Here is a 57,671-nt window from a genome sequence, read left to right as displayed (position 1 = left end):
GTTGCCGGCCCTTTTCCGCGAACAGCGGCCAGTTCGACGCTGGATCGACCACGACGGCTTCGAGTTGCTTGCCATTGACGCCGCCCTTGGCATTGATCTCGTCGATGGTCATCAGCGCCATGTCCTTGAGCGATGTTTCGGAGATCGCCATGGTCCCGGACAACGAATGCAGAATTCCCACCTTGATGGTTTCGGCCGCCTGAACAGTCCAGGTCATGCCCATCGCGGCAATGCTTGCCGAGAGTGTGAAAGCCTTGATCAAACTGCGACGCTTCATTGTGCGATCTCCGTGAACATTTAATTTTTCTGGTTGGCAGAGGCGGACGACTGAAGGGCTGTTTTGCAAGGGCTGTGCCCGGTCGGGTCCAGGCAGCAAAATGTCGTTTTAGAGCGGTTGCGCGCAGAGGGTGCGCACCAGCAACGAACATTGCGGGCGCGCTGGTGCAGTAGGGTGCGCCAGATTGGGGCGCCGGTCGCAGGCGCGCAAATCGATACAGAAACGATAAACATGTACCGCAGGCTGCGCGCGGGACGGGCAGACACTCATTCGATGTTTATGCCGATCTCTTTTGCGCAGGATGTCTTATGAATGATGTGTCGGGCCGGTCTGGCCGTGCGGCGGGTTCCGCGACAAAAAAACTCCCACCTTTAAGTCCAGCGTTCCTTACGCAAGAGGATGCTGCTTATTGGGTTCATTTGCGTGTTCCGCTCCAGGCGGACAGAGAATATGGAAGTGTGATTCTGCAGCGTCCGGACGGTAAGTTCGTTGCCACTTCACCCATTGCTGGCGATGTCAGCAGCTTCGACCTGACCACGATTATCGAACTCGATGCGTCGAGCTTGCTGGTGCCACCCAAGGGCTACAGCTTCGCAGCCAACATTCACAGCCATCCGCCTCGCCATGGAGTCTTTCGCAAGCTTTATCCGGATCTGGATGAAATGAACCTGCGGCTGTTCATCAACTTCTTCTCCAGTGAGGATTTCATTGGCGATGTGGCTAATCAGGAGGTCTTCCCCAGCGTTTATCTGTCTGGCCCCGATGGCACCTTGCTGAAGTATTCGCCCAGCGGTTCGGAGGAAGAATTCAACTATTACAGCTGGCACGACGCGGGTTCGCCCCCCGGCCATCCGCACGGGACCTATGACGTGCCAAGCATCATCAGAAAGTTTGCCACTGTCGGTGAACTCAAGGTGGTCGTTTCCAATGCTGATTGGGGTAACTCCGTCGGCGTTGTGCCACGTAATTGGCAGCGGGGCAAAGCCTTTGCCCAAGGCGTGGTGCGCGAAATGCCATTGATGACCCGCGTCTGTTCCACTGCCGAACGCGCCGTGCTGGCTGCCTTGAAACTTAAAGGCGCGCAGACTTCAGGCCTGCTGCTGAGGGACCTTACAGGCAAGGCGTTCGTGGCGACGCTGGCGCGCCCGGCAGGACTGGCGGCGTGGGACCCTGCGCGGTTGTTTCCGCCCGGCGAGGGTGGTCAGCTGAAGCTTCCGGACGGTTACGCGCTGGAGGGTTTTTATGACGCATCCGGACCGCCCCGCGCGCAATTACCTGCCACCCAACCGTGGTTATACGAGAGTTTCTTCACGCCACAGGCAATCGCCTGGGCCGTCGCCTGCCATGGCAAAAGCCGGCAACTGTCTGCCCCCGGCGAACCGTTGTCGTTGTACTTGCAGACAAAGGACGCCGCGATGCTGAAATACACCTTCAGCGGCAGCCCGATCGAAGCGGCGCTGAGTGTTGCCCAGGCCGACGGAACGATTGGCGATGGCGGCGTGCAGGCGAAACTTGCGAGCGGCGCCCTGCGTCCGCGCGAATTTGTCGCGATGCTGGTCCTCGCAGGTACCGTTGAGGTGCTCCGGGGTAGCCCGCTGTGGGCGCGGCTCGGTCGGGTCGACCTCGACTGGACGCCATACGCGGACTTTCACTGGCCGGTGCTGAGTCGCTCATTTTTATCGGCGGACGATGCCGCGCGGTATGCCCACGAACAGATCGGCGAGCGCCGCGAGCGTCAGCGCGTCGGCTATGTCTTTCAGACTCCAGAAGGGTTTGTTGCGACCGAACCGCTGGCGGGAGACATCGCTTCGCTGAGGCTGGGCACGCTCTATCCCCTCGACAGCAACGGGAGGCCGATTTTCCCCGACGATTGCGTGCTGCATGCCCGGTATGTCGCCCACGAAGCCTTGTCGCGGCTCGACCCGTTGCACGTTCAAAGTTTGCACTGGAGTCGTCAGCAGGCTGCCTTGAGCCTGCAGATGCTCAGTGTCGAAGAGACCCGGCAGGTGTTGCTCGACAACATCGCGCTGTATGTTTCAGGCGCGCCAAACAGTCTGATCAGCTATCAACCGTCCGCAACAGCGTTGGCGCGCGATTTGTCTAGTCGTCTGGGCACGCCCGAACAGCCCGGTGCATTGGCGGCGGGATTGGACAATGGCACTGTCCTGCCTGAAGCGTTGATTCGCGAGCAGGCCGCGGCCGCTCGCATGACGACCCTGCTGGACAACACTCTGTGGGGCGGTCGTGGGCAAATAGCGGCGACGTGGTCTGCGCCGCTCCTGACTGCGGTTTCGACCCTGAGGCGCCCTGAACCGGTGTCCTTCGGCGCAATGTTCTCCAGTGCTGATGACGCGGCGCTGGACCGTTATGCGCACGACACACGGCTACAGGATCAGGCTCGTCCGTGGTTCGGCTTCATCCTCAAGCACGACAGTCGCGAAGCCTACATTGCCAGTGAACTGGTGCCCGTCAGCGACCAGCGCAACAACGTATTCCAGCTGCAAGCCGTGTTCGGTGTGCAGCGAACGCCACCCTGGTATCAATACCCGCAAGGCTTTCACCTGCACGCCTGCTTCTACTCGCGCCAACGGGTAAAGCTGCCGGCGAATGCTGCCGATGCCTGGCTGGCGCAGCACTTTATCGCGCCTGACGATCTGGCGATCTCGGTGTATTACGCGCGCCGTCGCTCGCTCGCGCCATTGGCAACGGCTGCGCTGTATATCTCCACCCACGATGGTGCGCTGCTCAAATATGTAAAACACTCGACCAGCACGCTGTTTGATGACGATTCACCCCTGCTGCGCCTGGACACGCTCAAGCGCAATCTTGTCCAGGGACTGATGCAGGCAGAGGACTTTGTCCGGGTCGTCGGCAGCAGCGGCGAACTGACGGTCATGCGCACGAGCCGGTGTTGGGACAGGGCAGGCCTTGTCACGACCGACTGGCAACCGAGTGCCTACCCGCAACGCCGGGAGCTGACGCCGGTGTTTCAAAGCGCCGATGACGCGGCGGTATATGCCAAAGGGCTTATACCCGGCATGACGCAAAGGCCTTATGGCGGCGTAATCCTGAAAAGGACCGACGGCTTGTATGTCGCGACCACGCCCATCGAAATATCCCGGGAGGATTTCGACATCGGCGAAATCTACCCGGAGGAGAATCCGGCACTCGGCTCGTTTCCGGCGGGCTGCCGGGTGATCGCACGTTATCGCTCAAGAGTCGCCAGAGAACTTTCAGTGCTGTTGTCGTCAGTGGAGAAGCAGATCTACGCCAACATGCTCTCGGTCCACACGCTGTATTCGGTATTTGTGCACCTGCGGGACAGGCACTTGAGTGAATACCTGTTCGCGCCGGACGGTGCCGTGATTCGTTATGAGCCTGGACTGTGGGATCAGTTGTTCATTGATTTTCTGTTTACCTTGGCCGAGTACCAGGCGGTGCCTGAGTCGTTCGATGCGAAAAAGATCAAACAATGCATTCACAGTGGCGAGTTGCTGCCCTCTGCGTGGGTCGACGCTCTGGCCAAGACCGGTCACCTGAACGTGGTGGTCGGCAGTTTGCTGTGGGGCCTGCCCGGTACGGTGAGCGAGTGGCCGACCTCTTCGATCAGCCTGCCGCCGCCGTCGGGTTACAGCAAAGCCACGAGCGCTCCGGCGTGCAGCCCGGCATTTGTTCAGGCCGATGCGGCTGCGCGGTATGTTCACGAGGCTTTGCTGAGTCGAGACACCCAAACCTTCGGTTTCATCTCTTGCTCGCCGCAGGGTTTGTACATCGCCAGCCTGCCAGTCGAAGTGCAAAAGTCGGCGCTGGCACTTGATCGGGTATTCGAGCAAGGCAAGCTCACTGAAGGGTTTGCCCTGTACGGGATTTATCTGCGCTCGGCACTGCCGGCTCTTGGCGCGCCGAACGATGATTTGCAGTATTTCTGTTTCCCCCTGAGCGACGTGCAGCGGGCGTGTGCGCAGGCCAATACACCACAGGGATACAGGCCCATCTATTTCTCTTGCGCCGACGGCGCGCTCTTGCGCCTGCAACTCCATGCGTTCGAACCCGGTGAGTTCCACGACCGCTTCGGCCAGATCGAATTGCGCCCCAACGCCTTTGTATCGATGGAGCAGGCGGCAATCGATGAGCGCGACATTGCCGATGGCACCTTCAAGTTTGCCGACTATGTGCGCCGGATGGCCCACGCCGGCCAGCTCGATGTGATCGAGACCAGCGCATACTGGTCGCGTCATGGCCAAGTGGCGCAAGACTGGCAGCCGCGTCAGGTCGATGTCCGCGCCGAGCAGCGCTGGCGGGATCATCCGGTTCCGGCGCTGGGGCCGATATTCCATCATCCCGACGACGCGGCCCGCTATGCCCATCAGCGAACGGATGACGCCGTGGTCGACACCGGTTACGAGGGCGCGGTTCTGGCGCAGCAGTCCAGCAGCCGATTTGTGCCACTGGAGCCGATGGTTTATGTCGTCGGCGAAGAAAATCCGCTGGTGCGCATAGTCCGCACCGGGGCAGATTCTGCCGTCAGTTGGCGTAACCCGGCGCCGCGTTACCCTGCGGGATATGCGCTGATGGCCACCCATCAATTCCACGTCTCAGGCAACACCCTGCTGGTGCCGGATGCCGATCAGGTGTACGCGAATTTCGCCTCGCCTGCGCTGGTGCTTGCGCATACCCATGAACCTGTCGAGAAAGGCCTGGGTATCCGGGACTATTACTATTCGACACCGCATGGCGTGCTGCTCAAGTACACCCCTGTGTATTCGCAGGCGGAAAAAAATCTGTTGTCGACCCGGGCCGTCACGTTTGAGGGCGGACGCTGGGTAAGCCGGCTCAGTCCCGGGGAGTTTCTGGCACGGCTAATGGAACTGGGTGATTTCAGGGTGTTGGTGGCCGGCCATTACTGGCATCAGACCGGCCGCATGGGCAACACCTGGCGGACCCGACGTCAGCAGAGCCCGACTCCGGGGCCTGTCAGACTGCGCGACGAGTTGTAAGTCTGTATAAAAAAGCTGGAGCGGGCAGTAGAAACGGCCCGCTCCACTTATCTCAGCGTGGCATATCAGCCGTGCGCCGGGCGACTCGCGGCAGCACAAACCGATCGAGCAACCACACCACCACCAGCGAAGCCCCCACCAACGGAAACACCACCGCCAGTACCAGCATGATCGCCACGCCGGTTTTCCATGTCGGCAGATCATGGCGCAGCGGCGGTACACCGAATTTGCCTTCGGGGCGGCGCTTCCACCAGATCACCACACCGCTGACGGCGCTGAGCAGGATCATCAGGCAAATCAGCAGCACGACGATCTGGTTGAACGTGCCGAACATTTTGCCTTCGTGGAGCATCACGCCGATTTCGGTGGCTCGGGCGACCGTGCCGTAGTGCTCGAAACGCACATCGGCGAGGACCTTGCCGGTGTACTGATCGACATGCAGGGTCGCGTCGTTGCGTGGGTCGTCGGCGAATACGGCGATGGTGAACACACCGGTGGCGGTGGTCGGCAGGGTGATGCTGTAGCCGGGTTCGACCTTGCGTTCGCTGGCGATGTCCTGCACCGCTTGCAGGCTGACGGCGGGGGCGGCGGGACCGGCGTGGGCGTTGCCATGAGCCATGTGTTCGGCGTGGTCGCCGGACATCGGCATCGGTGTGTTTTCCATCGCCCAGGGCACGGTCTGGCGAGTAGCGCTGTTGAGGCTGCGGGCTTCGATGTCCGAGGTCGGCACGTTCTCCCACATCGCCGCCGGGAACACGTTCCATACCTGCGCGTATTGCTTGCCCCAGAAGCCGGTCCAGGTCATGCCGCTGAGCAGCATCAGCAGCAACAAGGTCGCGCCCCAGAAGCCGGTGACCGCGTGCAGATCACGCCATAACACACGGCCGCGGCTGTTCAGCCGTGGCCACAGAATGCCGGCGGCCTGACCGCGCGGCCACCACAAAAACAGACCGGATACCACCAGCACCACGCCCCAGCCGGCGGCCATTTCGATCAGGCGATCACCGACGGTACCGATCATCAATTCACCGTGAATCGCGCGGGCGATGGCTTGGAGATTCTGCTTGGCGTCCTGCTCGCCGAGGATGTCGCCGTGGTAGGGATCAACGAACACGTTGAGTTCGTGCCCGGCATTCTTCACCACGAACTGCGCGCTGCGCTCGGCGTTCGGCGGGGGCAGGTATTGCGTTACCTGGCCTTGTGGATAAGCGCTTTTGACCCGCTGCAGCAAATCATCGGCCGGCACGGTGTGGTGCCCGCTCGGCACTTCAAGCAGGCTGCTGTACATCAATGAATCGAGCTGCGGCTTGAACAGGTAAATGATCCCGGTCAGCGCCAGCATGACCATGAATGGCGCGACGAACAGACCGGCATAAAAATGCCAACGCCAGGCCAGGTTGTAGAAATTCGGTTGGGGCTTTTGCATCACGTGTGCTCCGCTAGGCTTGGTTCTTTTCGTTGTTCGTTCAGGTTGCAACATCGCATTCCCTGTGGGAGCGGGCTTGCTCGCGAAAGCGGCGGCACATTCAACATTGATGTCGCCTGACACTCCGCCTTCGCGAGCAAGCCCGCTCCCACATGGGGTGGGGTTGACTATCAGAAGCTCATATCCACTTTGGTCCAGAGCGTGCGCCCCGGTTCATTAATCGCTTGCGGGTCATTGGCCGGGTAGCCGAATCCGGCGTTGCCCGCCAGGTTCAGGTGTTCGGCGTAAGCCTTGCCGAACAGGTTGTCGACGCCGCTGCTGACCTTCCAGTGCCGGTTGATCCGGTAGGCAGCGTTGAGCGAAAACACGCCGAAACCCGAGCTCTGGGCGTAATCCTTGCCGACCACGTTGCCCTTGTTCTGATCGATGCGGTGTTGCGCGGCCACCACGCGCCACAGTGCCCCGGCGCTCCAGTTTTCTTCGCTGTAAGTCAGGCCGAAACGTGCGTCCAGTGGCGGCATTTGCGGCAGGGCCGTGCCGTCGCTGCTGTTCTTGCCCCAGGCGTAGGCCAGGGTCGCATCGGCCTTCCAGCGTTCGCTGAGCTTGTAAGCGGCACCGAGTTCACCACCCATGATCCGCGCGTCGATGTTCTCGGCGCGGGATGTGCTCATGCCCATCATTCCCGGGGTGTAATCGAACAGGATGTAATCGCGCACCACGCCTAGATAGCCCGAGGCCCAGGCCTCGAGTCCGGCGCTTTTGTAGTTCACGCCGAAATCGAGCTGTGTGGTCTTTTCCGGTTTGATCGAATCGAACGCGTTGAGCGATCTGGCCGGGCCGGACTTGGGCGAAAACAGCTCCCAGTAATCCGGGAAGCGTTGCGCGTGGCCCAGACCCGCATAAAGCGTGGCCGGGCTGTCGGCCAGGTCATGCTCGTAGCGCAAGAAGCCGCTTGGCAGGGTATCGGCGCGGGTATCGTCGGCGGTCGGGTTGGCGCGGGTCATCATTCCCGAACCGATGCTCTGCCGATAATCCCTGGCCGAGGCTCGGTCAAGCCGCGCGCCGCTGACCAGGCGATCACGCTCGGCGGCGTACCAGGTCATTTCGCTGAACACGCCATAGTTGTGGAAATCGGCGTCCTTGCTGTAGGGCAGATGCTTGTAGGTATCGATGCCCATGGCACTGCGTTGGCGATGCTCGTTGGTCTGCGCATCGAGACCGGTGATCAGCTCAATGTCTGCCCATCGCCAAGTCGCCTTGATGCGTGCACCGAGGGTGCGGCGGTCGACGTTGGACGCCATGGGCCCCGCCATCATGCCGGTGCCGGACGGCGTGCGCAGGGTGTAGTTGTCCATCACGTGGTCGGCGTAGTTGTAATAGACCTGCGCTTCGAGCTTCTCCAGCACGTCAGTGATGTTGGACTTTTCGAAGCGCAGGCCGAGGCTCTCGCGCAGAAACTGCGAACCGTCCATGCCACGCCCGGCGTAGCGCGCCTCGCCGTCACCCTTGCCGGCAGTGAGTTCGATCAGCGTGTCGGCATCCGGCGTCCAGCCGAGGGCGATGTCACCGTTCCACTTGTCGTAGCGCGAGGCGACGATGTCGTTGTTGCCGTCGCGGTAATCGTCGGAATGCGCGGTGTTGCCGATCACCCGCACGTAGCCCAGCGGCCCGCCGGCAGCAGCGTCCACAACTTTGTCGAAACGCCCATGGGAGCCGGCCAAAATGCTCGCGTTCACCCGGGTGCCGAGTTCGCCGAAGCTCTCCGGCTCCCGGTCGAACAGCACCGTGCCGGCCGATGCACCCGGTCCCCAAAGCACGGTTTGCGGGCCTTTGATCACGGTGAGCTGGTCGTAGGTTTCCGGGGAGATATAAGAAGTCGGCGCGTCCATCCGGCCCGGGCAGGCACCCAGCATCATGCTGCCGTTGGTGAGGATGTTCAGGCGCGAACCGAACATGCCGCGCAGCACCGGATCGCCATTGGTGCCGCCATTGCGCACCAGGGCGAAGCCGGGAATGGTTTTCAGATAGTCGCCACCGTCACTGGCCGGCACCGGTTGGCGCGGGTCCTTGGGGTTGCTGACGATGGTCAGCGGCGAACTCGGGGCGATCGCGGTGATCACCGTCGGGCTCAGCTCGTCGCGGTGCGCGGCGTGATCATCGGCCAATGCCAATGGCGCCAGCAGTACGCCGCAAAGAGCGGCAGTCGCGGGCCTGAAACGAATCGGCGATTCGCTCGCGGCAAAAGACGCGCGGGCAGAATCCACGCGTGATACAGCAGTAAACCTGGGCATGACAATTTCCATCGAACAGTCGTCAACAACACGGCCGGCAGCCTGGAGCTGTCTTCTCAACCGTGTGCAATCAAAGGTGCGGGTTTACGCGGCGATGGGCGGGGCGCGGGAGCGAGCGCCGGGGAAGAAGGGTTGGCGGGCATGGCCCAGACGCGGCGAGGGCGCGGTGAAGGTATTCAGCGGCGGGAGGTTGAAGGCGATGAAGTCGCCGCCGCCGGTCAGTGCCGGGCAATTGAACAGCAGGCTGCAATAGCCGCACTTTTCCCACAGTACATGGTGCGAGGATTGTGGCGGACAGTGTTCGGCTGCGGGCTTGGCGCCATGGTCGCTGTGGTCCATGCCCGGCATGTCCATCGACATGTCCAGGCTGGTTGGCATTGATGTCGAGGCGTGTTGATCCATCGGCATCGACTGGGAAATCAGTGGGCCGATGAAAATCATCAACATGGCGAACAGGGCGATCCAGCTGCCGCGGCTCAGGTGTCGAGCCTGACGGCGTTGCGTGGATGGCCTGATGCGCAGCGCACGCATGGGCGAAGTCAGCCGGTTCGGTTACTGAGCGTGCACGTGGGCCTGGGTGGCTTCTGGTGGCTTCTTCTGCACGGCGACCTCAACGGTAACGTCACCGGCCTTGTCGAAATGCAAGGTCATCGGGAAACGCTTGCCGTCGCTGAGCTGGCTGCGATCGGTCGGGTTGAGCAGCATGACGTGATAAGCCATCGGCGCAAACGTCACGGTGCCGCCCGGCGCGATGTCCACGCCCGGCACTTGCTGCATCTTCATCAGATCGCCCTGCATGACATGCTCGTGCAGTTGCGCTTCGGGGGCGATGGGCGAGTCGACGCCGAGCAGTCGGTCAGCGGTTTTTCCGGTGTTGTGAATGATGAAATAGGCGGCTACGGTCGGCGCATTCGGCGGCAGCTCTTGCGACCATGGATGGGCGATTTCCAGCGCACCGACTTTGTATTCGTGGGCGTGGGCGAAGCACGCCGGCAGCAACAGCGCAGCGAGGACGATGAGTTTCTTGAACATGGCAGTTCTCCAGAACGATTTGAAACGCGGGTGATTGCGCGAACAAATCAGACCAGAGGGGAAGCGCGGGGATTGAGGCTCGGCCATTGCTGGCGCGGTGTCGGGGCTTGCAGCGAGACGGGCGCGACGCTGCGATTGCTCTCGAATCGGGCGAAGTACAACTGCGGCGAATGCCCCGGCAGCGCAACCAGCGGCGCCGAGCCTGAGCAACACCAGCAATGCTGCATGTTCGAATGGCTGTCGTTTGCCGGGGCCTTTTGATCGGTGGCGCCGATGTCGATCGCCACCATCTTCATCCCGCTGCCGGTGCAGAAACTGCTCCAGAGTATTTGCCCGGCCGGGGTACTGGCCGTCTGCGCCATCGCCCCGCTCATCGGCATGGCGAGCATGTTGAACAGCACTGCAAAGCAGGCGATCCAGGCAAATGCTAACCGGCGTCGGTTCATGGGACAGGTCCGTTGGGTGGGCGATCAGGCGCGGCCCATTTAGCCTGATCAGCGCCGATAAGTAAAAAAGCGTCGTGCGGTTTGGTGTCGCAGTGCGCTACGGGTTGCTCAATTCACAGGGACAGCATGAACCTGCATATCTACACCAAGCGTAGTTCGGATTACCGAGAATATTTTGGCGAGATTATCCATGCTCGGATTGCCTTTCGCTGAGAGCATCCGATGCAAGCTTTTACTGGGTCGCTCGGTTTCCCTTGCGAGCTCTTCAAAACCTACGGTGGCGTTAATGAGGTCGCGCAGAATTATCCTGGCCATCTCTGGCTCGCCATTCAAAAATAAAGTCGCGGCTTCATCCAGCAATGCTTGAGCAAATTCAGGATCACGCTGGGCGCGCTCCGCTATTGAATGTTTGTAGCTTCGAGTGAGAACCATCAAATTACCTCCGGTTCTGTTCAGCTTTTTTTCGAGTACGGAATTCGGCTACCAATGCCTTGACCCGTTTGATGTCTTTCTTTTGAGTAGATTTGTCACCTCCGCCGAACAGAATAATCAGGCGTTTTCCTTCTTGTATCAGATAGATTCTGTACCCAGGTCCCCAATTTATTTTGTATTCACCCAGGCCATCAAACCATTTGATATTTGAAGTATTGCCCAATTCCAACCTGACCATCGCATGAGAGACCTTTGCGGCTGCCTGGACACTCAAAGTGGAAATCCACCGCCCAAACGGGCTTGATTCGTCTTCCTGTACATATTCTTCGAGTGTGATCACGGCTGGCCCTGAAGGTAACAAATAGGTTACTTGTCATGCAAGCTGCGGATCTTGCCTCATGAGAGGATCGCCGCCAACGCGGCAAGTGTTTCTTGAAGCGACAGAAATTCCCGATCAACCCGCGGCAACCCCGGCCGCTTCAACACCAGCACCGGCACCCCGCGCTCGCGTGCCACGTCCAGCTTCGGCTCGGTCGCGGTGCTGCCGCTGTTCTTGCTGATCAGCACATCGATCTGCCGGCGTTCAAACAGTGCTCGCTCGTCCTCCAGCAGAAACGGCCCGCGTGCGCCGATGACTTCGCAACGTGCGTTGCCCGGGTAGACGTCGAGGGCACGCAGGGTCCAGAACTGGTGGGCGGGGATTTGATCGAGGTGTTGCAGCGGTTCGCGGCCGAGGGTGAACAGCGGTCGCTGGAACGGTGCGAGGGCGGCGATCAGTTCGGCCCAGTCGGCCACCTCGCGCCAGTCATCGCCCGCTTGCGGTTGCCACGCCGGGCGGCGCAAGGCCCAGCAGGGGATACCGGTGAGTTGCGCCGCGCGGGCGGCGTTGGCGCTGATTTGTGCGGCGTAGGGATGGGTGGCGTCGAGCAGCAGGTTAATGCCCTCGTTGGCAATGAATTGCGCCTGGCCTTCGACGCCGCCATAGCCGCCGACCCGAACCTGACAGACCAGATCGGTTGGCACGCGGCCGATACCGGCGAGGCTGTAAATGTGCTCAGGGCCGAGTGTGCGAGCGATCGCCAGCGCTTCAGTGACACCGCCCAGCAGCAAAATGCGCTTCATGCAAAACCTCCGGCATGCCCGACAATCCCACCCTGGCGATCGATTGCAAACACCTCGACTTGCACCTGCGCCGGCACCACGCTGCGGGCGAAGTTCAAGGCATGGCGACACACCTCATCACCCAACGCGATTCCCGCCGCACTGGCCATGGCCAAGGCTTGCTGACTGGTATTGGCCTCACGAATGCTTTGTTGCAACGCTGCGTCCGCGCCAATCGCCGCCGCCCACTGCGCCAGTTGCGGCAAATCGATGCTCGAATGCCGCGAGTGCAGGTCCATATGCCCGGCCGCCAGTTTGCTGATTTTGCCGAAGCCGCCGCACAGGCTGAGTTTATCCACAGGCACCTTGCGCAAGTGCTTGAGCACCGCGCCGACGAAGTCGCCCATTTCGATCAAGGCGATTTCCGGCAGGTTGTAGACCCGGCGCATGGTGTCTTCGCTGGCGTTGCCGGTGCAGGCGGCGATGTGCAGGTAACCGTTGGTTTTCGCCACGTCGATGCCCTGATGGATCGAGGCGATGTAGGCCGCGCAGGAAAAAGGCCGGACGATGCCACTGGTGCCGAGGATCGATAAGCCGCCAAGAATGCCCAGGCGCGGATTCATGGTTTTCAGCGCCAGCTCTTCGCCGCCCTCGACGTTGACCGTGACATCGAAGCCGCCGCCGTAGCCGGTTTCAGCAGCCAGCAAGGCCAGATGGTCGCCGATCATTTTGCGCGGCACCGGGTTGATCGCCGGTTCGCCGACGCCCAGCACCAGACCCGGTCGGGTCACTGTGCCGACACCGACGCCCGCGTTGAAGCGAATCCCCGGCTCGGCGCTCAGCCGCACCTGCGAATAGAGCAGGGCGCCGTGGGTGACGTCGGGGTCATCGCCGGCATCCTTGATCGTGCCGGCCTCGGCGCCGTCCTCGCTCAGGCGACAAAACTCCAGGCGCATTTGCACCTGCTTGCCCTTGGGCAGAGTGATGTGCACTGCATCGGCGCCCACGCCGGTGAGCAGCAGGCGCGCGGCCGCGAGGCTGGTGGCCGTGGCGCAGCTGCCGGTGGTCAGGCCACTGCGCAGGGGCGCGGGTTGTTCGGCGGTTTCGTCACGCATCAAGGGGTTTGACCAGATCGAGCAGGGTGATCGGCAATGCCTGGCGCCAGGTGTCGAACTCGCCAAGCGGCTGCGCCTGGGCGACATGAACGCGCGTCAGTTCGCCGCCGTATTGCTCGCGCCAGCGCATCAAGGCCATTTCGCTTTGCAGGGTCACTGCGTTGGCGACCATGCGGCCGCCGGGCTTGAGTTGTTCCCAGCAAGTCTCGAACACGCCTTCACGGGTCACGCCACCGCCGATGAAAATGGCATCCGGGCGCTCCAGTCCGGCCAGCGCGTGCGGGGCTTTGCCGCGAACCAGTTGCAGGCCGGGCACGCCCAGCGCATCGCGGTTGTGTTCAATCAGTTGCTGGCGGCCTTCGTCGGCCTCGATAGCCAGTGCCCGGCAGGCAGGGTGGGCGCGCATCCATTCGATACCGATCGAGCCACAGCCGGCGCCGACGTCCCAGAGCAGTTCACTGGGAGTGGGCGCAAGACGGGCGAGGGTGATGGCGCGCACGTCACGCTTGGTCAATTGGCCGTCATGGTGGAAGGCCGAGTCGGGCAGGCCGGCGAGGCGCGACAATTGCGGGGCACAGGTGTCGGCCAGGCACTCGATCGCGACCACATTGAGGTCGGCAATCGGCATGTCCGTCCACTGGTTGGCTGTGGCATCGAAGCGTCGCTCGGCATCGCCGCCCAGATGCTCCAGAACGCTCATGCGACTGGCACCGAAGCCGCGGTCACGCAACAACTGCGCAACGGCCGCCGGGGTGCTGCCGTCATTGCTCAGCAGCAACAGACGCACGCCACTGAACAGTTGTGCATTGAGCGCCGCCAGCGGACGCGCCACCAGCGACACAATCGTCACCTCCTGCAACGGCCAGCCAAGCCGCGCCGCGGCCAGCGAGCAGGACGAGGGGGCCGGCAGAATCAGCATCTCATCGCTCGGCACCTGACGCGCCAGGCTGGCGCCGACGCCGTAGAACATCGGGTCCCCGCTGGCCAGCACGCAGACCGGCGCGCCGCGCGATTCCAGCAACGGCGCGAGGGAAAACGGGCTCGGCCACAACTGCCGTTCGCCACGGATGCACAGCGGCAGCAAATCCAGCTGGCGCTGGCCGCCGACGATCCGCGAGGCGCCCAGCAGGGCGCGCCGGGCGTTTTTGCCCAGGCCCTTGAAGCCGTCTTCACCGATTCCCACGATCGTCAGCCAGGGTGACATTTATATTCCTCTAAACATGCCGTTCCGACGGGCAGACTTTTCATGCCGCCGGACAAAGCAGGCATAATACCGCGCCTTCGTCCGCGAAGCGCCTTCGCCACACAACCGGTCAGCCCCTTGAACGAACGCCCGATGTCCACCACCTTACGCCCCTCGGCCTGCCCGGGGTTGCTGCGTATCGTCCAGGCACTGGACGGCGGCATCTGCCGGATCAAGCTCGATGGCGGTTCGATCAGCGCCGCTCAAGCCGAGGCCGTGGCTGCCGCCGCCGAGCAGTTTGCGGGCGGGGCGATCGAAGCGACCAATCGCGGCAATCTGCAGATTCGCGGGATCGGTGAGCAATCGGCAGCACTGATCGCCAGTTTGCTCGCCGCGGGCCTAGGGCCAAAGAACGCTGCCGGCGACGATGTGCGCAATCTGATGCTCAGCCCCACGGCCGGGGTCGATCGCCAGATGCGTATCGACACGCGCCCGCTCGCGGAGCAAATCCTCGACACCTTGCAAAGCCATCCGCGCTTCCATGAGCTGAGCGCCAAGTTCGCCGTGCAACTGGACGGCGGTGAAGCGCTGGCGATGCTCGAACATCCCCATGATCTGTGGCTGTCGGCGTTCGAGCGTGAGGGCGAAGTCCTGTGGGCGTTTGGTCTGGCCGGTTGCCCGACGGATCGCGCACTGGGCGCGGTGGCGCTGGATAACGGCCACGCGCTGGTGGTCGCCGTGCTCGAATTGTTCCTCGACATGGCCCGGCCAGAGCAGACGCGCCTGCGCCATCTGCTCGACGAATTACCCAGGCTCGCGTTCCTTGAACAGTTGCGCGAGCGGGTGCCAGTCAAAGCGCTCAGCAACTGGCAGCGCTCGACTTCGGCAGACGCGCTGCACATCGGCGCGCATCAGCAAAACGCGCAGGGTCGGTGCTACGTCGGCGCGGTGCCGCCACTGGGGCGACTCGATCCGGCGATGCTGCGCGGCGTGGCGCAACTGGCTCGTCAGTTCGGCGACGGCAGCCTGCGTTTCACACCGTGGCAAAGCCTGCTGGTGCCAAACGTGCAGGCGACCGATACCGCCAATGTGCTGGATCAATTGCAGGCGCTGGGTCTGTTGATCGATTCAGCCGAACCGCTGGCACGCGTGATTGCCTGCACCGGCGCCGATGGCTGCGGCAAAGGCCTGGCCAACACCAAACAGGATGCTCGCCAACTGGCGTCTCGGCTACCGGCGGGGCTCAGCGTGCACCTCTCGGGCTGCTCACGCTCCTGCGCCGCGGCGCACTGCGCGCCGGCGACGTTGCTGGCGGTGACCCCCGGTCATTACGACCTCTATTTTCGCAATGCAGACGCGCCCGGTTTCGGCGCGTTGCACGCACGCAATCTTACTATTGAAGCGGCCGCGGCTTTGCTCGACGCCCGCTCCCGGAGCCCCCTTGATGCTTGATTACATCCGCGACGGTCAGGAGATCTATCGCAACTCCTTCGCGATCATTCGCCGCGAGGCCAATCTGGCGCGCATCCCTGCCGATCTGGAAAAACTCGCGGTGCGAGTGATCCACGCCTGCGGCATGGTCGAGGCCGTCGACGGTCTGCAATTCTCCGAGGGCGCGGGCCAGGCCGGGCGCGCTGCGTTGGCCGCCGGTGCGCCGATTCTGTGTGATGCGCGGATGGTTTCCGAAGGCGTGACCCGTACGCGACTGCCGGCCAATAATCAGGTGATCTGCACGTTGCGCGATGACAGCGTGCCGGAACTGGCTCGCGAGCTGGGCAACACCCGCTCGGCAGCGGCGCTGGAGCTGTGGCGCCCGCACCTGGAGGGCAGCGTGGTGGTGATCGGCAATGCGCCGACCGCGCTGTTCTATTTGCTGGAAATGCTCGATGCCGGCGCACCGAAACCGGCGCTGATTCTCGGTTTTCCGGTGGGTTTTGTCGGTGCCGCCGAGTCGAAAGCGGCACTGGCTGCCGACAGCCGTGGCGTGCCGTTCGTGATCATGCAGGGGCGTCTGGGCGGTAGCGCCATGGCCGCCGCCGCCGTCAATGCCCTCGCCACGGAGATCGAATGATGCAGGCAAAAGGACGTTTGATTGGCCTGGGTGTCGGTCCCGGTGATCCGGAACTGATTACGGTCAAAGCCTTGCGCCTGCTGCGCGAATCGCCGGTGGTGGCGTACTTCGTTGCCAAGGGCAAAAAGGGCAACGCCTTCGGCATCATCGAAGCGCACCTGCAGGATGCGCAGAACCTGCTGCCGCTGGTGTACCCGGTGACCACCGAAGCGCTGCCGGCGCCGCTGTCTTACGAACAAGTGATCAGCGATTTCTACGACGAAGCGGCCGAGACCGTGGCTGCGCATCTGGACGCTGGCCGCGATGTGGCGGTGATTTGCGAAGGCGACCCGTTTTTCTACGGTTCCTATATGTATCTGCACGACCGCCTCGCCACACGTTACGAGGCGCAGGTGGTGCCCGGCGTATGCTCGATGCTCGGTGGTGCTTCGGTGCTCGGTGCGCCGCTGGTGTATCGCAATCAGAGCCTGTCGGTGCTGTCCGGCGTGCTGCCACACGAAGACCTGAAACGTCGTCTGGCCGGTGCCGATGCTGCCGTGATCATGAAGCTGGGGCGCAATTTCCCCAAAGTACGTCAGGTGCTTGAAGAACTGGGTCTGGCCGAACGTGCGTTGTACGTCGAGCGCGCGACCATGGCCAATCAGAAGATCGTGCCGCTGGACCAGGTCGAGCCGATGTCGTCGCCGTACTTCTCGCTGATCATTGTCCCGGGCGAACGGTGGCAAGGTTGATGAGCCAATCGACTCCCGCCATCGTCATTCTCGGCCAGGGCAGTCTCGCCACGGCGCGACGCATCCAGCAGGTCTATCCTGCGGCGCAGATCCACGGCCTCGCCGGGCGGGTCGACGGCGCCGATTGCTCGTATCAGGAATTCGGCGCGACCCTGCGCACGTTGTATCAGCAGGACACGCCGATCATTGCCCTGTGTGCGGCGGGCATCGTCATCCGCACGCTGGCGCCGCTGCTGCTGGAGAAGGGCGCCGAACCCGCAGTGCTGGCGGTAGCCGAAGACGGCAGCGCGGTGGTGCCGTTGCTCGGCGGACTGGGCGGGGTCAACGTCATGGCGCGTGATATCGCGGCCGCGCTGCAAGTCGCGCCGGCGATCACCACCAGCGGTGAGTTGCGCTTCGGCACCTGCCTGCTCAATCCGCCGAGCGGTTATGCGCTAGCGGATCTGGAGTCGGGCAAGCGCTTTGTCTCGGACCTGCTGGCCGGACACAGCGTGCGCATCGAGGGCGCGGCGCCGTGGCTGGATCAGGCGCAGTTGCCGCAGGATCCACAGGCGCAGCGCTCGATCCATGTCGGCAGCGCCGAACGTGAGGCGAGTGCCAACGAACTGCTGATCTACCCGCGCAGTGTCGCGGTGGCGGTGAGTGCTGAAGTGGCGAACCTGCCGAACGCTGTTCGCACTGCGTTGCAGCAGGCGAATGTCGCCGTGCCGGCACTGGCCTGCCTGGTGGCGGCCGATACCGACATGGCTTCGGCGAACGTGCACCAGGCTGCGCTTGAACTGGGCGTGCCGCTGCGCTTCGTCGCGGCGCAAAGCGATCTTCAGGCATTAGCGCGTGTCGCAGTGCCTGAAGCGAACGTGATTGGCATTGAAAATGTCGCGGTGGCGATTGCCGAGCAACCGCTGGACGTGTCGCGAATCGGCCGTCCACGCGGTCGTCTCGCGGTGATTGGCCTGGGCCCCGGTGCCGCCGAGCTGATGGTGCCGGCGGTGAAGGCCGAACTGGCCCGTGCCACCGACGTGCTCGGTTATGAAACCTACGTGCGCATGGCCGGCCCGTTCCGCGACGATCAGGTGCAGCACTGCACCGACAACCGCGAAGAAATGCAGCGCGCCCGCCACGCCTTCAGGCTGGCTGCCGAAGGGCGCTCGGTGATCGTGGTGTCGTCCGGTGACCCGGGCGTGTTCGCCATGGCCGCGGCGGTGCTCGAAGCGCTGCATGAATCGGACGACCCCGCCTGGCACCGTGTCGATCTGGAGATTCTGCCGGGTGTGTCCGCGTCGCTCGCGACCGCGGCACAGGCCGGCGCGCCACTGGGCCACGACTTCTGTGTGATGTCGCTGTCGGACAACCTCAAACCGTGGTCGATCATCGAGAAACGCCTGGACCTGGCCGCCGAGGCAGATTTGGCCCTGGCGTTCTACAACCCGATCTCCCGTGCCCGTCCGTGGCAATTGGGTCGGGCACTGGAGATCGTCGCGCAGCACCGCCGGCCGGAAACACCGGTGGTGTTGGGACGCGACATCGGTCGTCCGGGGCAGACCTTGCGCACCACCACGTTGGGCGCATTGACACCGGAACAGGTGGACATGCGCACCATGGTGCTGATTGGCTCGTCGACGACTTGCACGTTCGCTCGCGCCGGGGGCGGCGAATGGGTGTATACGCCGCGTTGGTACGGTGAGAAGCCGGTTTCCTGAACCGTGCGCCCAAGGCAATTTGTAAGCAAGTAACCGTGGCGTGACATCCAGTCGAATGTCCCGCTTGCGTGCCAGTCTTCAAATTGAAGCCGCGTTCCGCTCTTGAACGCGTTTTCTTTTGTTCTGGAAATAATCCGCAATGCACATAAGTTGCAAGATCGTTCGTTGAACTGGCGCAGTTGTTGTAACGTGTTTCTCACGTAATCAATTGAGTCGTTTGCTGTTTGAAATGTGGTTGATGGCGCAATAACTTGGTCCGGACTTTAATTCAGATCAAGGGCGAAGTTCATGGCGGTTAAAAGCACGGATGTGCAGCAGTTCAATACTTTTTCGATAGAGGATTACTCGGCGCTGAAAAAGGAATTCCAGGCGTTTGCTGACACTGTCGAGTACAGGTCGCTGACTGCGCTGTTTGAAAGTTTGTCTCAGCCAATAACCATGGCCGATAAACTTCGGGCGCTCAGCCTGTTTCGGGAGAGCCTCGAGTTATTGTTATCGCGCATGACATCGCCCGTGCCGCCGGCGGTCAATAAAGTGCGAAGCGAATTGCAGGACTCCATTGCTCGCCTGTCTGCAACGCTGGATATTCTCGCTGACGCCCCCCGGCCAGTGCCAAAAATCATGCATTTCGTCTGGGTTGGCGGCAGTCAAGTGGGCGCTATCCAGCGCGATTACATGAACATCTGGCGCCGGCTGCTGGAACCTCAGGGTTACCGGTTCAACCTCTGGTATGACAGCGATGCGTTGCTGGCTTTTGAAATGAATCGGGTGATTCATGATAGCGCGCGAGCCCATGCGATGGAGTCCGGAGGGGATAAGGTGAGCCGGGCAGATGTGCTGTCGCAAATGATCGAAGACCGCGCACGGGTATTGAAACAGCAGATGTTTGCCTACTTGCAGCACCCCCGCTGGCAAGGCAAGGCAGACCAGGCCCGGATTGATTTGATGGTGCGCGCTTACGGCAAAGACCGGGCAACCCTTGAAGCCTTCCGCCAGCAGTGTTTGCAGACTCATCAGGCGATGATCGGTAACGACTTGCTGCTACGCGATGTCCGTCACGAATTCCCCGGGCATTTTTTAGCCGATGTCTATCAACGCGAAGTGGCCATGCGCGGCAACTTTGCGGCGGCGAGCGATGTTGTGCGGTTGCAAGCCTTGTATCTGGAGGGCGGTCGTTACAGTGACATGGATTACTTGCCGCCGCTGGCTGAAAAACCTGGCGATGTTGATATCAGTGGGTATGACGAGAAACAGCGACTTGGTCTATTGCAGCTTTTACTTAACCACGATGAGACATTGATGCCGGGTCGTGATCGTCTGCGCTATGCCGATCGAACGGATACCTTGCCTAGCAGGGACAAAGATGCGCTTCTTGCTTTTGCCCGTGGTAAACCAGGCATCGAACAGATATTTGTCGCGCCGGTTGATGTGTTCAGTCCTGCCCATGGTTTGCGTATGGGTACTCAATTTGATAGAGAAATGAATGCTCATCTATTGGCGCAGCCGCAAAGCGGCATGACGCTCGCTGTGATGGAGTTGGTCCGGTTTAATTATGATTGCCTCGATGCTGTGCAACATTTGGCTACCGCGTCAGCGGTTGATTGGTCGCAGACCGATGGAATGCTCGACGTTATAGAAAAGGTGATGAGCGAGAAAATCGAGAAAGCGCAACTTACCTATACACGGCAGCAGTTTCTCGGCAAGTTGGGCGAGGCGATTATCGGTTACTACCGTGACGGCATTCGCATTGGCGCACGAGGCACTATCGCTCTTACGGGACCTGGTGCGGCGATTACTGGCGCAAAGAACTTTATAGAAACCCATCTTCTGCCGCGCGATGAAGTCTACATTCAAGAACACTTGAGGCTGGCTGATGGTTATAACGTTCAGACCGAAGAGGAGTTGATATCTGGCTGGACTGTCAATGCCGACGAAGATCAATGGCTGGTCAACGAGCAGGAAAAATGGCAAGCCGGCAAACTCAAGTCTCGCTATGCCGGTCAGTTGGCAGAGTTGTTGAAGCAGCAGACCCTCATCTTTAAACAAGGCTGGCCCGTCATCGAAGGCAAACCGGTGCTGCTGACAACGGTGCTGCAACAACTGACGGATCAGTTGGGTGAGCCTTTCATTCACGCCATGACCGAGAAGCTGAGTGGCGATATCCGCTTTGATAAAGCCATTTCCATCGGCTTCGATGTTCGTGAGCAGATCCTCGCGCAACCGCAAGGCGAGCTGCCGGTTTCTCATGGTGCCGAGACCGCGAGCAATGTCAACGAACTGCTCACCCAAATGGCGGGAGGCAAACTGACCGAGCAACACCTCAGCCCGCGGCAGCGTGTCATGCTCGGCGCAATATTCGCGGCCGACAGTCTGGATGCCGCAGGTTTTGCCGGCGTCTGGCAAGCGGCCGTGGACCTCGCCCGGCGCACCGAAACCGGCGGCTTGTTCGCCCGCTACAACGCCATCGAAAGCCTCCTCCGTCAGGGCAAATCACCGATGTTCGAGGCCGGGCTTGCCCGAGGTCTGGCGTCCGCTACGCAAACGGCACGAGAGCTGAAGGTGCGTGCCTTGAATGAACCGCTCACCGTGCAGCAGTGGGGGGAGCGCATCGGGCAGATCAACCGCACCGCGCAGCGCGAATACCACCGGCAAATTTTCAAGCGCGGCGGGCAGGTGCGTGAAGCCCTGTTCAAGGCCGGTGCCGTTTCCGCGCGGCAGGTGCCCCAGGACCTGTTGATGATGACCTCTGGAGATCCGGGCCGGCGTTGTTATCCGCTGGCCTTGCTGATGGCCGCGGCACTGACCGCCGGTGATTCCGCCGAACGCGCAGTGATCGGCCGGGTGGCGAATGCCAGCCTGATGCCGGACGACGCCGATGCGCGCGCGCTGCTGCTGGCGCTGGATGAGCTGCAGACCACCGCGTTCGATGACATCGGCCAACCCCGCGGCACCCAGGATTTGCACAGCGTCACGCAGACGCTGGAAGGTAAGGCGGCGCCGGCCGTTCTGCTGCTCGACACCGGCAATCACGCGCTGCTGGTGGCTAAAGTCATACTGGCAGACGCCACGGTTTATCGCGTGTACGACCCTAATTTTGCGCTCTATGGATTTACCTCGGTCGAGCAACTGCAACAAGGCATGCAGGCCAGCCTCGGCGCTAATCAGAATGAAATCGCCAGGCTTTATGGACTGGCCGATGCGAGCAATCCGTCATTCAATGTGATCGAGCTGAACACCACGGCGATTGCCGAAAAAGTCCTGTCGTCGAACCTGCGGGTTGACCGGTTCCTGCAGAGCACTCCCGCCACGGACCTGCAAACCACGACCGTGTGGGAGAAGCAGGCTGTCGCACGGACGCGCTCGCTTGACGGTAACTCGCGGATGGGCCAGAGCCTGGCGCAACTGGATGCGCGCTATTGGGCCGGCGAGTTTGATCAGGCCACCCGGCAATTGCGCAGCGAACACGCCGTCGGGCCGGAATATCTGCCTCTGCTTGAGACCGTCAAGGTTGCAGATGATGGCGGCTACAGCGTGACACTGGTCGACTCGCGCAACCCGCTCAATACCCTTGAGGTCGTGACCCGAGACGCGCGATTCAGCCGTTTAAAAAAACACCTCGGTCAACTGATCAACGCCGTGGCGGGTAAGCCAGGGGGCGCGGGGGAGGCCGACGGTGGCAGCCGCTTGAGTTTTGCCTTTGCGATCCAGGCGTTGATCACTGAAATGCGTCTTCGCGATTATCAGGGCAGTGACGGCCCGCCGGCCTTGGCGGTCGCCCTTCAGGTTCAGGTGTACGTCGGTTATGCGCAACTGGGGTTTGGCGTTGCCAGCGACGTGGTGCAGATCGGCCGGTTGGTGCGTCAGGTGGTGTCCGGGGAGCAAGCGTTGCGCCAGGCTTCTCTGGCCGGGCGGCTGGCGGCGCGTGCCGCTACGAGTATCGGCGTAGCCTTTTCCGTTGCCAATATCGGCTTCGATATCTACAACCTGGCGCTGGCCGAAAATCACGAGCAGCGTTCGCGGTTTTCCACGTCGCTGGCTTTCAACGTGGCCGCACTGGGCCTGGATGTGGCCGCACTGGCTGTGGGCGGAGCAGTGGGTGCGGTGGCGGCATCGTTGTCGATACCGCTGCTGGGTATCGGCATTGGTGCGACCGCCATCGCCAGCAATCTGGGGCAGATCATGGACAAGGCTGCGGGCATTGGCAGGCTGCTGTCCGAAATTTATTACGCTTACCAACTTTCCTACGAGTCCAGCGGATCAGTCCTGCAGTTTCCGCCTCAAGCGGTGATCACCGAGCTAAACCTGCTGAACAGAAGCGTCAAGTTCGATGGGCAGAAGTTTTATCCCTGGAAGGGCGGTCCACTGGAGTCACCGAAGTTCGACAGCGATCCGGCTAACCGACACAACTCGATCAATATCCCCCGTGCATTCCAGTGCCCCGCAGTCGGCAGCGTCTGGGGCGCTTTGCCCGAAGCTGTCGTGCTGCCATGTTCGCCAATTTGCTATTACGGCTATGAATATCAGCTGGGCAGCGCCGGGTACCCACCTCTTTCTGTCACCCGCTATCCGCAGTTGCACGACAGGCTGGCGCAACAACTGGAATACGACGCCCACGGCAACCGGGTGTTCTATCTGTTCAGCACGCCGAATCTCCCACAAATACTTTACAAACTGTTCCCGGGCTATATGCCCACGACCGTCAAGGTGCAATTGGCCGAGCCAGTACGCCAGTTGGTGGTTCCGGATTTGCCGCCGGAGTGGAAGGCAAAGATTTCTTACGAGGTGATCGCGCCGCAAGGGCAATACCATATCCGCCTCACGCCAGGCCTGGTGGCCGTGAACTTTGACCAGGCACACGGCTGGGAACAAGTCACCTGGACGGTGCAGGCGCTCTGGGTGCGGGTGGCGCAAATCCGTTTCGTTGAAAAGCCAGCGCAAAGCATCGATAGCGCGCCGGAACTTCGGGTTGATGGTATCGCGCTGAACAAATTCGATGGTTTTATCGAACTGACCGAAGGGCTGTTCCGGATCGACTGGCTGAGCCGCAGCCTGCACCTTGTCGCCATCACGCTCGACTATGCAAAAGACTCGGAAAAAGCGTCGGCTCAGGTCGGTTCTGCGGGCCAGACGCCCAGCGCAATCCCCTCATCCGTTCTGCTCTACCTGCGCGACCAGGTGAAAAACAAGCGATCGATCCCGGCTTATGTGCCGTTGCTCAAATTCCGGGTGCCGTTCAATTCAGCGAGTCAGCCGGTCTTCACCACGGCTTATTACGACACGGCAAGGGATCGGTTGCTGTATGCGCGCAATCTGCCCAAGGACATCAATGAGGGCTTGATGTTGGGAGGCGTGAGCCCACGCCATGCATGGTTCTATCATCCGGACCGTGCAACCGTCTGGCGGGTCGACGTGCTCACCGGAACTGTCGTGCAGCGCTACCGTTTGAAGAATCCGCGGGAAGGATCAACCATTGTCGAATGCCGGCAGTCTGCCGATGGCACGTTGCATGTCTCGCAAAAGCTTGCAGGGAGCGATCTCTATGGCGTGACCACCGTTGAATACCGGATAACCGAGCAGGCTGTTGAGCTGACCGGCTGCAAAGTCAGGTTCTCGTCAGAGAACTATAGTTTCCAGCCGCAAGCAGCACTTCGATACATTGATGTCCCCTTTGAGGATGCAACGGCGGGCAACACTGCGCAAGTCAGCGAATGGTCCTATGCGCCGTTCATAGTCGTCGAAGGCTATGCAGGATCGCGGTTGTGGGACCGGGCCTGGATCAACATAAGGACGGGCAAGCGTTGCCAGGCCGAGCATGACCTTGGCTGGCCCGAGGACATGCAGATCCTGACCCCGTCGGACCTGCAAAACACTGCGGTGCTCTTCTACAGCAAACAAGACCAGACCATCAGTCGCGGTATCGAACCCCGTGTCGGCTATTTCGAGAACGTGGTCATCGAACGCGATGTGGTCGAGATTACCCAGACCGACAAACACTACATCGCCACCAAGGCTGACGGTCGACTGTACGAGATCGACATTCTCGACGTGCCTCCTGCTGCCTCTATACCGGATGCGGTTGCACTTGAATACGGGATACCTCCTCTCACTATCAGGAGCGACGAACAATGGCGCGACCGCAAGGATAACCCCGGCATCCTCAGATTCGCGGGAGTGGGTCAGCATTGGCTTGGCCGCAATCCTGACTGGCTGAGTGCGCTACCTGCGCTGGCCAAAGAATACAAAGCGTCGCCATTCCCGATCATTGGCCTGAGCGGTGTCAGCGGTGATGTTTTCCTGGCCGCGTGGTGCATCGAGGAGAAAGTCGCGCTGGCCGATCTCGGTCACGCCAGGGAATTATCGCTACTCGGTCTGACGCCTGACAGAGACGCGGTCTGGTTGCTCGATGTGACAGCGGGGCAGCTTTATCGCCAGCCGCTGGTCAACATCGAAGCGCTGCGCGGGGCTTTCGCGTCGGGTCATCGACTGCTCGATTCCGGGCAATTGGTCAAGGCGCAGAAGGTCTGGCCGCAATGGGCTTTTACTCAAGTGCAACGACAGGGCGAAGCATTGATCGCGCAAACCCGCGACGGCGTGAACCTGCAGTTGCTGGATAACCAGCCTGCCAGGATCATCGGCGTGGAAAACCGTTGGTCGTCGATGCCTGAGCAGACTGAGGAGCAATTGCGCGCACGCTTGAGAACCCTGCTGAGCGGGCATGATCACGCGCCGGTCCTGCAAGTCGAGCGCTTTGCTGACCGCTACGCCTACTACGTTGCGGAGCTTGATCATCTGTTCGTTCTCTCGGGTCGCAGCGACGGGCAGTGGGCGGTTTTCCTCGGCACGCGCGGGGCTGAATCTCCGCTGCTGTTCGATCCGGCCGATCAATTGATTTTCAGCGCAGATCCGAAAGAACACGTCTGGCTGCCGGAAAGTTATACGCATCGCGACGAAGAGGTCATGGCACTAGAGGTGGGCGATGACCTCACAGAGGTCTCGACATTGCTGCCCGAAGGCATCGACACGCTGCTGCTGACCTACGGTGCGCAAACGGTCGGTTACCGGATTTCGCAAGAGGACTGGCAGCGTCTGGCGTGCATCGTGGTCGATGTGCGGCGTCCCGGCGCGGCGGCAACGACAGAACCCTGCCTGCTGGATCTGGGTTTGGAGGCGTGCGGGCACTGGCTGCTGTCGCGGGTCGAAGCCAATGTGGTTCTCACCGATCCGGACACCGGGCGCAGTCTGATCGTGCGCAACTTTACTGCGCAGGACTCACTGGAAATGGCCGTCGGCATCGCCGGTGAAAAATTCATCTTCGCACTGGCTGACGGGCTGAAGGCCTTTGCAACCGTGCGCGGCGATGAATCGATCGCCAGCCTGGCAGCGGTGGTGCAAGCGCTGCGCTGAGGTCTCGTGCACTGCTCGGCAAAACGCCGCGAACGTTTCCGTTTGCGGCGTTTGGTTTCGGCGTTGCGCTGTGCCAGCGCTCAGGGCACCAGATAGCCCTTCACACCGGTAAAGATGATCTGCGCCGCCAGCGCGCAGACAAACAACCCCATCAAACGGCTGACAATCTGCAAGCCCTGGTCACCGAGAATCCGTTCGATACGGTTCGACAAATACAGCACCACGCCCACCGTGAAACTTGCCAACGCAATACTCATGATCGCGGTGAGTTTATCGTCCCAGTGCGGCTGGCTGACGCCCATCACCAGCAGTGCGCCGATGGTGCCGGGGCCCACCGTCAACGGAATGGTCAGCGGCACAATGGTCACGTCCTGCTGCACATTGTCAGCCTGCACCGCCGGTTTGCCCTGGGCCATGCCCAGCGCCGAAATGAACAGCACGCTGCCGGCGCCGATGCGAAACGCATCCACGGTGATGCCGAACACATCGAAAATCACTCGCCCGAACAAATACAGCAAAACGCTTGAAACCAGGGTTGCCACCGCAACCTTCCAGGCCAGGCGCCGTTGCTCCTTGCGCGAATACCCACGGGTCAGGCTGATAAAACAGGACAGCACGAAGAACGGGCTATAGAGCACCAGCATCTTCAGGTAAACGCTGAACAGCACGTGAAGCATGATACGAGCTCACTGGCGAGGGACGTCGTGGGGAGTCTATCAGGCGCTACGGGGTCTGTCGGCTCAGGTCGGTTGCGTGGTAGTCCGATTCTGCTGATCGCGCTGCGCGACCCAGTGTTCGATCAGCTCGCGCAATTGCGACAGCTCTACCGGTTTGGACATGTGTCCGTCCATGCCCGCTTGACGCGCGCGTTCCTTGTGTTCGGCAAGGATGTGCGCCGTCAACGCGACGATCGGCGTGCGGATGCGCTGGTTGCTGACTTCCCAGGCCCGCAGCTGCTGGGTCGCGGAGAAACCATCGAGGATCGGCATCTCACAGTCCATCAGCACCAGATCGTAACGCTGGGCCTTCATCGCTTGCAGCGCCTCTTCACCGTTGCTGGCGGTATCAGGTTGCAAGTTGAGCTTGCCGAGCATGCCGCGAATCACTTTGGTCGAGATCGTGTTGTCTTCGGCGACGAGGATGCGGAAGTCGCTCGGCACCTTGGCGGCGGTGGCGGCCGTGACGACTTGCGGCTGGAACACCACCTGACCTTTGTTGCGCTGGTTGAGCTCATCGGCGAGGGTGGTCTTGAGGGTGTAGCCGGCCACCGGTTTGGCCAGAATGCGTTTGATCCCCGAATTGCGCGCGATGATCTTGCTCGGCGCATTGCTGATGCCGGTGAGCATGATCAGCAGAATGTCGTGGTTCAGGCTCGGGTCTTCCTTGATCTTGGCTGCGAGCTGCATGCCGGTCATGCCGGGCATGTTCTGGTCGAGCAGGACCACGTCGAAATAGTCGCGCAGGTGCGCTTTGGTGCGCAGCAGCGCCAGCGCTTCCTTGCCCGAAGGCACGGCGCTGACATTCAGGCCCCAGGCGCTGCATTGCTGCACCAGCACTTTACGGCAGGTGTCGTTGTCGTCGACCACCAGCACCCGTGCGCCTTGCAGCGGGCTGTCCAGATCCGAGGTCGGATGCTCCAGGCGGTCCGGGTCCAGCGGCAGGGTCAGCCACAAGGTGCTGCCCGCCGTGGCGCCGCTCTTGATGCCGAACTCGCCGTGCATCAGGCGAATCAGTTGCCGGGCAATCACCAGCCCGAGATTACCGCCCAGGCGATTGGCCGAAAGAAAGTGTTTGCTGTGCAACTCGGCGTGCATCAGCGCATCGCGTTCTTCCGCTTCCATCGGCACGCCGCTGTCCTGCACGGCGATGCGCAGACGCGGCTTGCTGCTGCGCTCATCGAGGGCGACGACGATCAGCACTTCGCCTTCGTCGGTTTTTTTCAGGGCGTTTTCCAGCAGACTCAGCAGGGTCTGGCGCAGGCGCGTCGGATCGCCGCTGATCACACGCGGCACTTGCGGCTGGATAAAACTGATCAGCTCGACATTCTGCTGCTCGGCCTTGGCCCGGTAGATGCTCAGGCAGTCGTCGATCAGGGCGTTGAGGTCAAACTGTACGTCGTCCAGTTCGATCTGCCCGGATTCGAGCTTGGAAATATCGAGGATCTCGTTGATCAGGGTCAGCAGTTCGTTGCCGGCGCTGTGGATGGTTTGTACGTAGTCGCGTTGCTTGACCGAGAGCGGCGTGCCGAGCAGCAACTCGGTCATGCCCAGTACGCCGTTCATCGGGGTGCGGATTTCGTGACTGATCTTGGCGAGGAATTCGGCTTTGGCGTTGATCTCTGCATTGCTCGCGGCGAGGTCGCGGCTGATGCTGAAGCGGCTTTCGGTGATGCTGCGCTGTCGCTCGCCGAGAGCGATGCTCATCAGCAGGCCGCTGATGCAGATGAACACCATCAACGTCATGATCAGGCCTTGCGGCGCGACCAGGGTCAATCCCAGCAACGCCGGAAGGATGATCAGCGTGCCGATGTTGAACACCACCATCGCCGCGACGAACAGACGCGCCGGCCGGTAGCCTTTCTGCCAGTGGTAGAACCCCACCAGCAACATGCTCAGGCCTGCCAGCGCCACCAGCGCATAGGTGATGATGTTCAGCGGCAGTGTGTTGACGAACAGCAACAGCAGGCTGCACGTCACGATCAGCACAATGTCTGTCAGCAACAGCTTGTTCAGCGGGTGCGGCCCGAGCGGGGAGAAGAAACGCAAGGCGAACATCAGCCCGGCCGGGGCGGTCAGCAGCAACGCCAGATAGGCGCCGGGTGTCTGCAAGGCATGCCAGTTCGGCAACCACGGCCCGGCCAGATTGAGCAACAGCAGCAGACTCAACCCGAGCAGACCTTCACAGACCGCCAGCCACAGGCTGCTGCGCGAGCGGGAATAGGCGTAGCGCACCAGATTGTGCAGCAACAGCATGCCCAGACAACCGAACAGCAGGCCGAAGATCAGCGTCTGGGTCTGATTGGCCGCGCTGATTACCGCAGACTGCAGGGTAATGTGCGGGCGCAACTGATGGTCGGAGACCATGCGCAGATAAACGTCGAGGGGTTTGTCGCTCAGCGGCAGCGGCAGCATGAAGTCGCTGCTCGGCAGAGGCCGCTCAGCCTGTGGCTGGTCGGTGCCGGTGTTGCGTTGCTCGATCAGTTTGTCGCCGTCGAGCACGTAGAGATTAAGTTGTGACAGGTCAGGGGCAAAGATGCGCAGCACCTGTTCGTGCTTGCCCGGTGCCAGCCTGAAACGCAGCCACAAGGCCCCCTCGGGTTCGGCCGCCGTGAGGCGCTCAAGATCGATGGGGCTGAATTGATTGGTGTAGCGAGGGGAGCGGATATCGCTCAGTTGCAGGCTGCCCTGATCGTCAAGCAATACCGACCAGCCACTGCCTTGGGCGGCCTGGGCCGGGAGCATGCAGAGCAGGGTCAGCAAAGTGACGGTGAAGCTTATGGCATTCCTGAGCCAGCGCACGGCGAGATCCCTTCGTAGGTTGAAGCCAGAATATAACGATGCGCGGCGGCGGAACAGCCCAGCGAGCAATGGCATTGCGCGCCGGGCGAGGTGGACAGCTTATTCCTGGATTTCGCCACGTTCACGGGCAATGGCGCGGTAGCCGATGTCCTTGCGGTAGAAACAGCCTTGCCAGTCGATGGCCGCCGCGAGCTTATAGGCTTGCTGCTGGGCTTCGCTGACGCTTGCGCCCATGGCGGTGGCGCAAAGTACGCGACCACCGGCGGTGACGACATTGTCGTCCTTCAATGCGGTACCGGCGTGGAAGACTTTACCTTCCAGATTCGCGGCAGCCTCCAGGCCGTTGATCGCTGCGCCCTTGGCGTAATCGCCCGGGTAGCCGCCAGCGGCCAGCACGATGCCGACACTCGGACGCGGATCCCACTGTGCTTCGACTTTGTCCAGCGCTTGTGCCAGCGCGGCTTCGACCAGCAAGACCAGGCTCGATTGCAGACGCAGCATCACCGGTTGGGTTTCCGGATCGCCGAAGCGGCAGTTGAATTCGATGACCTTCGGATTGCCCGCCTTGTCGATCATCAGACCGGCATAGAGGAAACCGGTGTAGACATTGCCTTCTTCTGCCATGCCACGCACGGTCGGCCAGATCACCAGGTCCATCACGCGCTGATGCACGTCGGCGGTGACCACCGGGGCAGGGGAGTAAGCGCCCATGCCGCCGGTGTTCGGGCCGCTGTCGCCGTCGCCGACGCGTTTGTGATCCTGGCTGGTGGCCATCGGCAGGACGTTCTTGCCGTCGACCATGACGATGAACGAAGCTTCTTCGCCGTCGAGGAATTCTTCGATGACCACGCGTGAACCGGCATCGCCGAACGCATTGCCGGCGAGCATGTCACGCACGGCGTCTTCGGCTTCGGCCAGGGTCATGGCAACGATCACGCCTTTGCCCGCAGCCAGACCGTCGGCCTTGATCACGATCGGCGCGCCTTTTTCACGCAGATAAGCCAGGGCCGGCTCGATCTCGGTGAAGTTCTGGTAATCAGCGGTCGGGATCTTGTGACGGGCGAGGAAATCCTTGGTGAAGGCTTTCGACCCTTCCAGTTGCGCAGCGCCGGCGGTCGGACCGAAGCAGTCCAGGCCACGGGAACGGAACAGATCGACCACGCCAGCGACCAGCGGCACTTCCGGGCCGACGATGGTCAGGGCGACGTTTTTCTCGGCGAAGTCGGCCAGTTGCTCAAGGGCGAGTACGTCGATGGCAACGTTTTCGCACTTGGCCTCAATCGCCGTACCGGCGTTGCCCGGCGCAACAAAGACTTTCTGCACGCGCGGATCCTGAGCCACTTTCCAGGCCAGGGCGTGCTCACGGCCACCGCTGCCAATGATCAAAACATTCATTTCAAAAACCTCGGATGACGCTAATTCTGTGGAGCACCGCAAGAGATGCTTTTTGTAGGAGTGAGCCTGCTCGCGATTGCGGTGTATCAGTCAATGTTGCTTTGACTGATCGGTTGCTATCGCGAGCAGGCTCACTCCTACAGGGGATCGTGTGCTTAGTGACGGAAGTGGCGCATGCCGGTGAACACCATGGCGATACCGGCTTCATCGGCAGCGGCAATCACTTCAGCGTCACGCATCGAGCCGCCCGGCTGGATCACCGCAGTGATACCGACCTTGGCCGCGTTGTCCAGGCCGTCGCGGAACGGGAAGAACGCATCGGAGGCCATCACCGATCCGGCAACCTGCAGACCGGCATGCTCAGCCTTGATTGCAGCGATGCGCGCCGAGTTGACGCGGCTCATCTGGCCGGCGCCGACACCGATGGTCTGGCGGTTCCTGGCGTAGACGATGGCGTTGGATTTAACGTATTTGGCAACTTTCCAGGCAAAGATCAGGTCGTGGATTTCCTGTTCGGTCGGAGCGCGTTTGGTCACGACTTTCAGGTCATCGGCGCTGATCATGCCGATATCGCGGCTCTGTACCAGCAGACCACCGTTGACGCGCTTGTAGTCCCAGGCAGCAGCGCGGTCAGCCGACCACTCGCCGCAGGCCAGCAGGCGCACGTTGGCTTTGGCCGCGACGATGGCGCGGGCTTCTTCACTGACCGATGGCGCGATGATCACTTCAACGAACTGACGCTCGACGATCGCCTTGGCGGTCTCGGCATCCAGTTCACGGTTGAAGGCGATGATGCCGCCAAAGGCCGACTCGGTGTCGGTGGCGTAGGCCAGTTCGTAGGCCTGACGGATACCGCCTTCGGCGTCCGGGCTGACAGCGACGCCGCACGGGTTGGCGTGCTTGACGATCACACAGGCTGGCTTGACGAAGCTCTTCACGCATTCCAGCGCAGCGTCGGTGTCGGCCACGTTGTTGTACGACAGCTCTTTGCCTTGCAGCTGGGTCGCGGTGGCGATGCCGACTTCGGCAGGTTTGGCTTCAACGTAGAACGCCGCGCTCTGGTGCGGGTTCTCGCCGTAGCGCATTTCCTGAGCCTTGATGAACTGGCTGTTGAAGGTGCGCGGGAATTCGCTGCGACCTTCGGTGGTCAGGGTTTCGGCCGCCTGATTCACGGTGCCCATGTAGTTGGCGATCATGCCGTCGTAGGCGGCAGTGTGTTCGAAGGCCTTGAGCATCAGGTCGAAACGCTGGGCGTAGGTCAGGCCACCGGCCTTGAGGTTTTGCAGGACATCGGCGTAATCGCTGGCATTCACCACGATCGCTACATCTTTATGGTTTTTTGCTGCGGAACGGACCATGGTCGGGCCGCCGATATCGATGTTCTCGATGGCGGTCGGCAGGTCGCAGCCTGGCTTGTTGATGGTGGCTTCGAACGGATAGAGGTTGACCGCCACCAGATCGATCGGCTTGATGCCGTGCTCGCTCATGATCGCGTCGTCGATACCGCGACGACCGAGGATGCCGCCGTGGATTTTCGGGTGCAGGGTTTTCACCCGACCGTCCATCATCTCGGCGAAACCGGTGTAATCCGCGACTTCCACTGCGGCAACGCCGTTGTCGCGCAGCAACTTGAACGTTCCGCCGGTGGAGAGGATCTCGACGCCCAGGGCTTCAAGCTCCCTGGCGAATTCGAGGATCCCGGTCTTGTCGGAAACGCTGATCAAGGCGCGGCGGATCGGCAGGCGGGTAGTCTGGTCGGTCATCTCAATTTCCATCAAAAGCAAAGGAAGTCAGCAAAAAAGGCGACCGTTTTTTACGCGGGCGCCTTTCTGGTTTGATTGAATGCTTACAGCAGATCGTACTGCTTGAGTTTCTTGCGCAGTGTGCCGCGGTTCAGTCCCAGCAGCTCACTGGCCTTGGTCTGATTGCCCTTGACGTAGTTCATCACGCTTTCGAGCAGGGGCGCCTCGACTTCGGAAAGCACCAGGTTGTACACGTCCGTGACGGACGCGCCCTCAAGGTGGGCGAAATAATTGTGCAGCGCCTTCTCGACACTCCCGCGAAGGGTCTGGCCTTCTTCGCTCGGCGTATTGAGGTGCTGTTTCAAATTCACGTTGTCGCTCACGGGTGCTGTTCCACTCACTAAAGTCTCGGTCATCATCGTCATGCGGCCACCCCTTCTTCGTCCCCTGTCAGGCTCTTGTAACGCTCGGCGAAGAACTCCCGAACGTTGGCGCATTGTGTTTCCGTACCATCCAAACGATTGAAACGGGCGCGAAACTCCCTGGCGCCCGGCAAGGTTGCGAGATACCAGCCCACATGCTTGCGGGCAATGCGCACGCCCATCACGTCCCCATAGAAGGCGTGAAGGGCGGCCAGATGCTCAAGCAGAATGTGTTCCACTTCGATCAGCTCCGGTGCCGGCAATTGCTCGCCGGTACGCAGGAAGTGCTCGATCTCGCGAAAAATCCATGGCCGCCCCTGGGCGGCACGGCCTATCAGCAGGCCATCGGCACCGGTCGCGTCGAGCACGTAACGGGCCTTTTGCGGCGAATCGATATCGCCATTGGCAAACACCGGAATCGACACCGCCTGCTTGATCGCGGCAATCGTGTCGTACTCCGCTTCCCCTGTGTACAGATCGGCGCGCGTGCGGCCATGCACGGCCAGCGCGGTGATCCCGGCCTGTTCGGCGATTTTCGCCACGGTCAGGCCGTTTCTGTTGTCGCGATCCCAGCCCGTGCGGATCTTCAGGGTGACCGGCACATCGACTGCCGCCACGACGGCCTGCAGGATCTCGGTCACCAGTGCTTCGTCTTTCAACAACGCGGAACCGGCGGCCTTGTTGCAGACCTTCTTTGCCGGGCAACCCATGTTGATATCAATAATCTGCGCGCCCAGCTCGACGTTCGCCCGGGCCGCATCCGCCAGCATCTGCGCATCGCCACCGGCAATCTGTACCGAGCGTGGCTCGGGATCGCCTTCGTGGATCATGCGCATGCGCGACTTGCGGGTGTTCCACAAGCTCATGTCGCTGGTGACCATTTCCGAGACGACAAGCCCTGCGCCCAGACGCTTGCACAGCTGACGAAAGGGCTGATCGGTGACGCCCGCCATCGGGGCGAGAATCAAGCCGTTCTGCAATGTGTATGGGCCGATGCGTACCGCCGACATAGGACTTCCCTGAAGTGGGGCCGGATCATGAGAGTTCGAAAAAGGGTTGGCATGATACCCGCTCTCGATGACTGGTTAAAGGCTCAATTGAACAAAATCTGAACAGTTATTCCGTTATCGCCAGCGGTTTGGTTGCATGGGGTGCAGTCAGAAAACCGCCGTCAATCCGGAGCCGGTCCAGCCGTTCACTCGGGCGAGTGGAAGCTCAGGCTGTAATTCACCGCTTTCGGGCCTGGATCGAGAATATCCAGCGCGATGTGGATCGGTGTTTGCGGCGGCATTTCCGCCAGGCCTTCCAGATCGCCGCTGAGGTATTCGCCGGGCTTGAAGCGGCGACTGGCGATCAGGTGACCGTTGAGATCGGCAAAGCGTAGCTCAAGCAATGGAAACGGTTGGGAGAATGTGGCGCGGTTGTAGATGATCGCGTCGACCACCAGCGCCCCGCTGAACTCGGGATGGCTGCGCACCACCAGGTTACTGCTTTTGATTTTGGCGATGTCGACCTTCGATGGCACGGTGCAGCCGATCTGCGGGCAGACCTGCTGGAACCACGGGCGGTATTGATCCTGGCGCGCCAGTTCGTCGAAGTGATAGGCGATGTACTGGCCGGCCAGCGCGCCGGCTGCCAGTACGACCAGCACCAGCCAGAGCAGGCGCCGACCCCACGGCGAACGGCGTTTCTGCCAGTCCAGTTGCAGCGGGTCGTCGGTCAGGTCTTGCAGCACTTCGGCGCGGACGCCGGGCTCGGCGCGACCGCGTTTCTTGCGCTGCGGTTCGATCGCGGGCAAGTCGTCGTCTTCGTCGGCTGACAGGCGCTCGCGACGGGCGTTCGGATCGATCGGATCGTGCAGGCGCAGTTGCGGGATCGCCGGCTCGTCATCCAGGTCCACCGGCTCCAGCGACAGCGAGGGTTCCGTGCGCGCGGATTTGACCGGCTCGATCTCGACCGCCGGCGGGGCGTTGTCGAGGTCTTGCGGACGTTCGTTGGCAGGTTCGCTGAACAGGCTGTCCGGCCAGACGGCTTCGTCCGGTTCCGGACTGTCGCGGCGGGCGCTCAAGGCGTCTTCGCGCGGGCGGCCGAATTCGCTGATCGGCTGGATCTCGCGTTGTTCGAGGCGGGCGAGTTCCTCGTCCAGATCTAGGCTGTCCAGGTCCAGCTCCGAGGCACTCCATTGCTTTTGGCTGATCGCCCGCGGTGCGGCTGTGTCGACGGCCGGCGATTGCGCTGCCGGAACGGGTTGGGCTACCGACGGTGCCACCGGATCCTTGCCGGCGTGTTGCTCGAGCAACTGCCTGGCAGCGTTGAACACTTGCAGGCAAGAGCCGCAGCGAACCACCCCGCGGGCCACGCTCAACTGAGCATGGTTGACGCGGAAGCTGGTCTGGCAATGCGGGCACTGGGTGACGAAACTGTCGGTCATGCGGCGATCCGGTTCAGGCAAGCGGTCATTTTAGCGCCGACGCCCGGTGATGCGCACCCAGCCATCGCGATTGGCAATCGGGTCGAGGTCGAAGTCCTGCGCATAAGCCGCCGCGACCTCTTCGCCCTGCTCGGCGAGGATGCCGGACAGTGCCAGGCGCCCGCCAGACTTGACCAGGCTGGACAGTTGCGGCGCCAGGGACACCAGCGGGCCGGCGAGAATATTGGCGACCAGCACGTCAGCCTGAACCTGCGGCAGATCCTCCGGCAGGTACAACGGGAACAACTCGTCGGCGATGTTGTTGCGCCCGGCGTTATCGCGCGAAGCTTCCAGCGCTTGTACGTCGATGTCGGTGCCAACGGCTTCTTTAGCGCCGAGCAGCAGCGCGGCAATCGCCAGAATCCCCGAGCCGCAGCCGAAATCCAGCACGTTGCAGCCTTTCAGGTCCTGACCGTCAAGCCATTCCAGGCACAGTGCCGTCGTCGGATGGGTGCCGGTGCCGAACGCCAGGCCCGGGTCCAGCAGCAGATTGACCGCGTCGGGTTCCGGCGCGGCGTGCCAGCTCGGCACGATCCACAGGCGCTGGCCGAAACGCATCGGCTCGAAGCCGTCCATCCAGCTGCGCTCCCAGTCCTGGTCTTCGATGACTTCGCTGTGGTGCTCGGGCAGCGGGCTGCCGGTCAGCAGTTCGAGGTGGGCCAGGACCGGCGCAGCTTCGGTGCCGCCCTCGAACAGGGCCAGCAGATGAGTGTGCGACCACAGCGGGGTGGTGTTGAGTTCCGGCTCGAAGATCGGCTGGTCTTCGGCGTCCATGAACGTCACCGAGACGGCGCCGACTTCAAGGAACGCGTCTTCGTAGGTTTCGGCTTGTTCCGGAGTGATGGCGAGACGGACTTGCAGCCAAGGCATGGCGGGCACCTTTGAAAAAACTGTGGGGCAGCCCGAAGCTGCAAAAGCGCGCAGTTTACGCCAGGTCGCCGGCAAAGTGGACACGGCCGTTTACTGTTACAGATTCCCTGGTTCGATATACATATGTATGGCCGCAGGCGGCTGGGCGGCCAATAGAGTGAGGGCTCACTTCAAGGCATAAAGGACTGGGCGATATGACGGATCAACAAGGGATTGCAGGCGACACGTTGCCGACAACGACTGAGCCGGCGGGGACAGCGCAGGAAGTGCTGCTGCGGGTGACACGCTGGCAGGTGATGACGGACAAGCGCCTCGGTAGCCAAATGACCTTGCTGGAAGCGATTGAACACTTCGCATTGATCGAATTGCGCATTCATTACCCTGATGGGGTTATCGATCCGGGTTTCGTCATTTCCCTTGTCGATGCCGTGCTGCAAAAGCTCATAGACGGCAAACCGCTGATCTTCGTCGCCGTCAGGGACGCACCTTATCGCTGGCCCGGAGGGGCGGACCCGGGGTTACCTGCCGATCGCCGAGAGACGGTCATCCGCACCGTTGATACGGTCGCTGCGTATTGTCTTGAGCAGTACAAGCAGTATCTCCATGATCACTGGCAGACCAAGGAGCTGGAGCCACGGTTCGACCGTATGATCGAGCGCAAGCTGCAGCGATATATCGATGACATCGAAAAACTCTTCCATCCCGAGCAGCTTGCCGGACTGACGGCAGCTCGACTGCGCGACAGAATTGAAAAAATCCAGGAGCGTGGCGCGCGCCGGTATCGATTGACCTCACTGGCATCGCCCCGGGAGCGCAAAATTATCGAGGCGCTGGCCTTCGAGCAATTGCCGCATTGGTTGCGAGTGTTGAAGGAACCCGATCGACGTTTGCTTCATGACCATCAGGAACAGACCATGCAAGCCCAGGCCGTGCTCGATAACCTGCTTGAGGGCTACGGTTCGTTGCAGGCCTACGCTCGGCAGCGAGCCATCGACTTCATCCAGTTGCAGTTGGACATGCAGGTCGAACCGGACACGACCCTGGTGCGGTTGGCGTGGCGTTCGGCGGTTGGTGAGCGGACGCAGAACCGAAGCCTGACCGAGCTGCTCGCCGGCGGGCCGATTGGTCGGGATTTTGCCTCGGTGGCGGGGTTGGCCAGTGACACGCCTCTGCGGAATCAGCCACTGGAATCGCCATTCATTGCCGACATGCTGGCGACGCAGGATCTTCCCACGGACTACCACCACGAGCTCGTTCGGCAATACGAGCGCGAAGACGTAAAAGAGGCATTGAGCGCCTGGTTTTCGCAGCGACTCAAGCAAAGTGCTTTTGTTGCCCGGTGTGCCGGGCATTTATCGGTCGCCGACCATGAGCGTCTCGAACAGGTATGGGATGGCGAGGCGTCGGTAACCCGTTTGCGCGTCTGCGGTTTGACGCTGCCCAACGGCATGAAGTGTGCCGATCTGCTGCTGTTCTATCGCGAAGAAGCTGCCGGCGGTGTTAACGATCTGCTGTTGTATGCGCCCAACAAGCCAGACGGCCAGGAGTGGGTCCGGCTGCCTTCACTTATGGAGTTGAGCGGTGAATTGTGGGGATGGACCCAGACCGAGTCCGGTCGTGAATATCTGTTGCGGCAGCTCTCGCCGGCAACCGGGGATAAAGCGCGGGCGTATCTGTTCAGTGTGTCGAACGATCCTCGCTTGTGGGGCATGAGCCGCGACATCAGGCGCGGCACAAAGACGTTCGTCGATTGCGCTGATGACGCCGCGCAAATGGGCCTTGCAAACAATCTCAAGCAGGTTGAGCAGGACCACTCGCCAGGCTGGTACGCGGCGCTTGGGCTTGAGGCACGACGACGCATCAGCAGCCTTAATCAGGAGTTAGAGGTTCATCAGCAGGTTCTCAGTGAGCTGCTGACCGGCTACGAGGTCTTTGTCGATTTTGCCAAACGCACCATCGCCGAAGCGATTACACCGTATCTGCGCAGCCGCAATGTGCTGGAGCCGGTTGATCCTGCCACGGTCCTGATTGATCACAGTGAGCCCGGCAATGATTACAAGTCGAAAGTCTCCAGTCTGCTCGATCTGGCCATTTACGGATACGATGAAAACAGGGGGATCAACCATCCGGATCGCGGCGTACGCTCGTCTGTCGGCCAGGACCTGAGTCAGCTGCGCAGTGCTGAGCTGGCGCTGTATCTGCGCAGGGCGTATCTGGGAGACGCCTACGCCAAGGAGATCCGCGGCAAATATCTCGAGTCGGGCGATCCGGCCTATGACAGTCGCCGATATGCCTATCGCAATGTGTTGCTGTCGAAAATGGACCGTGATCTGCGGGTCGCCAGAAGTAAAGATCAAATACTTGAGACGGCTTACATTGCGCTGGTCCGGCAAGTCTCCCGGTTGAGCAATGGGGAGTTGCCGAGCGGGCGGGGCTCGGGAGCCAGTATCGTGGCCCATGACGGCGTGTTCCGGTTCGCGATTCGTGGGCATATCGTGTTGGGGGTTTATGTTTTTGTCTGGTTTGACCCTGATGCGGCTAGCTGGCTTTACATGCCGGACGCTCCCGATGGCGTGACGTTTCGCCGATATGAAAGTTTCTGCGGGGAAACGACAGGCGCGCTGAATGACTACGTAATGTCGCGCGTGGCCACGGGCGCGCGGCAAGCCGTTTCGCGCTATTTGCGGGCACTGACGGCGAAGAACATGCACGTCGATACGCTATACGAGTGGCAGCGTGTGGGTGATTGCCGGGGAGAGTTCAATGCCTGCATTGAACGGGCGGTCACTGACGTAGCAGACATCACCACCAGTCGCGCCGAGGTGATCGAAAAGCAGGTAGTCAAGGGGTTGGTGTTCGCAGCAGCGCCTTTTTGCATCGTTTTCCCGCCCTTTGCTTTGCTGCTGGATGCCGCGTTTATTGCCGCCAGCGTCACTCAAGCCCTTGGCGCTCATCAGGAGGGCGATACAGACGCAGCACTGTTGCACTGGCTGGAAGCATCCTGGGGAGCTCTGTTCGCCATGGTCGGCGCGGGCAGTGCGATCAAACTCCTCGGGCAAGCACTCAGAAGCCTGAAGCAGACGGTAAGGCCCATATCATTACTGGCCGAGCGCCTGAAGAGCGGGGCACCGGCAAGAACGAAAGAAACCTTGCCGATGGTGCGAGAGGTGCGCTTCAAGCCTAAACAGGCGGTTGCGAAGGCTCCCGAACGGCTGCAGCGGGTGACCGACGATAGTGTCTTTTTTGGTACCTGGCGCAGTGCACCCAGCACGACGCAAGCTCAACCGGCGTACTACATTCGTCACAAGGGTAAATATTACCAGGTCAAGAAAAACCCTCATTTCGACGGTCTGAGTCTGATTGATGCCCAGCGCCCGAACGCCATTTACAATCGGCCCATACGCCTGACGCCGCGTGGCAAGTGGACACATGAGCGGGTTGGGCTCAGAGGCGGGAATGATACCGTTCGCAACCTGGGCAGCATCACGGATCTGCGCGAGGCTTTTCCCGGGCGTGTCAGTCCGGATCCGGTCAGGGGCGCGTTGCAGGGCGAAGCTGTGGTGGCGAAGCTGGTCGACGGAGCTGCGGACAATTATCTGTTTTCAGTCAATGCCCAGACGTGTGTGGTTGCATCGTTGTACAACCCGGCGACGAAGATCGGCGCGGTCATTCATATCGATCACAATATTCGTTCGTTGATCAAGGCACGGGTCGACGATGTGGTGAAGCGCATAGGCGGAGAAGCGAAGGATGTTCGTGCGACCCTCGTGGGCGGGGACTGGCTGTTCGGTGGTGATATCGGCGGGGTGATCAGAAGCGAATTGCGACGCAACGGCGTGCGGCCTACGTGGGATTACTGGTCGTATTCTCTCTGCGTGGGGAATACTTTCGGCGTGTCGCTGAATCTGCGCAATGGGGTCACAACAGTGTTCAAGCATTCCATGGATTCAGTTCGCGAGTTATACAATCCATTATCGAGGGCTGCCCACACGTTACCAGCGCACATGCCCGCGGACAACTTGTCACAGCGCGTATTGAGGGTTGAAGCGCGCGTTGCCAGCACGCCGCTGTATGAGAACCGTCCCGGCGTCGTGGTTGATAAGAATGGCAAGGCGGTAACCTCCGAAATGATTCACGACCAGGCTTTCGCGCTGGTACTGCTGTAGTAACGCGCTGTTTGCAGGCGGAGCTCCCATAAAAAAACCCGATCCAGCCGGATCGGGTTTTTTAGTTACTTCGCGTGCAGCCTTACGACTGTTTGGCCAGCTTGTGCTCGAGGTAGTGAATGTTCACGCCCCCTTTGCAGAAGCCTTCGTCGCGAACCAGATCGCGGTGCAGCGGGATGTTGGTCTTGATCCCGTCGACCACGATTTCGTCCAGGGCGTTGCGCATGCGGGCCAGGGCTTCGTCGCGGGTCGCGCCGTAAGTGATCAGCTTGCCGATCAGCGAGTCGTAGTTCGGGGGTACGGCATAACCGCTGTACAGGTGCGAATCGACGCGAACGCCGTTGCCGCCTGGAGCGTGGAAATGCTTGACCGTGCCCGGGCTCGGCATGAAGGTTTTCGGGTCTTCGGCGTTGATCCGGCACTCCAGCGAGTGACCGCGGATCACCACGTCATCCTGAGTGAACGACAGCTTGTTGCCAGCGGCGATGCTGAGCATCTCCTTGACGATGTCGATACCGGTGACCATCTCCGAAACCGGGTGCTCCACCTGAACACGGGTGTTCATCTCGATGAAGTAGAAACGACCGTTCTCGTAGAGGAACTCGAACGTACCGGCGCCGCGGTAGCCGATGTCGATGCACGCCTTGACGCAGCGAGCCAGGACTTCCTGGCGCGCCTTCTCGTCGATGCCCGGTGCCGGCGCTTCTTCGAGAACCTTCTGGTGGCGGCGCTGCAGCGAGCAGTCGCGGTCGCCCAGGTGGATGGCGTGGCCCTGGCCGTCGGACAGCACTTGCACTTCGACGTGGCGCGGGTTGGTGAGGAATTTTTCCAGATAGACCATCGGGTTGCCGAACGCCGCGCCTGCTTCGGAGCGGGTCAGTTTCGCCGAGGCGATCAGGTCTTCTTCCTTGTGCACCACACGCATGCCGCGACCACCGCCGCCGCCAGCGGCTTTGATGATCACCGGGTAACCGACTTCACGGCCGATGCGCAGCGCCGTTTCTTCGTCTTCCGGCAATGGGCCGTCGGAGCCTGGAACAGTCGGTACGCCCGCTTCGATCATCGCGTGCTTGGCCGAAACCTTGTCGCCCATCAGGCGAATGGTGTCGGCTTTCGGGCCGATGAAGGCGAAGCCGGAATTCTCGACCTGTTCGGCAAAATCGGCGTTTTCCGCGAGGAAACCGTAGCCTGGGTGAATGGCGGTGGCGCCGGTCACTTCAGCCGCAGCGATGATGGCCGGGATGTGCAGGTAGGACTGAGCGGCGGACGCCGGGCCGATGCAGACGGATTCGTCTGCCAGACCCAGGTGCATCAGCTCTTTGTCGGCCTTGGAGTAAACGGCGACGGTCTTGATGCCCATCTCTTTGCAGGCACGCAGAATCCGCAGGGCGATCTCACCGCGGTTCGCGATCAGAACTTTTTCCAACTTCGCAGTCATCAAAGGCTCTCCGCAGTTCAAACGATGGTGAACAGCGGTTGGTCGTACTCAACCGGCTGGCCGTCTTCGACGAGGATGGACTCGATCACTCCGCTGGTTTCAGCTTCGATGTGGTTCATCATCTTCATGGCTTCGACGATGCACAGGGTGTCGCCTTTCTTCACGGTCTGGCCGACTTCAACGAAGGACGGCGAGGTCGGCGAAGATTTGCGATAGAACGTACCGACCATCGGCGAACGGGCAACGGTGCCGTTCAACGCTGGGGCGGCAGCGGCAGCCGGGGCGGCGGCAGCGACTGGAGCGGCTGCAACCGGTGCAGCGGCCGGAGCCTGCATCGGTGCTGGCGCGTAGTACTGCTGAGCCGGGGTCTTGCTGTGACGGCTGATGCGTACGGACTCTTCGCCTTCCTTGATCTCGAGCTCGTCGATGCCGGACTCTTCCAGCAATTCGATCAGTTTCTTAACTTTACGGATATCCATGAATCATCAACTCCCAAGGGTCGGTCAGGGGCGTTTAACGCTTGTCGTTCAAGCTGTTGCCTGGTTTTCAAGCTGCTCTAGTGCGGCCTCCAGGGCCAGTCGGTAACCGCTGGCGCCAAGGCCGCAGATCACTCCTACCGCTACATCGGAGAAGTAGGAGTGATGGCGGAAAGGTTCGCGCTTGTGCACGTTGGACAAATGCACTTCGATGAATGGGATGCTCACTCCCAGCAGCGCGTCACGTAATGCGACACTTGTGTGCGTAAAAGCCGCCGGATTGATCAGAATGAAATCCACGCCTTCGCCGCGCGCGGCGTGGATGCGGTCGATCAATTCGTATTCGGCATTGCTTTGCAGATGCAGCAGATGGTGGCCGGCTTCGCGGGCGCGGCGTTCCAGATCCTGATTGATCTGCGCCAGGGTCGTCGACCCATAGGTGCCCGGTTCGCGGGTGCCGAGCAGGTTCAGGTTGGGGCCGTGCAGCACCAGTAGTGTTGCCATCTGCATTGTCCTTGTTATCAATGAGCAGTCGTCAGAACCCGGCGACTATGCCGCAAAGCCTTTATGACTGTCCAGTTCCATGCAAAAGGCCGCACGATGGGCGATGTTTGCGCGAGATATGTGACCGTGATTTCAGATCCGGTCATTTTGCGGGATCGGCGGTGTCTGGGTTGACGCCATCGCGAGCAGGCTCACTCCTACATTTGGAATGCGTATCCCCTGTAGGAGTGAGCCTGCTCGCGAAAGCGGTTTATCAAACGCGAAAGGCCTGAACGGCCGTGTGCAATCGCCCACCCAACACCAGCAAATTCTCGCCCTGTTCACGTCCCTGACCGATCCGCAGCAAGTTGTCCCCACCCAACTGATGAATGCGCTCACTGTGATCGCGAATCTCGCTGACCGCGCCACTCTGCTGCGCGGTGACCTCGGCGATGCGCACGGCGGTGTCGGCAATGGTTTGAATCGCCCCGACGATTTTGTCCAGCGCGCCGTCCGCCGCTTGCGCCTGATTGGCTGTGGCTTCGGCGTGTTCGACTTGCGCACGCATGCCTTCGACCGATTGGCGGGCGGCGGTTTGCAGCCCGGCAATCAGCGTCTGGATTTCGGCAGTCGCGCCAGCGGTGCGTTGTGCCAGCGAGCGCACCTCTTCGGCGACGACGGCGAAACCCCGGCCCATTTCGCCGGCGCGCGCCGCTTCGATCGCCGCGTTCAAGGCCAGCAGATTGGTCTGATCGGCAATCGAGCGAATCACCGTCAATACGCCACCGATGGTTGCTGACTCTTGTGCCAAGTGTTCGATCATCTGCGCGTTGCCCTGAACTTCGCCGACCAGCGCATGCAAACCGGTGAGACTCAAGCCAATCACGCGCTGGCCGTGTTCAACCGCTTGCCCGGCGTGACGGCTGGCGTCGGCGGCCTGCTGCGCATCGCCGGCAACCTGCTGGATGGTCGCCTCCAGCTCGCCGAGCGAGTCACGAATCAGCGCGGTATCGCCGGCCTGATGCTCAGCGCCGCTGTGCAGGTCGTGGCTCAGTTCGGCGAGGGTGCGGCTGCTTCCCGCCACTTGTTCGGCATTGCCGCGAATGGTCCCGACCAGATCCACCAGATAGGCGCGCAGGCGATTGAGCGAGGCTTCGATGTCCTGCAATTCGCGATTGGTCTTGCCCAGTTGAATGTCGCGGCTGAAATCGCCGTCGGCCCAGACCGACAGCGCCGGGGCGAGGTGGGTCAGGGTGCGGGCAAGGCGCCGCTGCAGGGTGTCAATCAGCAATGCGATCAGCAGAATCAGACCGATCATCACGCCTTGCATCAAGCGCACTTCGCTCTGGATCTGCCCGTGCTGCGCACGTACCACCGGTTCCAGGCCGGCGATGGCGTGCTGCACCGTGGCCAGTTTTTCGTGGGTGGCGGCGCTGAGCTCGGCGCGCTTCTGGATCTGTTCGCGGGTGCGTGCCAGTTCTGCCGGATAACGGCTCAACAAGCTGTTCAACTCGCGCTTGAGAGCGACGCCGGCGTCTTCGGCAGCGGTTTTTTCGGTGTTCTCGATGCCCATCATTGCGGCGAAATCGTCGCTGCTCGATTGATTGTCGGCAACCACGCCGAGCAAGGGCAGGGCATCAATCGCCTGAGCCTGGGCGCGCATGTTGTTCACCTCGCGCTCGACATCGGCGGCCAGTTCACTGCGCCCGCTGCTGACCATTTTGTCTCGCGCCAGCGACAGTTTGCCCAGATGCTGCGAAGCCGCAAGCAACGGTGGGAGATAGGCGGTATTGCCGTTGGCGTACGCGCTGAGCTGGTCGAGGCTGGCGCTCAGTTCACGCTCGGCCTGTAGCAACAGCGCCTGCGGGTCGCCCGCCAGTTTGCCGGCGGCGAGCAAGTCGCTTTTGCTGAACGCTTGAAGGCTCGTCAGGCTCGGTCGCAGGGTGTCGGCGAGGGCTGGCGGCAGTTCACCGAGTTCCTTCTGCACCGCTTCGATGGCCTGGGCGGCGCTGCTCAAGCGCAAGGCGTCGCCATTGGCGAGGTAATCCTCGACATTGCGTGCGACCTCATTCTGCAATTGCTGCGACAACCCCAGATAGCGCTCCATCAACAGATACGGACGCTCCAGCGCTTTTTGCGACCACCACAGCGTCGCGCCGAGTGCCAGGCACACGGCGACGAGCAGCAGGGTATTGAGATTGGTGAGCAACTTCAGGCGCATGACGGCTACCAACGGCAAGAAATGGTAAGCGCCTGAATTTATTGCGGTTCTATTACAAGGTTATGACCGAATCAGTGGATTCCGATGAAAAGGTGGCACTTTGCTTTGAATGTCGCGCGGTCTGCACCCGATTGCGGCCGGCACCCTTGGCGCGGTACAGCGCCTCGTCGGCCTGGCTGGCCATCATCAGGCTGTCGCAGTCATCGCTCATTTCCACCACGCCGGCGCTGAACGTGCACCACAAATCCTGCGGCTGTGCCGGGTAATGGATTTCGGCGAAGCGCTGGCGAATCTCGTCGAGCACCTTGTGCGCGGCTTCAATGTCGGTGTCGGGCATGACAATGGCGAACTCTTCGCCACCGTAACGACCGATGAAATCGGTTTTGCGCAGGCGCTGCTTGAGAAACAACGCCAGGCTCTTGATCACGCGATCGCCCATCGGGTGGCCGTGACTGTCGTTGACCCGTTTGAAGTGATCGATGTCGAGCATGGCAAAGCTCAGCGGCTTGTTCTCGCGACGGGCGCGGAACGAGCAGTCTTCGAGCAATTGCAGAATATGTGTGTGGTTGTACAGGCCGGTGAGGCTGTCGCGAACCATCCGCGCCTTGAGGTTACGCGCCCGCGCCGCGCGGTTGCGCACGGTAGTGATCAGGTGTCGCGGCTTGATCGGTTTGGTCAAAAAGTCATCGCCACCCTCGCTCATGGCGTCGAGCTGCTTGTCCAGGTCGTCCTCGGCCGATAGGTAAATGATCGGCACGCTGACGTAGCGGTCGTTGTGGCGAATGACCTTGGCCAGCTCGGTGCCGGTGCAGGCTGGCATGTACATATCGAGAATGATCAGATCGGGCTGGAAATCCGCCAGTTCGGCCATCGCCTGAATCGGTTCGATCAAAGTGCGGGTGACGATCCCGGCGCTGTTGAGCAGGCGCTCGGTGTGCAGGGCCTGGGCGCGCGAGTCGTCGATGATCAGCACTTTATAAGGCTCGTACTGGGCGACGCAGGTCAGCACCTCGATTTTCTCCAGCAGACTCGACGCTTCGAGGGTGCCGGTAAGGAATTCCTGGCCCCCGGCGCGCACGGCGGCGAGACGGGTCGGCGTGTCGGTTTCGTGCAGGCTGAAGAACAACAGCGGCAAGGGTTCTTCCAGACCGACCTGGGCCTCGGCCGCGAGTTTCAGGCCGACCCCGGGGCCGCTGAAGTCGACGTCCATGACAATGGCAGCGGGCAAACGCTCGACCATGGATGAACGGAACGCCGCGACACTGTCCAGCGCTTGCGCGCTCAGGCCGAAGAATTCCAGTTGTTTGGCCAGCCGTTCGGCGCGGTCGTGATCCTGCAGCATCACGTAGATCGGTTTGCGCAGCGGCGGCAAAAACGTCTGGTCGAGTTGGTCGCCGTGGCGCAGACCGGTGCGCGACAGGCGCTGCATCAAACGATTGAGATCGGTGATCAGGCCGCTGCTGAGGCGGCCGCGGTTGGCGTCCACCGCTTGCAGCGACTGGCTGATGTGGTGCGCCAACTGGGTGTGTTCCGGCTGTTCGAAACGCTCGGCAAAACGCAGCAGGCGCAGATTCGCCTCGCTCAGTTCGGCGAGATCGACAGTGGACCACTCACTGCGTTGCAGGCGCTGCCATATCTCAAGAATCTGACGTGCCTGATGAATTACCCGCTGGGCAAAGTGCTGCTTGAGACGCTCACGGCTGGGGTCTTCTGGCTCGGTCATATCCTGACTACTAGTTAGGCTGCATGCTGAGATCGACTGGTGGCTCTATGCTAGCACCTCTTTTCCCTTAGACGAGTGTCGTACGTCAATAATCTGCTGCGCGGTACGATTCAGTTTCTGACCGAGCGGTTTCATTTTCGACCTTTACGTCGCGCAAAGGCCCATGAACCGGAGGCTTGCGTCGGTGATGGGCAAACCTCGCAGCGGTGTCTCGAACACGTATTTCGGATGTGTCTGGCATCCCCTCCAGGCGGCGAGCGGCGGTCCGGATATAAGGGAAACCCCTAGTCCGGCGCGAAGCGTCATTCGTCCACACGATTTGCGGCTTATCTTTAGCGGCGGGTGCTAGGCCTTAGCACGATGTTGTATGGTTGTGGTCGAACCGTTGAACCCAAGTGATCGAAAGGATAACGCCATGCTGGACTGGAAAAACCGCGCGGGCAGCGCGCCTGAACGTGCCGCCGAGCCGAAGTCGGCCACCCGCAATTATGTGGGCGGGCTGCTGTTCAGCCGGGCGCTGGCCACGCTGGTTGGCATTTATCTGTTGGTGACCATTGCCCTGGGCTGGTACTGGAGTCAGGAGCCGGAACTGTTTCCCGTCGCGCAAAACGCCCAGGTGGCTGCCGAGAAGGAAGGCAAGCAGATGGTGGTCGGCTACACGACGGTCGAAACCCTGAAGACCGTCGCCGGCACTTTGCTGAACAAGCCGGGCGGCTATATTTCCAACGATCGTTTCCCGCCGGGCCTGTGGATGGACAACACGCCGAGCTGGGAATACGGCGTGCTGGTGCAGGTGCGTGACCTGACCCGTGCGTTGCGCAAAGACTTCGCCCGTTCGCAATCGCAGTCGGCCGAAGACGCCGATCTGGCCAAGGCTGAACCGCGCTTCAACTTCGACAACAAGAGCTGGGTGCTGCCGTCCAGCGAGTCGGAGTATCAGGAAGGCATCAATTCCCTGAGTCGCTACCAGGCGCGCCTGTCGGATCCGAGCCAGAAAAACGCACTGTTCTATGCCCGCGCCGACAACTTGAACAACTGGCTGGGCGATGTCGGCACCCGTCTCGGCTCGCTGTCGCAGCGGCTGTCGGCCAGTGTCGGGCGGGTCAAGCTCAACACTGCGCTGAAAACCGAAGTGCCGGCCGTCGGCGAAGTGCCGCAGGTTGACGAAGAAGTCGTCGAGACCCCATGGATGCAGATCGACAACGTGTTCTACGAAGCGCGCGGTCAGGCTTGGGCACTGTCGCATCTGCTGCGTGCCATCGAGGTTGACTTCGCCGATGTGCTGGCGAAGAAGAACGCGACCGTGAGCGTGCGTCAGATCATCCGCGAACTGGAGGCTTCGCAGGAGCCGGTCTGGAGCCCGATGATCCTGAACGGCAGCGGCTTCGGCGTGTTGGCCAACCACTCGCTGGTCATGGCCAACTATATTTCCCGGGCTAACGCTGCCGTGATCGATTTGCGCCAATTGCTCAATCAGGGCTGATACGTGGACCAACAAGCCAGAGAGGCCGAGCACCGCGCCGCTTCGGATGCCGAACAGATCGCCTGGGTCGACGAGCAGGACAACCTGCTCGGCGCTCTGGTGCGCTCCGATTTGCGTGAGCGCGGGCTGATCGGTCGCGGCACCTACATCATGCTGTTCAATTCCGCCGGTGAGCTGTGCGTCCACCGGCGCACCTTGAGCAAGGCGATTTATCCCGGTTACTGGGATGTCGCCGCGGGTGGCATGGTCCAGGCCGATGAAACTTACGCCGAGTCGGCGGCGCGGGAGCTGGAGGAAGAACTGGGCGTCAGCGGCGTCGAACTCACCGCTCACGACCATTTCTACTTCGAAGACACCGGCAATCGCCTATGGTGTTCGGCGTTTTCCGCCGTGTGGGACGGCCCGCTGAAACTGCAGCCGGAGGAAGTCCTCGAGGCGCGATTCATTCCGGTTGAGCAGGTCATGCGGGAAATCACCGAAAAGCCTTATTGCCCGGACTCTCTGGCGGCGTTGCAGCGCTATCTCAAGGTGCAGCAAAGCGACGTCGCAAAGAACATATGAAATGGCGCCGATTGGCACTTAGCAATCGCGATTTTTGCCGTTACACTGCGCGACCTTTTCAAGCTGCACCGGATAGTTTGAGGTTGGCCTGCGGATTTCCAGTCCAACGTTCTCCGATGCAGTAGCGCTGCCCCTGCCTGAGTGGGGCTTCGCGGTCGCTGACCTTGCCCAAGGTTGCGATCAGTCTTTGTCCTCCCGAGAGGATTGCCGGTGGCCAAGAAAGCCGCATCCTTCGCCGCCCTGGGCGGCCTGGTATTTTCCACCGACGCAGGTCGTCATTGCCCGGAATGCAGCAAGCCGGTGGACGCCTGTATCTGTAAACAAACCGTGATCCCGGCCGGCGACGGCATTGCCCGCGTGCGACGCGAGAGCAAGGGCCGTGGCGGCAAGACGGTGACCACCATCACCGGCGTGCCCCTGGCCGAAGACGCGCTCAAAGAGTTGGCGACAACGTTGAAGAAACGTTGCGGCACCGGCGGGGCGCTGAAGGACGGCATCATCGAAATCCAGGGCGATCACGTCGAGCTACTCTTGGCAGAGCTGATCAAGCACGGTTTCAAAGCGAAGAAGTCCGGCGGCTAGCAGCCTCTGTGAAACCCTCCGGCGGCTTGATCCGGCTTCGAGTGTTCTCGATTCCGGCGTCGTCGCCATGGTTTTCACAGAGCCTGTTCATGAACGGTTTCTAAACTCCACGCAGTCAGTGCGGTCTACCGCCGCACTGACGAACCGTCATTTTCATTCTTTAGACTGCGCCGGCCTGCACTTCAGGCGACGCACTCTGACTTCTTTATAGGGGACTTCGATGTCCGTACGACGCACACGTAAAGACGATGGCAGCCAATGGACAGTTGCGGACAGCCGCAGCGTTTACGGGATCCGCCATTGGGGGGCCGGGTATTTCGCGATCAATGAAGCCGGTCGCGTCGAAGTACGTCCGAACGGCCCGAGCAGCTCGCCTATCGACCTGTTCGAGCAAGTCGACCAACTGCGCAAGAGCGGTTTGTCCCTGCCACTGCTGGTGCGTTTCCCCGACATTTTGCAAGACCGTGTCCGTCAGTTGACCGGCGCCTTCGATTCGAACATCGAACGCCTGGAATACCAGAGCAAATACACCGCGCTGTACCCGATCAAGGTCAACCAGCAAGAAGCGGTGATCGAAAACATCATCGCCACCAAAGATGTTTCCATCGGTCTGGAAGCCGGCTCCAAGCCTGAGCTGCTGGCCGTGCTGGCACTGGCGCCGAAGGGCGGCACCATCGTTTGCAACGGCTACAAGGACCGCGAGTTCATCCGTCTGGCGCTGATGGGCCAGAAGCTTGGCCACAACGTCTTTATCGTGATCGAGAAAGAATCCGAAGTCGGCCTGGTGATCGAAGAAGCCGCCTCGCTGAAGGTCAAGCCACAGGTCGGTCTGCGCGTGCGCCTGTCGTCGCTGGCCTCGTCGAAGTGGGCAGACACCGGTGGCGAGAAATCCAAATTCGGTCTGTCGGCGGCGCAGCTGCTGTCGGTGGTCGAGCGCTTCCGTGGCGCCGGCCTGGATCAGGGCATTCGCCTGCTGCACTTCCACATGGGTTCGCAGATTGCCAACCTTGCCGATTACCAGCACGGCTTCAAGGAAGCGATTCGTTACTACGGCGAACTGCGCAATCTCGGCTTGCCGGTCGATCACATCGACGTCGGCGGCGGTCTGGGCGTGGACTACGACGGCACGCACTCGCGCAACGCCAGTTCGATCAACTACGACATGGACGATTACGCCGGCGTCGTGGTCGGCATGCTCAAGGAATTCTGCGACGCGCAGAGCCTGCCGCATCCGCACATCTTCTCCGAAAGCGGCCGCTCGCTGACCGCGCACCACGCCATGCTGGTGGTGCAGGTGACCGACGTCGAGAAGCATAACGACGAAATCCCGCTGATCGAAAACAAGGAAAGCCTGCCGGAAACCGTGCAGTGGCTGGTCGACCTGCTCGGCCCGACCGACATTGAAATGGTCACCGAAACCTATTGGCGCGCCACTCACTACATGAGCGACGTGGCTGCGCAGTACGCCGATGGCAAGCTGACGCTGGCGGAAAAAGCCCTGGCCGAACAATGCTACTTCGCCGTGTGCCGGCGCTTGCACAATTCGCTGAAAGCGCGTCAGCGTTCGCACCGCCAAGTGCTCGACGAACTCAACGACAAGCTGGCCGACAAGTACATCTGCAACTTCTCGGTATTCCAGAGCCTGCCGGACACCTGGGCGATCGATCAGGTGCTGCCGATCATTCCGCTGCACCGTCTCGACGAAGAGCCGCTGCGCCGCGCGGTGCTGCAAGACCTGACCTGCGACTCCGACGGCAAGATCAACCAGTACGTCGATGAGCAGAGCATCGAAACCAGCCTGCCGGTGCACGCGTTGAACGAAGGCGAAGATTACCTGCTGGGCGTGTTCCTGGTCGGCGCCTATCAGGAAATCCTCGGCGACATGCACAACCTGTTCGGTGACACCGACTCGGTGAACATCTACCAGAACGCCGATGGCAGCGTGTACCACGCCGGCATCGAGACCCACGACACCATCGAAGACATGCTGCGTTACGTGCATTTGTCGCCGGAAGAACTGATGACTCACTACCGCGACAAGTGCGCCAGTGCCCGCATCAGTGCCAGCGAGCGCACGCAATTCCTCGATGCCTTGCGTCTGGGCCTGACCCGTTCTTCCTACCTGTCCTCCTGAGGCCAGGTAGCGTCTCCACCGGGTTGTCTGAGATTTTTCCCGATGCTGTGGAAAATTCAGATGATCCGGTGGGACATTTCCCCGTTTACAAGCGAATTGCTTGGCTATCACAGCCAGCAAAGTCATCTGGTCTGCTTTTCGCGTAGGTCATTTCCTAAGTTGTACTTCGGCACTCTACTCGGCCATGCCTCTCGGCGAGAATCCCCGGCCGCCCCTCCTGTAGAGATCCGCCCATGTTCGATCCACTCAACGAGTCGTTTCGTCTCGATGTAGCGGGCCTGTCCGACCCTTTCGAAGTCCTGGCCTTTACCGGTAGCGAAGCTCTCAACGAACCCTTTGCGTTCGAGATCGATGTCTTGATCGACGACCCGCAACTGGATCTCGCCGGTCTGCTTCACCGTTCGGCGTTCCTGTGTTTCGGCGCGCCTGGCGAAGGTGTGCACGGGCAATTGCAAAGCCTGGTCCAGCATGAACACGGCCAGGGCCTGCGCTTGAGCCGCATTCGCCTCGGACCGAAACTCGATTGCCTCGGCCTGCGTGTCAGTCAACGGATCTTCAGTGGCCGCTCGGTGCCGCAGATCATCGAGCAGGTACTCAGGGAACACGGCATCGTCGGCGCCCAGCGACGCTTCGAATTGCACGGCGATTACCCGCCCCGGACATTCTGCACCCAGTACCGTGAATCGGATCTGCAACTGCTCCAGCGCTTGTGTGCGCAGGCGCGGATTCACTATTACTTCGAGCATCAGAACAACAGGCATTGCCTGGTGTTCGGCGACGACCCCGCGCGGTTGCCGCTGGCCGGTGCCGCGCAGTATCAGGACGAGCATGAGCGCCCGAGTGATTCTGCCGGCATCAGCCAATGGCAGTTGAGCGAGGATTCCCTGGGCGGACTGCACGGTGTGCGGGTCGAGGGTTGCAGTGATCTTGCGCGGTTGCGCAGCGGTCACTGGCTGAGTCTGAGCGGGCATCCTTTTGCGGCATGCAATCGCCAATGGCTGATGACCCGGATCGAACACCGTGGCGAGCAATCCCTCGCGTCGCCTTACAGCAACCGCCTGTTCGGGGCGTTGCAGGTGCCGACGTGCGCCGTGGCCACCGCACCGTCGACGCTGCGCATGCACAGCCTGCAACGGGCCTGGGTGGTGTCAGTCGACGAGCCTCAGCCCGATCGTTGCCGGCCAGTGGCGGTGCAGTTCGACTGGCTGTATCAGGGCGAGGGTGCGGCGCCGAGTCATTGCTGGCTGCCGCTGGCCCCGGCCCTGGAGGAAGGGCCGCCGCTGGCGCTGGCCGACGGTGTTGAAGTGGTGGTCAGCTTTCTTGAGGGCGATCCCGATCAGCCGATGATCAGTGGCATCCTTCAGCCGGCGCTCGGCAGTCCGGGGATTACCGACGATCCGCCGTTGCCGCTGCCGGAGCGTCTGGTGGTGGATGGCCTGCATCCACTGCTGGCGTCTGGCGAGCCGCTGTTGCTGCTGTGTCTGATCCCCGGGGGTGGCAGTTTTCGCCATTGCGCCGAGTCGGTGTGCAGTTGTCGGCTGCTCACCGCGCTTGACCAGAGCGGCGCAAGATGAGCGGCGCGACGCTGCAACCGCTGGCGCAATGGCTGCTGCTCGATGGCCCGGACGCCCCTCAGGCCTTGCGCACATTGCGCGCCGGGTTTACCGCTGTACCGCACTGGCGGCTGTTCGACGGCACCGAATTTCAACCGCTCAGCGAGCATGGCCCGGTATTGGTCGACCTGCGTGAAAGCCCGGCACTGACGGCGTTGTGTCTGCGCGACCCGAACACCTGGCGGGGCCTGTTGCTGATCAGTGAGGTGGCCGCGCAGCCATTGCTGCAGCATCTGCAGCGCATGCTCACGGTCTCGTTCGGCCTGAATCATCGGGCCTTGCTCAGCTATTACAATCGCCAGACCGCGAGCTATTTTTTCGACGCCTGCGATGCCGTGGAGCTGAGCCGCTGGCTCGGGCCGATCCGCCAGTTACGCTGGTTCGGCGGCACCTGGGCCGACCGTGCCATCGGCAGTCAGGGCTGGCAACAGCTGTGCAATCCGCGTTTGGCCGTCGAGCCGCTGGGGATCGAGCAAAGCCTTACCCGCCGTCAACGTGAGCGTCTGCAAACCTGCTTGCTGGAACAGCACATCTGGCGCTGGTGCCAGGCGCTGGAGACCGATTACGCGGCGATCCGCGCCCATGCGCAGCAAGGCCTGGCGCTGGGCTTCAGCGATCGCGCCATACTCGACGGCTGGCTATGGCTGCGCCTGCTCCATCCGCGTGCCGTGCTGGTGCCACCGCCACCAGGGTTGACTCAGCAGGAGCGGCTGGACCATGTGCGGCGCCAGTGGGGGGCGATGGGCTGAGTCCGGCGCGGGTTCGCCCGTGCGTCAGTGAGCCTTGGCGCTGAACCAGCCGTCGCTGCGCTTGAGCCACCAGGCTTGTGCGCCGAGGGTCAGGCTGCGCAGGACCATGAACAGCAGAAACGAGATCCACAGACCGTGATTGCCCAGACCCTGTAGCGCCCAGGCGAAGGGCACAAGCAGGATCACCGTCAGCACCATGCCGTTGCGCATTTCCCGGGCGCGCGTGGCGCCGATGAACAGGCCGTCGAGCAGGTAGCTCCAGACCGCAATCAATGGCAGCACGGCCAGGTAGGGCAAGTAGATGAAGGCGGTGTCACGCACGCTCTGGATGTCGGTCTGCATTTCGATGAACAGGTGACCTGCGCAGAGAAACAGCAGGGCGAAACCGAGGCTGGCAATCAGCGACCAGCCGCCCGCGACCACCAGCGAACGGCGCAGGGCGAGGCGATTGCGGGCACCGATAGCATGCCCGCACAGCGCTTCAACGGCGTGGGCCAGGCCGTCGAGGGCGTGGGCCGTGAGCAGCAAACCATTAAGCAGCAACGCGTTGGCGGCCACCGTCGCGTCCCCCAACCGGGCGCCCTGTACGGTGATCAGAAAGAACACCGATTGCAGGGCGAGGCTGCGGATGAAAATGTCCCGGTTCACCGCCAACAGCGGCCGCCAGCTCTGCCAACGCTTCAGCGCTGCCCAGACGATTTGTCCCGGATAGGCGCGCAAGGCTGTGCGGGTCAGCAGCAGGCCGAGCAGGGCACCGCTCCACTCGGCGATCACCGAGGCGCGAGCGGAGCCGACGACGCCCCAGTCCAGGCCGATGACAAACCACAGATTGAGCGCAATGTTGATCAGGTTGGTGGTCAGCAAAATCGCCAGCGGCGCCCGCGCATTCTGCGTGCCGAGAAACCAGCCGACCAGCGCATAAGTCGCCAACGCCGCCGGCAGGCCGAACAGGCGTGTATGAAAAAATTCCCGAGTGAGCTGATCCAGCGCCGCCGACGGTTGCATGAAATGCAGCGCGACGCCGCTAAGCGGCACGCCCAGACTGCCCAGCACGATAGCAAGTCCCACCGCCAGCAAAAGCCCTTGCAACAGAATCTGCCGCAACGCCGCACCATCGCTGCGTCCGGCGGCTTGTGCGGCAAACCCGGTGGTGCCCATGCGCAGAAACCCCATGGCCCAGGCCAGCAAGGTGTACAGGCTGGCGCCGACCGCCACCGCACCCAATTGATGGGCGTGGGGCAAGTGACCGATGACGGTGCTGTCGACCAGCGCCACCAGTGGCACGGAAATATTGGAAAGAATCATCGGCGCGGCCAGCGCCCAGACCTTGCGGTGAGTCGGGCGGTCGCGCCAGTCGGCAATCAGAGTGGACATGCAGGCTCCTTGGAGGAGCGGCGATTGTAACGATTCATGCCATTCAATGTGGGAGCGAGCCTGCTCGCGAAAGCGCTGTGTCAGTCAAATCAGTTCTGGATGATCCATCGCCTTCGCGAGCAGGCTCGCTCCCACAGGGGGCGGTGGTGTCAGTGGATGATCCAGCTCAACAACCACAACCCCAGCAGCAGCCAGATGATCCCGGCAATGATCGACGCATTCATGAACGCGCGAATCGCCGACCACAACAGCATCAGCCCGATGATCAGCGCAAGAATGCTGATGATCGACGTGTCCATCCCCAGTGTTTGCGCCAGACCATCGACAAAGTTGCTGCCGGCATTGCTGAGCATATTGAACAAGCCACTGAGGCCATCAACGATAAACCGGATCACCGAGCCGAGCGCCTGGCCGAGCCATTCGAAAAAGCTTTCTACACGCATGTGTGCATCCTGATGAAAGAGCTGAGCCTTGGGCCACACCGAGGGCGGCCGAGTTCCCTGCATGATAGAAGGTTTGCACGGGGTGTGTGGGAGCGAGCCTGCTTGCGAAAGCGCCGTGTCAGTCCAATCAAGTCTGGATGAGCCGCCTTCGCGAGCAGGCTCGCTCCCACAATAGTTCACCGGCAACCCTTGCCTTCGGTGGGTATCCCCCCGAAGCTATACGCCTTCAGGAGAGCCCGATGAACCTTGTTGAACTGACCGAACGCCTGCACGCCATTCGCGACCGCAATGACTGGCGGCAATTTCACAGCCCGAAAAACCTCGCCATGGCCGCCAGCGTCGAAATGTCCGAGCTGGTGGAAATCTTCCAGTGGCTGAGCGAAGACCAGTCGCGCCAGTTGCCCGCTGACAAACTGGCTCACGCCGGGCAGGAAGTCGGCGATATCGTCCTGTATCTGTTGCTGCTGTGCAGCGAGTTGGGCCTGGACATGAACGAGGTGGTGCGCGCCAAGCTCGCCGACAGCGAACGGCGGTTCAGCTGATGGGCGACCGGCATTTCGATCAGTTGGCGACGCGGTTCGCCGAAAAAATCTACGGCGGTGCCAAAGGCGCGATCCGTCTCGCGGTGTTGCAGGCCGACCTCGCCGAAGCGCTGCCGGATCGCCCGTTGCGTGTGCTCGACATCGGCGGTGGCCTGGGGCACATGTCGCTGTGGCTGGCGGAACGCGGTCACGACATCACCTTCACCGAGCCGGCCGCGCCAATGCTCGAAGGCGCGCGCCAGCGGTTCGCCGAGGCCGGGCACAGCGCGACATTCATTCAGGCGCCGTGGCAGGAGCTGCCAGGGCAACTCACTGAACCTTACGATCTGGTGATCTGTCACGCCGTGCTCGAGTGGCTGGCCGAACCCCATGCGATCCTGCCGGTGTTGCATCAACTGACCCGGCCCGACGGCTGGTTGTCGCTGGCGTTCTACAACCGCGACGCGCTGATTTACCGCAATCTGCTCAAGGGTCATTTCAAGAAAATGCGCAGCAACGTCATGGCCGGCGAAAAACAGAGCCTGACCCCGCAGCAGCCACTCGACCCGCGGGAGCTGGCAACGCAACTCGACGGTTTGTGGCAGGTCGAAAGCCAGAGCGGGGTGCGGGTTTTTCACGATTACATGCCGGTGGAATTCCAGGGCCGCGCGCCTTTGGCGGATTTGCTCGAAATGGAACTCGCACACCGCCGTCACCCAAGCTTCGCCGGGCTTGGGCGCTACTTGCACTGGATCTGCCGGCCGATCTGACGGGAGCCTCACATGAACGCTCGTTCCGGGTTATTGCTGATGTGTCTGGGGTTGGCCGCCTGCCAGAGCAGCAACCCCTACGTGGCGCAGTCGCGGCCCTTGCCACCCGCGCCCGCGCAAGCGGCCAACACGTTTGACCGTAGCGCTTACCCGGCGCCACCTCGCGATTACGCACGCTATCGCAGTTGGACGTGGCTCAACGGGCAACTGCCGCCAGGCAGCGCATGGGCCGATTCGGCGCAGGTGGCCGAAGCCGTGAGCAATGCCCTCGACCAGCGCGGCTTGCGTCCGCTGCACGATCATCGCCCGGC

At 61.4% G+C, this 57,671-nt stretch carries 42 protein-coding genes (2 of these 42 running past the window's edge); 16 read left to right on the top strand and 26 right to left on the bottom strand.

Annotated elements, in window-relative coordinates; all coding sequences use genetic code 11:
• Positions 1-277 carry the beginning of an urea ABC transporter substrate-binding protein gene (urtA, locus tag HU739_RS14570; RefSeq protein WP_186547534.1) on the bottom strand. Its footprint begins 989 nt before the window's first position, so the window shows 277 of its 1,266 coding nt (coding positions 1-277); the start codon lies at positions 275-277; the stop codon falls past the left edge of the window.
• 308 nt (positions 278-585) lie between these two features.
• On the opposite strand from urtA, the gene HU739_RS14565 reads away from it, so the two are divergent.
• Entirely contained in the window at positions 586-5,274 is a 4,689-nt protein-coding gene (locus tag HU739_RS14565) for a DUF4329 domain-containing protein (RefSeq protein WP_225922736.1), read from the top strand.
• A 52-nt stretch (positions 5,275-5,326) separates the two neighbouring features.
• Here HU739_RS14565 and HU739_RS14560 read toward each other — a convergent pair whose 3' ends face one another.
• From HU739_RS14560 to cbiE, 10 genes are all read right to left on the bottom strand, one after another.
• The gene (locus HU739_RS14560) at positions 5,327-6,700 is read right to left on the bottom strand and encodes a PepSY-associated TM helix domain-containing protein (protein WP_186547530.1); all 1,374 of its coding nucleotides are present in this window, start codon (positions 6,698-6,700) and stop codon (positions 5,327-5,329) included.
• A gap of 170 nt (positions 6,701-6,870) precedes the next feature.
• The gene (locus HU739_RS14555; protein ID WP_186547528.1) at positions 6,871-8,991 is read right to left on the bottom strand and encodes a TonB-dependent copper receptor; all 2,121 of its coding nucleotides are present in this window, start codon (positions 8,989-8,991) and stop codon (positions 6,871-6,873) included.
• A gap of 84 nt (positions 8,992-9,075) precedes the next feature.
• Positions 9,076-9,522 (bottom strand): DUF2946 domain-containing protein, encoded by a 447-nt coding sequence (locus HU739_RS14550; protein ID WP_186547526.1) that lies wholly within the window; start codon positions 9,520-9,522, stop codon positions 9,076-9,078.
• 21 nt (positions 9,523-9,543) lie between these two features.
• Positions 9,544-10,023: a copper chaperone PCu(A)C gene (locus HU739_RS14545; RefSeq protein WP_186547524.1), complete on the bottom strand. Its 480-nt coding sequence runs from the start codon at positions 10,021-10,023 to the stop codon at positions 9,544-9,546.
• A gap of 47 nt (positions 10,024-10,070) precedes the next feature.
• A complete protein-coding gene (locus HU739_RS14540) occupies positions 10,071-10,469 on the bottom strand; it encodes a DUF2946 domain-containing protein (RefSeq protein ID WP_186547522.1) in 399 nt (132 codons plus the stop codon).
• A 108-nt stretch (positions 10,470-10,577) separates the two neighbouring features.
• Positions 10,578-10,901 carry a helix-turn-helix domain-containing transcriptional regulator gene (locus HU739_RS14535; protein ID WP_186547520.1) on the bottom strand — a complete coding sequence of 108 codons (324 nt, stop codon included), beginning with the start codon at positions 10,899-10,901 and terminating at the stop codon, positions 10,578-10,580.
• A 4-nt stretch (positions 10,902-10,905) separates the two neighbouring features.
• Positions 10,906-11,241: a type II toxin-antitoxin system RelE/ParE family toxin gene (locus HU739_RS14530; RefSeq protein ID WP_186547518.1), complete on the bottom strand. Its 336-nt coding sequence runs from the start codon at positions 11,239-11,241 to the stop codon at positions 10,906-10,908.
• A gap of 56 nt (positions 11,242-11,297) precedes the next feature.
• On the bottom strand, positions 11,298-12,023 hold the full coding sequence (locus HU739_RS14525) for a cobalt-precorrin-6A reductase (RefSeq protein ID WP_186547516.1): 726 nt from the start codon (positions 12,021-12,023) through the stop codon (positions 11,298-11,300).
• Complete coding sequence (locus tag HU739_RS14520) at positions 12,020-13,117, bottom strand: cobalt-precorrin-5B (C(1))-methyltransferase (protein WP_186547514.1); 1,098 nt, start codon at positions 13,115-13,117, stop codon at positions 12,020-12,022. The genes HU739_RS14525 and HU739_RS14520 overlap by 4 nt, the downstream gene beginning before the upstream one ends.
• Positions 13,110-14,321, bottom strand: a complete 1,212-nt coding sequence (gene cbiE, locus HU739_RS14515) for a precorrin-6y C5,15-methyltransferase (decarboxylating) subunit CbiE (protein ID WP_186547512.1) — start codon at positions 14,319-14,321, stop codon at positions 13,110-13,112. The genes HU739_RS14520 and cbiE overlap by 8 nt, the downstream gene beginning before the upstream one ends.
• Before the next feature lie 132 nt (positions 14,322-14,453).
• Here cbiE and cobG point away from each other — a divergent pair, with 132 nt between their 5' ends.
• The 5 genes from cobG to HU739_RS14490 all read left to right on the top strand — a co-directional run bounded on the left by cobG (position 14,454) and on the right by HU739_RS14490 (position 26,206).
• Positions 14,454-15,752: a precorrin-3B synthase gene (cobG, locus tag HU739_RS14510; protein ID WP_275970754.1), complete on the top strand. Its 1,299-nt coding sequence runs from the start codon at positions 14,454-14,456 to the stop codon at positions 15,750-15,752.
• Entirely contained in the window at positions 15,745-16,371 is a 627-nt protein-coding gene (locus HU739_RS14505) for a precorrin-8X methylmutase (RefSeq protein ID WP_186547507.1), read from the top strand. Before cobG ends, HU739_RS14505 begins: the two co-directional genes overlap by 8 nt.
• Entirely contained in the window at positions 16,368-17,102 is a 735-nt protein-coding gene (locus HU739_RS14500) for a precorrin-2 C(20)-methyltransferase (RefSeq protein WP_407681929.1), read from the top strand. Before HU739_RS14505 ends, HU739_RS14500 begins: the two co-directional genes overlap by 4 nt.
• Complete coding sequence (gene cobJ / locus HU739_RS14495) at positions 17,102-18,802, top strand: precorrin-3B C(17)-methyltransferase (protein WP_186547505.1); 1,701 nt, start codon at positions 17,102-17,104, stop codon at positions 18,800-18,802. The genes HU739_RS14500 and cobJ overlap by 1 nt, the downstream gene beginning before the upstream one ends.
• Before the next feature lie 438 nt (positions 18,803-19,240).
• Complete coding sequence (locus HU739_RS14490) at positions 19,241-26,206, top strand: TcdA/TcdB pore-forming domain-containing protein (protein ID WP_225922735.1); 6,966 nt, start codon at positions 19,241-19,243, stop codon at positions 26,204-26,206.
• 80 nt (positions 26,207-26,286) lie between these two features.
• Here HU739_RS14490 and HU739_RS14485 read toward each other — a convergent pair whose 3' ends face one another.
• The 8 genes from HU739_RS14485 to prmA all read right to left on the bottom strand — a co-directional run bounded on the left by HU739_RS14485 (position 26,287) and on the right by prmA (position 36,623).
• Positions 26,287-26,883 (bottom strand): MarC family protein, encoded by a 597-nt coding sequence (locus HU739_RS14485; RefSeq protein WP_025111770.1) that lies wholly within the window; start codon positions 26,881-26,883, stop codon positions 26,287-26,289.
• A 63-nt stretch (positions 26,884-26,946) separates the two neighbouring features.
• A complete protein-coding gene (locus HU739_RS14480; RefSeq protein ID WP_186547501.1) occupies positions 26,947-29,724 on the bottom strand; it encodes a hybrid sensor histidine kinase/response regulator in 2,778 nt (925 codons plus the stop codon).
• 99 nt (positions 29,725-29,823) lie between these two features.
• The gene (gene purD, locus HU739_RS14475) at positions 29,824-31,119 is read right to left on the bottom strand and encodes a phosphoribosylamine--glycine ligase (RefSeq protein WP_186547499.1); all 1,296 of its coding nucleotides are present in this window, start codon (positions 31,117-31,119) and stop codon (positions 29,824-29,826) included.
• 155 nt (positions 31,120-31,274) lie between these two features.
• Positions 31,275-32,882: a bifunctional phosphoribosylaminoimidazolecarboxamide formyltransferase/IMP cyclohydrolase gene (purH, locus tag HU739_RS14470; protein ID WP_186547497.1), complete on the bottom strand. Its 1,608-nt coding sequence runs from the start codon at positions 32,880-32,882 to the stop codon at positions 31,275-31,277.
• An 83-nt stretch (positions 32,883-32,965) separates the two neighbouring features.
• Positions 32,966-33,286 carry a DNA-binding transcriptional regulator Fis gene (gene fis / locus HU739_RS14465; protein WP_003221275.1) on the bottom strand — a complete coding sequence of 107 codons (321 nt, stop codon included), beginning with the start codon at positions 33,284-33,286 and terminating at the stop codon, positions 32,966-32,968.
• Positions 33,283-34,293, bottom strand: coding sequence for a tRNA dihydrouridine synthase DusB (gene dusB / locus HU739_RS14460; RefSeq protein ID WP_186547495.1), 1,011 nt, complete (start codon positions 34,291-34,293; stop codon positions 33,283-33,285). The genes fis and dusB overlap by 4 nt, the downstream gene beginning before the upstream one ends.
• Positions 34,294-34,478: 185 nt before the next feature.
• Complete coding sequence (locus HU739_RS14455) at positions 34,479-35,714, bottom strand: DUF3426 domain-containing protein (RefSeq protein WP_186547493.1); 1,236 nt, start codon at positions 35,712-35,714, stop codon at positions 34,479-34,481.
• A 30-nt stretch (positions 35,715-35,744) separates the two neighbouring features.
• Positions 35,745-36,623 (bottom strand): 50S ribosomal protein L11 methyltransferase, encoded by an 879-nt coding sequence (prmA, locus tag HU739_RS14450; RefSeq protein ID WP_186547491.1) that lies wholly within the window; start codon positions 36,621-36,623, stop codon positions 35,745-35,747.
• Between the two features lie 194 nt (positions 36,624-36,817).
• Here prmA and HU739_RS14445 point away from each other — a divergent pair, with 194 nt between their 5' ends.
• Positions 36,818-40,789: a type III effector 1 gene (locus tag HU739_RS14445; protein WP_186547489.1), complete on the top strand. Its 3,972-nt coding sequence runs from the start codon at positions 36,818-36,820 to the stop codon at positions 40,787-40,789.
• An 82-nt stretch (positions 40,790-40,871) separates the two neighbouring features.
• Here the strand turns inward: HU739_RS14445 and accC are convergent, their stop codons facing one another.
• The 5 genes from accC to gcbA all read right to left on the bottom strand — a co-directional run bounded on the left by accC (position 40,872) and on the right by gcbA (position 47,130).
• Positions 40,872-42,227, bottom strand: coding sequence for an acetyl-CoA carboxylase biotin carboxylase subunit (gene accC / locus HU739_RS14440; RefSeq protein ID WP_186547487.1), 1,356 nt, complete (start codon positions 42,225-42,227; stop codon positions 40,872-40,874).
• A 17-nt stretch (positions 42,228-42,244) separates the two neighbouring features.
• Entirely contained in the window at positions 42,245-42,706 is a 462-nt protein-coding gene (accB, locus tag HU739_RS14435) for an acetyl-CoA carboxylase biotin carboxyl carrier protein (protein WP_007914603.1), read from the bottom strand.
• A gap of 48 nt (positions 42,707-42,754) precedes the next feature.
• Positions 42,755-43,207 (bottom strand): type II 3-dehydroquinate dehydratase, encoded by a 453-nt coding sequence (gene aroQ / locus HU739_RS14430; RefSeq protein WP_186547485.1) that lies wholly within the window; start codon positions 43,205-43,207, stop codon positions 42,755-42,757.
• A gap of 253 nt (positions 43,208-43,460) precedes the next feature.
• A complete protein-coding gene (locus HU739_RS27045) occupies positions 43,461-44,504 on the bottom strand; it encodes a methyl-accepting chemotaxis protein (protein ID WP_407681960.1) in 1,044 nt (347 codons plus the stop codon).
• Between the two features lie 955 nt (positions 44,505-45,459).
• Positions 45,460-47,130, bottom strand: coding sequence for a diguanylate cyclase GcbA (gene gcbA, locus HU739_RS14420; RefSeq protein WP_186547481.1), 1,671 nt, complete (start codon positions 47,128-47,130; stop codon positions 45,460-45,462).
• A gap of 415 nt (positions 47,131-47,545) precedes the next feature.
• Here gcbA and HU739_RS14415 point away from each other — a divergent pair, with 415 nt between their 5' ends.
• From HU739_RS14415 to HU739_RS14390, 6 genes are all read left to right on the top strand, one after another.
• Entirely contained in the window at positions 47,546-48,613 is a 1,068-nt protein-coding gene (locus HU739_RS14415) for a DUF2333 family protein (protein ID WP_186547478.1), read from the top strand.
• A gap of 3 nt (positions 48,614-48,616) precedes the next feature.
• On the top strand, positions 48,617-49,174 hold the full coding sequence (locus HU739_RS14410) for an NUDIX hydrolase (RefSeq protein WP_186547476.1): 558 nt from the start codon (positions 48,617-48,619) through the stop codon (positions 49,172-49,174).
• A gap of 210 nt (positions 49,175-49,384) precedes the next feature.
• Positions 49,385-49,756 (top strand): translation initiation factor Sui1, encoded by a 372-nt coding sequence (locus HU739_RS14405; RefSeq protein ID WP_007914613.1) that lies wholly within the window; start codon positions 49,385-49,387, stop codon positions 49,754-49,756.
• A gap of 220 nt (positions 49,757-49,976) precedes the next feature.
• Positions 49,977-51,890, top strand: coding sequence for an arginine decarboxylase (speA, locus tag HU739_RS14400; protein WP_186547474.1), 1,914 nt, complete (start codon positions 49,977-49,979; stop codon positions 51,888-51,890).
• Positions 51,891-52,123: 233 nt separating this feature from the next.
• Positions 52,124-53,464: a type VI secretion system Vgr family protein gene (locus HU739_RS14395; RefSeq protein ID WP_186547472.1), complete on the top strand. Its 1,341-nt coding sequence runs from the start codon at positions 52,124-52,126 to the stop codon at positions 53,462-53,464.
• Positions 53,461-54,252, top strand: coding sequence for a DUF4123 domain-containing protein (locus tag HU739_RS14390; protein ID WP_186547470.1), 792 nt, complete (start codon positions 53,461-53,463; stop codon positions 54,250-54,252). Before HU739_RS14395 ends, HU739_RS14390 begins: the two co-directional genes overlap by 4 nt.
• A gap of 24 nt (positions 54,253-54,276) precedes the next feature.
• Here the strand turns inward: HU739_RS14390 and HU739_RS14385 are convergent, their stop codons facing one another.
• Together HU739_RS14385 and HU739_RS14380 are read right to left on the bottom strand one after the other, a co-directional pair.
• Positions 54,277-55,626: an MATE family efflux transporter gene (locus HU739_RS14385; RefSeq protein WP_186547468.1), complete on the bottom strand. Its 1,350-nt coding sequence runs from the start codon at positions 55,624-55,626 to the stop codon at positions 54,277-54,279.
• A gap of 149 nt (positions 55,627-55,775) precedes the next feature.
• Positions 55,776-56,069: a hypothetical protein gene (locus HU739_RS14380; RefSeq protein ID WP_186547467.1), complete on the bottom strand. Its 294-nt coding sequence runs from the start codon at positions 56,067-56,069 to the stop codon at positions 55,776-55,778.
• 239 nt (positions 56,070-56,308) lie between these two features.
• Between HU739_RS14380 and HU739_RS14375 the strand changes: the two genes are divergently transcribed.
• The 3 genes in view from HU739_RS14375 to HU739_RS14365 are tightly spaced (at most 12 nt apart) and all read left to right on the top strand, a layout consistent with a single transcriptional unit that may run on beyond the window.
• Positions 56,309-56,611, top strand: a complete 303-nt coding sequence (locus HU739_RS14375) for a MazG-like family protein (RefSeq protein WP_053116915.1) — start codon at positions 56,309-56,311, stop codon at positions 56,609-56,611.
• Positions 56,611-57,360 carry a methyltransferase gene (locus HU739_RS14370; protein WP_186547465.1) on the top strand — a complete coding sequence of 250 codons (750 nt, stop codon included), beginning with the start codon at positions 56,611-56,613 and terminating at the stop codon, positions 57,358-57,360. Before HU739_RS14375 ends, HU739_RS14370 begins: the two co-directional genes overlap by 1 nt.
• Positions 57,361-57,372: 12 nt before the next feature.
• Positions 57,373-57,671, top strand: the beginning of a protein-coding gene (locus HU739_RS14365) for a DUF4136 domain-containing protein (RefSeq protein WP_186547463.1). It continues 313 nt past the right edge of the window; only the first 299 of its 612 coding nucleotides appear in the window; it begins with the start codon at positions 57,373-57,375; its stop codon lies off the right edge, out of view.

It is taken from the genome of Pseudomonas hamedanensis (assembly GCF_014268595.2).
GTDB classification, from domain to species: Bacteria; Pseudomonadota; Gammaproteobacteria; order Pseudomonadales; family Pseudomonadaceae; genus Aquipseudomonas; species Aquipseudomonas hamedanensis.
This window is presented reverse-complemented; position numbering and strand designations above follow the sequence as displayed.

Excerpts from the sequence above, each read along its gene's own strand:
- HU739_RS14565 (WP_225922736.1), top strand. The coding sequence starts at position 586 with ATGAATGATGTGTCGGGCCGGTCTGGCCGTGCGGCGGGTTCCGCGACA.
- HU739_RS14560 (WP_186547530.1), bottom strand. The coding sequence starts at position 6,700 with ATGCAAAAGCCCCAACCGAATTTCTACAACCTGGCCTGGCGTTGGCAT.
- HU739_RS14555 (WP_186547528.1), bottom strand. The coding sequence starts at position 8,991 with ATGCCCAGGTTTACTGCTGTATCACGCGTGGATTCTGCCCGCGCGTCT.
- HU739_RS14550 (WP_186547526.1), bottom strand. The coding sequence starts at position 9,522 with ATGCGTGCGCTGCGCATCAGGCCATCCACGCAACGCCGTCAGGCTCGA.
- HU739_RS14545 (WP_186547524.1), bottom strand. The coding sequence starts at position 10,023 with ATGTTCAAGAAACTCATCGTCCTCGCTGCGCTGTTGCTGCCGGCGTGC.
- HU739_RS14540 (WP_186547522.1), bottom strand. The coding sequence starts at position 10,469 with ATGAACCGACGCCGGTTAGCATTTGCCTGGATCGCCTGCTTTGCAGTG.
- HU739_RS14535 (WP_186547520.1), bottom strand. The coding sequence starts at position 10,901 with ATGGTTCTCACTCGAAGCTACAAACATTCAATAGCGGAGCGCGCCCAG.
- HU739_RS14525 (WP_186547516.1), bottom strand. The coding sequence starts at position 12,023 with ATGAAGCGCATTTTGCTGCTGGGCGGTGTCACTGAAGCGCTGGCGATC.
- HU739_RS14520 (WP_186547514.1), bottom strand. The coding sequence starts at position 13,117 with ATGCGTGACGAAACCGCCGAACAACCCGCGCCCCTGCGCAGTGGCCTG.
- cbiE (WP_186547512.1), bottom strand. The coding sequence starts at position 14,321 with ATGTCACCCTGGCTGACGATCGTGGGAATCGGTGAAGACGGCTTCAAG.
- cobG (WP_275970754.1), top strand. The coding sequence starts at position 14,454 with ATGTCCACCACCTTACGCCCCTCGGCCTGCCCGGGGTTGCTGCGTATC.
- HU739_RS14505 (WP_186547507.1), top strand. The coding sequence starts at position 15,745 with ATGCTTGATTACATCCGCGACGGTCAGGAGATCTATCGCAACTCCTTC.
- HU739_RS14500 (WP_407681929.1), top strand. The coding sequence starts at position 16,368 with ATGATGCAGGCAAAAGGACGTTTGATTGGCCTGGGTGTCGGTCCCGGT.
- cobJ (WP_186547505.1), top strand. The coding sequence starts at position 17,102 with ATGAGCCAATCGACTCCCGCCATCGTCATTCTCGGCCAGGGCAGTCTC.
- HU739_RS14490 (WP_225922735.1), top strand. The coding sequence starts at position 19,241 with ATGGCCGATAAACTTCGGGCGCTCAGCCTGTTTCGGGAGAGCCTCGAG.
- HU739_RS14485 (WP_025111770.1), bottom strand. The coding sequence starts at position 26,883 with ATGCTTCACGTGCTGTTCAGCGTTTACCTGAAGATGCTGGTGCTCTAT.
- purD (WP_186547499.1), bottom strand. The coding sequence starts at position 31,119 with ATGAATGTTTTGATCATTGGCAGCGGTGGCCGTGAGCACGCCCTGGCC.
- purH (WP_186547497.1), bottom strand. The coding sequence starts at position 32,882 with ATGACCGACCAGACTACCCGCCTGCCGATCCGCCGCGCCTTGATCAGC.
- fis (WP_003221275.1), bottom strand. The coding sequence starts at position 33,286 with ATGACGATGATGACCGAGACTTTAGTGAGTGGAACAGCACCCGTGAGC.
- dusB (WP_186547495.1), bottom strand. The coding sequence starts at position 34,293 with ATGTCGGCGGTACGCATCGGCCCATACACATTGCAGAACGGCTTGATT.
- HU739_RS14455 (WP_186547493.1), bottom strand. The coding sequence starts at position 35,714 with ATGACCGACAGTTTCGTCACCCAGTGCCCGCATTGCCAGACCAGCTTC.
- prmA (WP_186547491.1), bottom strand. The coding sequence starts at position 36,623 with ATGCCTTGGCTGCAAGTCCGTCTCGCCATCACTCCGGAACAAGCCGAA.
- HU739_RS14445 (WP_186547489.1), top strand. The coding sequence starts at position 36,818 with ATGACGGATCAACAAGGGATTGCAGGCGACACGTTGCCGACAACGACT.
- accC (WP_186547487.1), bottom strand. The coding sequence starts at position 42,227 with ATGACTGCGAAGTTGGAAAAAGTTCTGATCGCGAACCGCGGTGAGATC.
- accB (WP_007914603.1), bottom strand. The coding sequence starts at position 42,706 with ATGGATATCCGTAAAGTTAAGAAACTGATCGAATTGCTGGAAGAGTCC.
- aroQ (WP_186547485.1), bottom strand. The coding sequence starts at position 43,207 with ATGGCAACACTACTGGTGCTGCACGGCCCCAACCTGAACCTGCTCGGC.
- HU739_RS27045 (WP_407681960.1), bottom strand. The coding sequence starts at position 44,504 with ATGATCGGTCTGATTCTGCTGATCGCATTGCTGATTGACACCCTGCAG.
- gcbA (WP_186547481.1), bottom strand. The coding sequence starts at position 47,130 with ATGACCGAGCCAGAAGACCCCAGCCGTGAGCGTCTCAAGCAGCACTTT.
- HU739_RS14415 (WP_186547478.1), top strand. The coding sequence starts at position 47,546 with ATGCTGGACTGGAAAAACCGCGCGGGCAGCGCGCCTGAACGTGCCGCC.
- speA (WP_186547474.1), top strand. The coding sequence starts at position 49,977 with ATGTCCGTACGACGCACACGTAAAGACGATGGCAGCCAATGGACAGTT.
- HU739_RS14395 (WP_186547472.1), top strand. The coding sequence starts at position 52,124 with ATGTTCGATCCACTCAACGAGTCGTTTCGTCTCGATGTAGCGGGCCTG.
- HU739_RS14390 (WP_186547470.1), top strand. The coding sequence starts at position 53,461 with ATGAGCGGCGCGACGCTGCAACCGCTGGCGCAATGGCTGCTGCTCGAT.
- HU739_RS14385 (WP_186547468.1), bottom strand. The coding sequence starts at position 55,626 with ATGTCCACTCTGATTGCCGACTGGCGCGACCGCCCGACTCACCGCAAG.
- HU739_RS14380 (WP_186547467.1), bottom strand. The coding sequence starts at position 56,069 with ATGCGTGTAGAAAGCTTTTTCGAATGGCTCGGCCAGGCGCTCGGCTCG.
- HU739_RS14375 (WP_053116915.1), top strand. The coding sequence starts at position 56,309 with ATGAACCTTGTTGAACTGACCGAACGCCTGCACGCCATTCGCGACCGC.
- HU739_RS14370 (WP_186547465.1), top strand. The coding sequence starts at position 56,611 with ATGGGCGACCGGCATTTCGATCAGTTGGCGACGCGGTTCGCCGAAAAA.